Here is a 57,473-nt window from a genome sequence, read left to right on the forward strand (position 1 = left end):
TCGATGTGTTTGCGGGAAAAAAATCGGCCCAGATCCGCGAAATTTTAATCAGCGAGTCAGCTTGGGAAGAAATGACCTGCTTATTCGCACCTTCCCTAATATTTCCGGTGCGTTAGCGCCTTCATTTTTTTATTTCCGTTCACGTTAACCCATGAAAAATTTAACTATTGGTCTTATTGGTAACCCGAACTCCGGAAAGACAACCCTGTTTAACCAGCTGACCGGTGCCCGCCAGCGGGTGGGGAACTGGGCCGGGGTCACCGTTGAGCGTAAAGAGGGCCAGTTCTCCACCGTGGATAATCAGGTCACGCTGGTGGATTTACCCGGCACCTACTCGCTCACCACCATCTCTGCGCAGACCTCCCTTGATGAACAGATTGCCTGCCATTACATCCTGAGCGGCGATGCAGACCTGCTGATTAACGTGGTCGATGCCTCCAATCTGGAACGCAATCTGTATCTGACACTGCAACTGATTGAGCTGGGTATCCCCTGTATCGTGGCGCTAAACATGCTGGATATTGCCGAAAAGCAACATATCCAGATTGACGTCGATGCGCTGGCCGCCCGTCTGGGGTGCCCGGTAGTGCCTATCGTCTCCACCCGGGGACGGGGGATTGATAGCCTGAAACTGGCGATCGATCGCCACCGGGATAACCATGATGTTGAACCGGTGCACTATGCTCAGCCGCTGTTGCGTGAAGCCGACTGGCTGGCCGGCGAAATGCCCCAGCAACTGCCGGTGCGCCAGCGCCGCTGGCTGGCAATCCAGATGCTCGAAGGGGATATCTATAGCCGCAGCTACGCCGGAGAAGCCGCAAATAAACTGGATATCGTGCTGGCCCGCCTGTCTGATGAGGTGGACGACGCGGCGCTGCATATTGCCGATGCCCGCTACCAGAGTATTGCCGCCATTTGTGAAGCGGTGAGCAATACCATGACATCCGGCCCGAACCGCCTGACTATCGCCATGGACAAGGTTATCCTTAACCGTTTCCTCGGCTTGCCGATTTTCCTGCTGGTGATGTACCTGATGTTCCTGCTGGCCATTAACATCGGTGGCGCCCTGCAACCCATCTTTGACGGCGGCTCCGTCGCTATCTTTATTCACGGGCTGCAATGGCTGGGGGCAACCCTGCACTTCCCCAACTGGCTGACAGTCTTCCTCGCCCAGGGGATCGGCGGCGGTATCAATACCGTGCTGCCGCTGGTGCCGCAAATCGGGATGATGTTCCTGTTCCTCTCCTTCCTCGAAGACTCCGGGTATATGGCCCGCGCCGCCTTCGTGATGGACCGGCTGATGCAGTCCCTGGGGCTACCGGGGAAATCCTTCGTACCGCTGATTGTCGGCTTTGGCTGTAACGTGCCTTCGGTAATGGGGGCCCGTACTCTGGATGCCCCCCGGGAACGCCTGATGACCATCATGATGGCGCCGTTTATGTCCTGCGGCGCGCGTCTGGCTATCTTTGCGGTGTTCGCCGCGGCATTTTTTGGTCAGAACGGGGCGCTGGCGGTGTTCTCGCTGTACATCCTCGGCATTGTGATGGCTATCCTGACGGGCCTGATGCTGAAGTTCACCATCCTACGCGGCGAAGCAACCCCGTTTGTGATGGAGCTGCCGGTCTACCACGTTCCCCATATCAAAGGGCTGCTGCTCCAGACATGGCAGCGTTTGAAAGGCTTTGTGCTGCGTGCCGGTAAAGTAATTGTCATCGTCAGTATTTTCATTGGTGCCCTGAACAGCTTCTCGTTCAGCGGTAAAGCCGTGGACAATATTAACGATTCGGCGCTGGCCTCGGTCAGTAAGGTATTAACCCCGCTTCTGGCGCCGATTGGCGTTCACGAAGACAACTGGCAGGCAACGGTAGGGCTGTTTACCGGGGCCATGGCCAAAGAAGTGGTGGTCGGGACCCTGAATACCCTGTACACCGCCGAGAATATCCATGACGAAGACTTTAACCCGGCAGAGTTTGACCTGCCTGGTGAACTGGGCGATGCGCTGAAAGAAACCTGGAGTAGCCTGGTGGATACCTTCAGCCTGAGCGTACTGGCCAACCCCATCGAAGCCAGTAAAGGCGACGGCGAGATGGGGACCGGGACCATGGGCGTGATGAGCGCGAAATTTGGCAGCGACGCCGCCGCGTACAGCTACCTGATTTTTGTGCTGCTGTATATCCCGTGCATCGCGGTCATGGGGGCGATTGCCCGTGAAGCCAGCCGCGGCTGGGTGATGTTCTCCGTGTTGTGGGGGCTGGATATTGCCTATTCCCTGGCCACGCTGAACTACCAGATAGCTACCTTTAGTGCCCACCCACAATACAGTCTGGTGTGCATCCTGGCGGTTATCTTGTTTAACGTGGTGGCCATTGGCCTGTTACGCCGCTCCCGCAGTCTGGTGGACATTAACCTGGTCTCCAAAGGTAAGCCGGCAGCTTCCTGCTGCCACGGCTCATCCGGCGACTGTCACTGATCTGGGGTAAACCGATGGCAAGTTTGATTGAAGTACGGGATTTACTGGCGCTACGCGGGCGGCTGGAAGCCAGCCAGATCAGCACCTTGCTGAATACCCCGCGTCCGCTGGTGGATGCCATGCTGCAACGGCTTGCCGCCATGGGCAAAGCGACCAGCGTAACGGATGATGCCGATAGCTGCCTGCGCGGCAGTTGCAAAGAGTGCCCGGAGGGCAAAAAGTGCCAGCCGGTATGGTGGACCCTGTGTTAACCCTGCGCTGATGTCATCACAAGCCCCGCCTACACCGCGGGGCTTTTTTTGGGCCGCTATCCGGCAAGCTGGCTTTTCAGATCCAGTAACCGCGCGCAGAACGCCGCCGGGTGGGAGATAAACGGCGCATGGGCGGCGCTGTCAAATATCCATGACGGGCTATCAGGCCAGGCCTCATCCAGCAGCCCCGCCACCCGGCGCGGTACCAGTCCATCCAGCTTGCCATACAGCCGCCAGACCGGCATCGCCAGTTGCGCCATCGGCTGGCGCAGATCCGCGGTACGCAAAATCTCCAGCCCGCCGTTAAGCACCTCAACGGACGGCATTGGCTGGGACAGCACGACCTCTTTCAGGCGCCGGGCATCCTGGCGCGCGCTCTCGGTTCCCAGGGTTTGCAGCGCCAGAAAACGCTCCACGGTACGCTGGAAGTCTTCGCTCAACTGGTGCTGGAACCCCGCCAGTACCTCCGGTTTGATCCCCGGCCAGTCGCCGCAGGCGGTAAAACACGGCGAAGAGGCGACTGTCACCAGCGCCTGAACCCGCTCAGGCTGGGTCAGTGCGGCCTGGCTGGCCACCAGCCCTCCAAGGCTCCAGCCCAGCCAGATTGCCCGGTCCGGGGCCTGGCGCAGCACCTGCTGGGCCATATTTTCCAGGGACATGGCGCCAACCCCCTGGCTACGGCCATAGCCGGGCAGATCCACCAGGTGCAAGGTAAAATGCGCGCTGAGCTGTGCCTCAATGCAATGCCACACCCCGGCATTCAGCCCCCATCCGTGCAGCAGCACAAGATGACAATTGCCGGTTCCGGTTGTTTGCCACCAGATCTCGTTCATGGGTTACAGTCCTTTCGCCGGCCAGCGCGGCCGGTAGTTAATGCACCGCAGGTGCGGAAAACGATATGGAGGCCCCTATGCTAGCAATCCCCGGGCTGTGTTGGCTATGCGCAATGCCCCTCGCCATGGGTCACTGGGGGATATGCAGTTTTTGCCAGCAACGTCTGCGCCCGCCACCCTGTTGCCCCCAGTGTGGCCTGCCGGCAATCAGCGGGCTGGCCCCGTGCGGCCGCTGCCTGCTGCGCCCGCCTCCCTGGCAACGGCTGGTGATGGTGGATGACTACTGCGCACCGTTACGCGGGTTAATTCAGCGGTTTAAATTTAGCCAGCATACCGCCCTGGCCCCGGCACTGGCCCGGCTGATGCTGCTCCAGATCCTCGCCCAGCGCCGCTCGCGCCGTTTAGCGCGCCCGGATGTCATCCTCGCCGTGCCATTACACCACCGCCGGGCCTGGCGCCGGGGCTACAACCAGAGTGATTTACTGGCCCGCCATCTGGGGCGCTGGCTGGGCTGCCGCTATGCCGCCCGCGGTATACGGCGCACCCGGCACACCCGGGTACAGCACCGGTTAAGTGCACCATTGCGCAAGCGTAACCTGCGCCGGGCGTTTAGTATTGAAATCCCGGTGCGCAATCTCCATATCGCTATCGTAGATGATGTTGTTACTACCGGCAGTACGGTTGCGGAAATCACCCGTCTGCTCCAGCGCCACGGCGCTGCTACAGTCCAGATTTGGTGCCTGTGCCGCACCTTGTAGAGCTTCAATGATGGGCGTATTATAACCAACTGAAACAGTCAACTATTAGGCCAAAGCTATGATCCGTATTTCCGATGCCGCCCAGGCACACTTTGCCAAACTGCTGGTAAATCAGGAAGAAGGGACGCAGATCCGCGTATTCGTTATTAACCCTGGTACCCCAAATGCGGAGTGCGGTGTCTCTTATTGCCCGCCAGATGCCGTCGAAGCCACCGACACGGCACTGAAATTCGAGCAGTTGACCGCCTATGTGGATGAACTCAGCGCACCGTATCTGGAAGATGCTGAAATTGACTTTGTTACCGATCAGCTGGGCTCTCAGCTGACCCTGAAAGCCCCGAACGCCAAAATGCGTAAAGTGGCGGACGATGCGCCGCTGATTGAGCGGGTAGAATATATGCTGCAGGCCGAAGTGAACCCGCAGCTGGCTGGCCACGGCGGCCGGGTTTCCCTGATGGAAATCACCGAAGATGGCCTGGCTATCCTCCAGTTCGGCGGCGGCTGTAACGGCTGCTCGATGGTGGACTACACCCTGAAAGAAGGCATCGAGAAACAGCTGCTGGCGGCGTTCCCGGAGCTGAAAGGGGTGCGCGATCTGACCGAGCACCAGCGCGGCGAGCACTCTTACTACTGATGACCGGTGCCGTGAGCGGCTGGGCCACATCGCCAGCACGCGGCAACCCATCAAACAGCAATAAAAAAGCGCATGTTCAACATGCGCTTTTTTTTATCGCGGACGGGACGATGTCAACCGGCTTTGACCTTGCGGACCGGCTGCGCCGCCACCTTCTCCACCACCTTTGCCACTTTCGCCACCGCCTGCTTCTCCACGAACGGCCGCTGTCTGCGGTGCTTATCCAGGTCCTTAATCAGGCGGTTCACCTGCGCACTGTCGAACATCGCTTCCAGGCTGTGGGTTAATTTACGGCGCCAGTTTTTATACTCGTCACTGGTTCCCGGCACGTTAACCGGGGTGGCCATATCCAGCCAGTCTTCTGGCTGGAGCCCCAACAGCGCGCTGTTGCTGTCGGCAATATAGCGCTGCAAACCCCGGTTTAGCACCGCGGTCATCTTCATCCGTGAGGCGGTCCGCCCGGTCTTTTGCGGCACGCAGCCGTGCTGATGCAGGCTATCCAGCAGGGACTGCTTAGCCCGGGCGCGATCCTGATACAACCCGGCGAGGATCTCCGCATCCGGGTAGAGCCCCAGCACGCGGCCGAGGGCCAAATCGCCACCTTCCCAGTAGCCACGCACCGTCGGCATATCGTGGGTTGACGCGACCGCCATGGCCTGGACGGTAAAATCCTCCGGCGCCCGAAAGCGGCCCTTACCGTCCTGTTCAAACCACAGCACTTTGTAGGAATAGATCCCGCTGTCCCGCAGTTTGCCGATAATCTCCACCGGCACCGTGCCAAGATCTTCGCCGATCACCATACATTGATGGCGCTGGCTCTCAAGGGCCAGAATCGCCAGCAGATCATCTACCGGATAGTGCACATAGGCGCCTTTATCCGCTGTTTCACCGTAGGGGATCCACCACAAACGCAGCAGCGACATCACGTGATCAATGCGCAACGCGCCGCAGTGGGTCATATTGGCGCGCAGTAGCTCAATAAACGGCTCGTAGCCGCGCTCCACCATGATATGCGGGTCCATCGGCGGTAGCCCCCAATTTTGCCCCAGCGGCCCGAGGATATCCGGTGGCGCCCCCACCGAGGCTTTCAGGCAGTACAGTGCCTTATCGCGCCAGGTTTCCGCCCCGCCCTCGGCCACGCCAACGGCCAGATCCCGGTACAGGCCAATTGGCATATTGCGCTGCTGGCAGCTCTCCCAGCAGGCCGCAAATTGCCGCCAGGCCAGCCATTGTAGCCACATATAAAATTCGACCTGGTCACGATGCTCCACACAAAACGCCGCCACCGCCGGGCTGTCGGCATCACGATAGGCTTCCGGCCAGACTGGCCAGCCCCAGCGGGAGCCATCCTGCTGCATCTGCCAGGCGTGAAGGGCATCAAACGCCGCCTGGTAAAACAGGCTCTCTCCCTCCCGGGCGATAAATCCACGAAACGCGGCCATCAGGGCATCATCGCCGCTGCGCTGTAAAAACTGCGTCCAGGCCATGGACAGCGCGCTAAGTTTTAACTGGGTGACGCTGCTGTAATCCACCCATTCTGCCTCCCGGGCCGCCTGCAATTGCTGCTGGGTCTCCGGCTGCGCCCACCACTGCCGGGCCGCGGCGCTGAGGGCAAAATCCTCCACCTCAGTGACATCAATATAAATAACGTTCATCCAGCGCCGGGAAGAAGGGCTATACGGGCTGGCGCTTTCCGGGGTTGCCGGGTATAACGCGTGGATCGGGTTAAGGCCGATAAACGCCCCGCCCCGGGCGGCAACCTCAATCACCATCTGGCGTAGGTCGCCAAAATCACCGATCCCCCAGTTACGGGCCGAACGCAGGGTGTAGAGCTGAACACAGGCCCCCCACAGTTTCTGTCCGGCCTGGAGCGATGCGGGCTCATAGCACCGGCCTGGCGCCACAATTAGCCAGCAGTGCCAGCGTGACTCGCCCTGCGTCAGGGTCAGCGTGTGGTAGCCGGTCGGCAGCGAGGCGGGCAACAGCAGCTGGCTGCGGCCTTGCACCTCACCACGGTGTTGTTGCCCTTGTTCGGTGGTCAGGATCCAGTGGTACTCCCCTTTACCGGCCACCGACAGCACCATTTTTTTTGCCTGGGTTATCACCCGGGTTGCCGGTACTGGCCCATCACCATGCCCCCGCTGGGCGGGGGTGTGATTCATGGCGTCCAGCAAACGCTGCTTGGTATCAGCCGGGATCTCCTGCGGCTTGCCGTGGGCGTTGATATACTCTGCTGCAATACCCGCCGCCTGCGCGGCTTTATCAAGACGTTTGCTTTCCATCGTCGCTTTCCTTAACGTTTCGCCTGCCAGATACGCTGTTGGTAATCACGGATCGAGCGATCGGAGCTAAACATGCCGCAACGGGCGGTGTTAAGGATGGTCGCTCTGGTCCAGGCTTCCTGGTCCCGGTATAGCGCATCAACCTGGCGCTGGGCATCCATATACGCGGTGAAATCCGCCATCACCAGATACGGGTCACCCCCTTCTTTGCCGAGGCTGTGGAGCATCAGATCAAACATATGCTTGTCGCCACCGCTGTAGACGCCTTTTTCCAGCTCTTTCATTACCGCATCGAGGGTTTTGTCTTTCTTACGCCATTTTAACGGGTCGTAACCGGCGGCCTTCAGCGCCTTCACCTGCTCCACGGTGTGGCCGAAGATAAAGATATTTTCTGCCCCCACTTTTTCGGCAATCTCCACGTTGGCCCCGTCCAGGGTGCCTACCGTCAGCGCGCCGTTCAGTGCCAGCTTCATATTGCCAGTGCCGGAGGCTTCTTTACCGGCGGTGGAGATCTGTTCAGAGACATCCGCCGCCGGGATCAGCATTTCCGCCGCCGAGACACAGTAATCCGGCAGGAAGACCACTTTCAGGCGATCCCCTACCAGCGGATCATTATTGATCTTCTCCGCCACGTTATTGATGGCATGGATAATATTCTTCGCCAGGTAATAACCCGGGGCCGCTTTGGCGCCGAACAGGAATACCCGCGGTACGCGATCCTGTTCCGGGTTTTCACGGATCGCTTTATACAGCGCCAGTATATGCAGCAGATTCAGGTGCTGGCGTTTGTACTCGTGTAACCGTTTGATCTGAATATCAAACAGCGCTTGCGGATTAATCACAACCCCGGTACGGGACTGGATATACTCAGCCAGGCGCACTTTGTTGCGCTGCTTGATGGCGCGATACTCACCACAGAACGCCGCATCATCGGCATATTTTTCCAGCCCGGCGAGCACATCCAGATCATTGGCCCACTCTTTTTTCAGGGTGTTATCCAGCAGAGCGGACAAACCGGGGTTGCACTGCTTGATCCAGCGGCGCGGGGTAATGCCGTTAGTCACGTTATGGAATTTGTTCGGCCACAGCTGGTGGTATTCCGGGAACAGATCCTTCACCACCAGATCCGAGTGCAGGGCCGCCACGCCGTTCACCGCAAACCCACTGACCACACACAGGTTTGCCATGCGTACCTGGCTATCGTGTACCACCGCCAGCTTAGCCCACACCGCCTTGTCGCCGGGCCAGGTTTTATCAACCTGCTTTTTAAAACGCCGGTTGATCTCTTTGATCAGCTGAATATGGCGCGGCAGCAGGGTGCGTACCAGGCGCTCATCCCAGCATTCCAGCGCTTCCGGCATCAGCGTATGGTTGGTGTACGCAAAGGTCCGGCTGGTGATAGCCCAGGCATCATCCCAGTTCATCTGGTGTTCATCCAGCAATACGCGCAGCAGCTCAGGAATGGCGATGGTCGGGTGGGTATCATTGAGCTGGATAACTTCGTAATCGGGCAGCGTCGCCAGCGTGCGTCCGGCCAGATGATGGCGGCGTAAAATGTCGGCAATCGAGCAGGCACACTGGAAATACTGCTGCATCAGGCGCAGCTTTTTACCGGCCTGGTGGTTATCATTCGGGTACAGCACCTTAGTCAGTTTCGCGGCATCAATGCCCTGCTGTTCTGCCTTCAGGAACTGGCCGTCATTAAACAGAGTCAGATCAAAAGGGTGAGCGTGGCTGGCCTGCCACAACCGCAGGGGCTGCGCCACGCCGTTACGGTAACCGAGCACCGGCAAGTCACAGGCCTGGCCCTGGAGAATAAACGCCGGTTCCCAGCGCTGGATATTGCCCTCTTTCACCACCTTACCGCCAATCCCCACCTGAACATCAAGGGCGCGGTTATGGCGAAACCAGGGGTAATTATCCCGGCCCCAGTCGTCTGGGGCTTCCATCTGCTTGCCATCCTGAAAGGACTGGCGGAACAGACCATACTGGTAGTTCAGGCCGTAACCAATGGCGGGCTGGCCAACGGTGGCCATTGAATCAAGGAAGCAGGCGGCTAAACGCCCCAGCCCACCGTTACCTAACGCCGGGTCAATCTCTTGTTCCAGCAGATCGCTCAAATTGATGTCATACCCTTGTAAAACATCACTCACCCCCTGGTACCAGCCAAGGTTCAGCAAGTTGTTACCGGTGAGGCGACCAATCAGAAATTCCATGGAGATGTAGTTAACGTGGCGCTGAGGCGCCTGGCTGGCAGGGGCTGGCTGGGCGGACAGGTTTTCGGCCAGTGCACCGCTCACGGCATGCCACCATTGCTGCGCCGTCATCTCTTGTGCAGCGTGAAGACCGATAGATTGCCACTGACGGGTCAGTGAAGCCTGAAACTGTGCTTTATCAAACGTAGGCTGAGACATAAGTAATCGGTTCCTGTGATAACTGAAACATTTTCCACTAGTTTGCCGGGTGCCCAGAATGACTTCCTCATCCTGCAGGGGATTAGATGGGGAGGAGGTGCAGGTAGTAGGAGAAAATGTGATCCCTGGCACTACAACTCTGGCAGAAATAACGACATTCGCAGAGATTGAGCGCGAAAACAGCACATAATTATGGTTTCCCCCACCCGCGGCTGGAATAACACCCGGCGAGGGAGCGGGAGGAATTTGTCACTACAGAAACAACCTGATACAGAGTAATAAAACACCCCTTCAGACAGTTGCCAGATATAAGCCAATAAATAGTTAATTGTTGCCTGATATTCCAGATAATAAACCGCTAAATCATCTGAAATGTGAATAGTTTAGCGATGACCAAATATTGCGCCAGGCCGCGTGACGCCTGGCACAGAGAGTTTTCTTCTGTCTCTTTCCATCCAGGTAAAGTTCTAAAGTGTGACAAAGTGCAACTTTGGATAGCTTAAAAGCAAAGCGTGCTTGCATTAACTATCGATATACCTGACTTTAACACTGGCATTAATTACGAAGCGCAAAAAAAATATTCTCCCCCTTCACAGTGAAGCGACTAACTATGTTAATACCTTCTAAATTAAGTCGACCAGCACGCCTGGAAAACACTGTGGTCCGCGATCGTCTGCTGGAAAAACTGTCCACCGCCGGCAACTACCGACTGGCGCTGGTAACAAGCCCGGCAGGCTATGGCAAAACCACGCTGGTTTCCCAGTGGGCCGCGGAAAAGGACCATCTTGGCTGGTACTCTCTGGATGAGGGTGATAACCAGCCCGAAAGGTTTGCTACCTATCTGATTTCAGCATTACAGCAGGCCACCCATAACCACTGCGCCAGCAGCGAACTGATGGCGCAAAAGCGCCAGTATGCCAGCCTGTCCTCACTGTTTTCGCAGCTCTTTATCGAGCTGGAACAGTGGCAAAAACCCGTTTATCTGGTGATTGATGACTACCATCTGATAGCCAACCCCCTGATCCACGAAGCGATGCGCTTCTTCCTGCGCCACCAGCCGGAAAACATGACCCTGGTTATCCTGTCGCGCAACCTGCCGCAGCTGGGCATTGCCAATTTACGGGTTCGCGAACAACTGCTGGAAATCAGCAGCCAGCAGCTGGCGTTTACCCATCAGGAAGCGAAACAGTTCTTTGATGGCCGGTTAGACACCCCCATTGAGCAGACCGAAAGCAGCCAATTTTGTGATGACGTCGCAGGCTGGGCCACGGCGCTGCAACTTATTGCCCTGGCCGCCCGCCAGAGCAGTAACTCGCCGTACCAGTCCGCCCGCCGCTTATCCGGTATCAATGCCGGGCATCTGAATGATTATCTGGTCGATGAAGTACTGGATAATGTGGACAGCAACACCCGTCAGTTTTTACTGAAAAGCGCCCTGCTCAGCTCAATGAATGATGCCCTGATAGTCCGGGTTACCGGGGAAGAGAACGGCCAGATGCGCCTGGAAGAACTGGAGCGCCAGGGGCTGTTTTTACAGCGTATGGACGGTAGCGGTGAATGGTTCCGCTATCATCCGCTGTTTGGCAATTTCCTGCGCCAGCGCTGCCAATGGGAGCTGGCCATCGAGTTACCGGCCATTCACCGGGCCGCCGCAGAAAGCTGGATGGCCCAGGGATTCCCCGGGGAAGCCATCCACCACGCCATGGCCGCCGGTGATACCGCCATGCTGCGCGATATCCTGCTGCACCATTCCTGGCTGCTGTTTAACAACAGCGAATTACCGCTGCTGGAAGAGTCGATTAAAGCGCTGCCCTGGGAAACACTGCTGGAGCGCCCTAAGCTGGTCTTACTCCAGGCCTGGCTGATGCAAAGCCAGCACCGCTATGGGGAAGTGAATACCCTGCTGGCCCGGGCCGAGCAAGAGATGAACGCGCCGCTGGACGATACACTGCGGGCGGAATTTAACGCACTGCGCGCCCAGGTAGCGATTAATAACGGTGAACAAGAAGAAGCCGAACGCCTGGCAAATCTGGCCCTCGACGTGCTGCCCCTGTCCAGCTTCCACAGCCGGATTGTGGCAACCTCCGTTCAGGGCGAGGTATTACATTGTAAAGGGGAGCTTACTGCCTCGCTGGCGGTGATGCAGCAAGCGGAACAGATGGCCCGCCACAGTGATATCTGGCATTACGCCCTGTGGAGCCTGATCCAGCAAAGTGAAATTCTGTTTGCCCAGGGGTTCCTCCAGGCCGCCTGGGAGACCCAGGAAACCGGCTTCCGGTTGATCCATGAACACCATCTGGAACAGTTGCCGCTCCATGAGTTCCTGCTGCGCATTCGCGCGCAGTTACTCTGGGCCTGGTCACGGCTGGATGAAGCCGAATGCTGCGCCCGCCAGGGGATGGATGTGCTGGCCGGTTTCCAGCCCCAGCAACAGCTCCAGTGCCTGGCGCTGGTGATCCAGTGCTCCCTGGCCAGAGGCCAGCTGGATAACGCCCGCAGCCACCTTAACCGGCTGGAAAACCTGCTCGGCAGCGGCCCGTGGCACAGCGACTGGGTATCCAATGCCAACAAAGTGCGGGTTATCTACTGGCAAATGACCGGGGACAAAAACGCCGCCGCTAACTGGCTGCGCCTGACCCCACGCCCTGCCAGCGCGGATAATCACTTTCTCCAGGGCCAGTGGCGTAATATCGCCCGGGCCCAAATCCTGCTGGGGGATTACCAACCGGCAGAGATAATCCTCGAAGAATTGAATGAGAATGCCCAGCGCCTGCAGCTGCGCAGCGACCTTAACCGCAATATGCTGTTGCTGAACCAGCTGTACTGGCAGTCCGATCGGAAAAGCGACGCACAGCGGGTGCTGATTGACGCGCTGGAGCTGGCGAACCGCACCGGGTTTATCAGCCACTTTGTGATTGAGGGCGAAGCGATGGCCCAGCAGTTGCGCCAGTTGTTGCAGCTCAATACCCTGCCGGAGATAGATCAACACCGCGCCCAGCGCATCCTGCGTGAGATTAATCAGCATCACCGCCATAAATTTGCCCACTTTGATGAGGGCTTTGTGGCCCGCCTGCTTAATCACCCGCACGTACCGGAACTTATCCGCACCAGCCCGCTAACCCAGCGGGAGTGGCAGGTTCTGGGATTAATCTATTCGGGTTACAGTAACGATCAGATTGCCGGGGAGCTGGATGTGGCGGCCACCACTATCAAAACCCATATCCGAAATTTGTACCAGAAATTGGGGGTCGCTCACCGCCAGGATGCGGTACAGCATGCGCAAAATCTGCTGAAGATGATGGGTTACGGGGTATAAGCGCCCGGCGCGATGGCGGCAATTGGCCTGGTAGCGCCGGGGTTCAGCGCGGCGCTACCAGGCCGGAAAAGGCTCAGCACAGCTCAAGCTGCACGTTATTATCGGCAATCACTTTCATTATCCCCGCCGGGGGCACTTGATCGGTATAGACGGCATCCACCATGCTGATACTGCCCATATTCACCATCGCATTGCGGCCAAATTTGGAATGATCCACCACCAGCATCACATGCCGGGAGTTCTCAATAATCGCCCGCTTGGTGCGCACTTCGTGATAGTCAAACTCCAGCAGTGAGCCGTCGGTATCCACACCGCTGATGCCGAGGATGCCAAAGTCGAGCCGGAACTGAGAGATAAAATCGAGGGTCGCTTCGCCCATAATTCCCCCATCGCGGCTGCGTAACTCACCCCCCGCCAGAATAATGCGGAAGTCCTCTTTCACCATCAGGGTATTGGCCACGTTGAGGTTATTGGTGACCACCCGCAGGTTGTTATGGTCCAGCAGTGCGTGGGCTACCGCCTCCGGTGTGGTGCCAATATCAATAAACAGCGTCGCGCCATCCGGGATGGCCATCGCCGCCCGCCGGGCAATACGCGCTTTCTGTTCCGTCTGGGTGGCTTTGCGATCGTGCCAGGAGGTATTCACTGAACTGGAAGGCAGCGCCGCGCCGCCGTGGTGGCGCATAATAATATTCTGCTCTGCCAGATCATTAAGATCCCGGCGAATGGTCTGCGGGCTGACAGAAAAATGCTCTACCAGCTCTTCGGTGCTGACGTATCCCTGTTTTTTTACAAGATCGATAATCGCATCATGGCGTTGTGTCTGCTTCACCGGATGGTTCTCCGTCGTCATTATTATGTTCGTTTCCGCACATTTCTTGTGTCTACAAAGGCCATCGCCAGCCCGACGGCCAGCCCGCAGGCGTGGGCGCCATTGGCTATCGACAGCCCAAAGAGATCAAACCAGCCGGCAATCAGCCAAATTACGGCAAACGCCATCAGGCCGCGCTGCATCTGGATACCGCTGCTTGGGTCCCGTTCACCGCGCAACCAGCAGTAGCCCATCAGGGCATATACCACGCCCGATAATCCGCCAAACCAGGCGCCGCTGAACTTATGCTGCACATAGCCGCTGAGCAGGGCCGAAATCACCGTGATAACCAGTAACTTGCCGCTGCCGAGGCGTTTTTCCAGCGGCCCGCCAAGATACCACCACCATAGCAGGTTGAAGGTGATATGCAGCACGGAAAAATGCAGTAACGCGTGGGTGAAATAGCGCCATAGCTCAAAACGTACAGAGTCATCCCAGGGCCAGGCCAGCCACAGCATCACCTGCTGGTCGCCATACCACTGCATCAGTAACCAGACCAGAATACAGGCCGCCATGATCAGTAAGGTAAAGGGCCCGGCGTTTTGACGCAGGGTGGTCAAGAAAGGGTAGCGACGATAATGCAGCCCGCTGCCGGTCTGGCCAGTTTGCCAACTGGCGGCCATATAGCGCGGGTCATACGGGTTCGCCATAAAATGGGCCAGCGCCTCGCGAACTTGCGTTTCCCGGGCGGAATCTGCCAGCCAGATATCACTGCGCGGCCCGATATGCTGGATGGTCAGCGTGACACCCTGGGTGGCCATATAATCCACGAACGCCTGAGCCATTCGTGGGTTATCAAAAGAGGTAATCATCAACATGGTGGAACGGATCCCTTATTCCCGCAAAGGGCCACAGTATATCTGCTCCGGCGTCCGCTGCCGACTCCCGCCGCGTGTTATTCGCCCCGGGCGACTTCTGCCGGAAAGTGGCGATGCCAGGCATCAAAGCCCCCATCAACGCTGTAAACCTGATCATAGCCTTGCTGCAACAGGTACTGCGCAGCACCTTTGCTGCTGTTGCCGTGGTAGCACATTACCATTACCGGGGTGTCGAAATCGGTCTGCTGCATAAAGCGCACCAGGGAGTCATTGGTCAGATGCCATGCCCCGGAGGCGTGGCCAAGGGCATAACTTTGCGGATCGCGAATATCCACCAGCACCGCTTGCCCGTGCTGCAATTTCTGGTGCGCTTGTTCAACATTAATACATTCAAACTGGTCCATAACATTACTCATCTTATACGTAGGGGTTGCTGCTCTCCGGCGACGGACCCCCGAAGGGTAACGAAGCCGTAATCATTGATAAAGTGTACGTTGCCCGGCCACCACAATGCCAGAATGTTATGCATATCACGCGCAATTGTTTTTTTCTTGTTACCAGGCGCACATTTTGCTGCTACTATGCTCGATATCGAACATTTTTGAGCTTTAACGAAAATGCGTGAGGGTAAGATGAATATCAAAGATCTGATCGTTATTGGTGGCGGTATTAACGGGGCAGGTATTGCCACCGACGCTGCCGGTCGCGGGTTATCCGTCGTGATGCTGGAGGCCCAGGATCTTGCCTGCGCCACCTCATCCGCCAGCTCTAAACTGATCCACGGCGGTCTGCGCTACCTGGAGCACTATGAGTTCCGCCTGGTGCGTGAAGCGCTGGCCGAGCGCGAAGTCCTGTTGAATATGGCGCCGCACCTTGCCTTCCCGATGCGCTTTCGTTTGCCGCACCAGCCGCATTTGCGCCCGGCATGGATGATCCGCACCGGTCTGTTTCTCTATGATAATCTCGGTAAACGCACCCGTTTGCCGGGCTCCTGCGGCTTGCGTTTTGGCGCAGAATCAGTCCTTAAGCCGGAGTTAACACGCGGATTCGAATATTCCGACTGCTGGGTGGACGATGCCCGCCTGGTGGTGGCGAATGCCCAGATGGTACGTAAGCTGGGGGGTGATGTACTGACCCGCACCCGGGCTACCTCCGCCCGCCGCGAAAACGGCCTGTGGGTAGTGGAAAGCGAGAACAGCGACAGCGGCCAGCGCCAGGTCCATTACGCCCGGGCCCTGGTCAACGCCACTGGCCCCTGGGTGAAACAGTTCTTTGATCAAGAACTGGCCTTACCGTCCCCGTACGGGATCCGCTTGATCAAAGGCAGCCATATTGTGGTGCCCCGGGTGCATACCCAAAAACAAGCCTATATTCTGCAAAACGAAGACAAACGCATTGTGTTCGTGATCCCGTGGCTGGATGAGTTTTCGATAATCGGCACCACCGATGTCGAGTACCACGGTGATCCCCGGAAAGTGGCCATCGACGACGCTGAAATTCGCTATCTGCTGAAGGTGTATAACGACCATTTCAAAAAACAGCTCAGCCGGGATGACATTGTATGGACCTATTCCGGGGTGCGGCCGCTGTGTGATGACGAGTCCGATTCTCCCCAGGCGGTGACCCGGGATTACACCCTCGACATCCACGATAAGGACGGCAAAGCGCCGCTGCTGTCGGTCTTCGGCGGCAAGCTGACCACCTACCGTAAACTGGGTGAACACGCGCTGGAGAAATTAAAACCCTGGTTCCCGGAGATGGGGGCCGCCTGGACTAAAGACACCCGCTTGCCCGGGGGGGAATTTTCTGGCGATCGCGATGATTACGCCGCGGTTCTGCGGCGAAAATATGGCTTCCTGAGTGAATCCCTGGCCCGTCGCTATGCCCGCACCTACGGCTCACTGGCCGAGAAAATGCTCGCTAACAGCCAGCAGCTCAGCGAATTGGGGGAACATTTTGGCCATGAGCTGTATGAAGTGGAATTACGCTATCTGGTGAGTGATGAATGGGTTCACGAGCTGGATGATGCCATCTGGCGCCGCACCCGTCTGGGGATGTGGCTCAGCCAGCAGCAGCAACAGCGGGTGGCGGAATGGCTGGCGGAATACCGCCGTAAACCGTCCCTCTCTCTGGCCTCCTGATAGAACTCCCCCACTGCCGCCCGGGCAAGTGGGGGGTGCGCCTCCCTACCCTGTTCAGTTACTGGCTGTGCTGTAAATAGTGGGTATCCCCGACAGTACCCAGGCTGTATTGCCCATCCCGGTAATTCAGAATGGTCAGGCTGCCGTTACCGATAGCTTCGCCACGGTACGCGTCAGGAACAAACAGGGTCAGCAAGGTGGGAATGGCGCTACCGTGGGAAACCACCAGAACATTACCACCGCCCCGGGCCTGGGTCTGCTGAATAACCGCCAGCAGCCCGCGCTTCAGCCGGGCAGTGATAGCCTGATAGGGCTCGGCACTTCCGGTGGGATCATTACGGGCGATGGCATCGGCCATCTGTTCATCGGTCATTTTCTGGGTGAACGCTTCCCAGGTAGACCAGTCTTTGGCGAAGGGAACATTAACGCTCCGGTAGAGCGGGGTCCAGAGATCCGCATCATCCCGCCCTTCATAACCGCCATATCCCCATTCGCGTAAATCTGCCGATTCGGTCAGCGCCGGTACCGGCGGGCGCTGGTTCTCCGCCAGAATCGCCAGTGCGGTAGCCCGGGCTCTGCCCGCATCGCTGGAAAAAGCCCCGCGAAAAGAAACACCAGACAACGCCTTGCCGACAGCCACCGCCTGAGCGGTGCCAGCGGCAGTGAGCGGGGAGTCACTCCACCCCTGAACCTGCCCGGTCTGGTTAAACCACGTTTGACCGTGGCGAATCAGATATATGGTGACCTCCTGCGCCGCCGCCAGTGGGGTGAAAACCACGCTTAACCACAGCCATCCCCGGGTAATTATTTTGTGCATGATCTGCTCCTTCGCGATTATTGGCTCCGCCGGGAGAGAATCACCGGCGAGGGGGCATCGCCCCAGGGAACGGTAAGCGCAGTGGGATCAATACCGGGCGAACAATCGCCGGTTTCGGGAGGTTACGACAGGTGATAAGAGGCGAGAAAGTAGAGAGGCAATAAGACCCAATAAAAAAACCGGCCCGCGGGCCGGTTTTTTGTTATCAGGACGCAGGTTACAGACGCACTGGCTTAATGTGCCAAATTTCGTCGGCATACTCCTGGATAGTACGGTCAGAGGAGAAGTACCCCATATTGGCAATGTTGTGCATCGCCCGGCGGGTCCACTCTTCCTGATCCAGATACAGGGTATCCACCTCGTCCTGGCAGTCCACGTAGCTGCGGTAATCCGCCAGCACCTGGTAGTGGTCACCAAAGTTAATCAGTGAATCCACCAGGTCGCGATAGCGGCCCGGCTCACCGGGGCTGTAAACCCCGGAGCCTATCTGGGTCAGCACCCGGTGCAGCTCAGCGTCTTTCTCGTAGTAGTCCCGCGGGTTATAGCCGTTGCGGCGCAGGGCTTCAACTTCCTCCGCCGTGTTGCCGAAGATGAAGATATTCTCTTCACCAACCCGCTCGCCCATCTCGACGTTTGCCCCGTCCAGAGTACCAATCGTCAGCGCGCCGTTAAGGGCGAACTTCATATTACTGGTACCGGAGGCTTCCGTACCCGCCAGGGAGATCTGTTCAGAGAGATCCGCCGCCGGGATAATGATCTGGGCCAGGCTAACGCTGTAGTTCGGGATAAACACCACTTTCAGCTTATCTTTCACCAGCGGATCGTTGTTCACCACGTTGGCCACATCGTTGATCAAATGAATAATGTGCTTGGCCATGTAGTACGCCGAGGCGGCCTTACCGGCAAAAATATTTACCCGCGGTACCCAGTCAGCATTCGGATCATCTTTGATCCGGTTATAACGGGTTATCACGTGCAATACGTTCATCAACTGGCGTTTGTACTCGTGAATCCGCTTGATCTGTACATCAAACAGCGCCTGCGGGTTCACTTTCACATTCAGTTGCTGATCAATAAAGTTCGCCAGCCGCTGTTTGTTTTCCAGCTTGGCCTGCTGCACGGCATAGTTCACTTTAGGATCTTTAATGTACTCGGTGAGCCCGTTCAGCAAGCTCAGATTGGTGCGCCAGGTGCGGCCAATGTTCTTATCCAGCACATCGGACAGCGACGGGTTAGCCAGCGCCAGCCAGCGGCGCGGGGTGACCCCGTTTGTTTTGTTGCAAAAACGCATCGGGAAGACTTTGGCAAAATCGGCAAACAGTGACTGCACCATCAGGTTGGAGTGTAACTCGGACACACCATTGACTTTATGGCTGCCCACCACGGCCAGCCAGGCCATACGTACCCGGCGACCGTTGGACTCATCAATGATCGACGTCCGGCTCAGCAACCCGGTATCCTGCGGATATTGCTCTTGCAGGGTTTTCAGGAAATAGTCGTTAATTTCAAAGATAATTTGCAGATGACGGGGCAGGATCTTACCCAGCATATCCACCGGCCAGCTCTCCAGCGCTTCGCTCATCAGCGTGTGGTTGGTGTAGGAGAATACCTGGCACGTCACTTCGAACGCATCTTCCCAGCTAAAACGATGCTCATCCATCAGCAGGCGCATCAGTTCCGGGATCGCCAGCACCGGGTGGGTATCATTGAGGTGAATGGCAATCTTCTCCGCCAGGTTGTCATAGGTTTTATGCAACATGTAGTGGCGGTTGAGGATATCCTGCACCGTGGCGGAGACGAGGAAGTATTCCTGACGTAAACGCAGCTCGCGCCCGGAGTAGGTGGAATCATCCGGATACAGTACCCGGGAGACGTTCTCGGAGACGTTTTTATCTTCCACCGCCGCGAAGTAATTCCCCTGATTGAATTTACCAAGGTTAATCTCGCTACTGGCCTGGGCACTCCACAGACGCAGGGTGTTAGCGGCATCAGTATCATAGCCGGGGATAATCTGATCGTAGGCCACGGCGAGGATCTCTTCGGTATCCAGCCAGCGGGCGTTTTTCCCTTCCTGCTGGATACGGCCACCAAAGCGGATGCGGTAACGGGTATTGTGGCGTTCAAATTCCCACGGGTTACCGTATTCCAGCCAGTAGTCCGGAGACTCGCGCTGGCTGCCGTCCACGATGTTCTGCTTGAACATCCCGTAGTCGTAGCGGATGCCGTAGCCGCGGCCCGGCAGCCCGAGGGTCGCCAGCGAGTCCAGGAAACAGGCAGCCAGGCGGCCCAGGCCACCGTTGCCCAGACCTGGGTCATTCTCTTCGTCGATCAGCTCTTCAAGATCCAGCCCCATTTCGCAGAGCGCTGCCTGGATATCGCTATAGATCCCCAGAGACAGCAGTGAATTGGATAATGTCCGGCCAATCAGAAACTCCATTGACAGGTAATACACCTGCCGATCTTCCTGGGACATCTGCGCCCGGGTGGAACGCAGCCAGCGTTCCACCATACGATCCCGCACCGCAAACAGGGTGGCGTTCAGCCAGTCATGTTTGTTGGCAATGGCCGGATCTTTACCAATAGTAAACATCAGCTTATAGGCAATAGAGTGCTTCAGAGCCTCAACGCTGAGTGTCGGGGATGCATAACTGAAAGGTGCATTCATAGTCAGTGATTCCTGGATAGTTACATCAAGCGTTGATAAAGATCGCGGTAAGACTGCGCCGCAACTTGCCAGCTAAAATCCATTGCCATCGCCTGGCGCTGCACAACGCGCCACAGTGATGGACGGGACCACAGAACGAAAGCACGCCGGATCGCCCGTAACAGCGACCAGGCATTGCTGTCCTCAAACACAAAACCACTGGCTACACCGTCCGCCAGATTCTCCAGGGAACAGTCTGATACCGTATCAGCCAGGCCACCGGTGCGCCGCACCAGAGGCAACGTGCCATACTTAAGCCCGTACAGTTGGGTCAGCCCGCAGGGCTCAAAACGACTGGGCACCAGAATCACATCCGCCCCGCCCATAATGCGGTGGGAGAATGCCTCGTGATAACCAATCTGCACCCCAACTTGCCCGGGGTGTTCTGCCGCTGCCGCCAGGAAACCTTCCTGCAGGATAGGATCTCCGGCGCCCAGCAGCGCAAGTTGCCCGCCCTGCTCCAGCAGCCCGGGTAGTGCTTCCAGCACCAGGTCCAGCCCTTTCTGGCTGGTTAACCGGCTGACCACGGCGAACAGTGGCGCTTTGTCGTCCACTTTCAGGCCCATCGCCACCTGGAGCTGACGTTTATTTTCCGCTTTCTTTTCCAGACTATCGCGGTTGTAGCTGGCCGCCAGTAGCGGGTCTGTCGCCGGGTCCCAGGTACGTTCATCGACACCATTGAGAATACCGGACAGCCGCCCCTGGCGATGACGCTCCTGGAGCAGCCCTTCCATCCCGTAAGCAAACTGAGGCTCGGTAATTTCCTGGGCATAGGTTGGGCTCACCGCCGTAATGTGGTCCGCATAGTAGAGCCCGGCTTTCAGGAACGACATCTGGCCATTAAACTCCAGCCCATGCATATTATAGAACGACCATGGCAGTTCTATTTCCGGCAGATGATGGGCGTAAAACAGCCCCTGATAGGCCAGATTATGTACCGTAAATACCGATTTTGCCGGGCGGCCTCTGGCGGCCAGGTAGGCTGGCGCCAGGCCCGCGTGCCAGTCATGAGCGTGTACCACGTCCGGGTGCCAGAACGGATCCAGCCCACAGGCCATTTCGCAGCCCACCCATCCCAGTAGCGCAAAGCGCAGGACATTATCGGTATAAGCGTATTGATTCGTATCGTGGTACGGGCTACCCGGGCGATCATACAGGTGCGGCGCATCAATCAGATAAATGCCGACCCCGTTATAGTGGCCGAACAGCAGTGACATTGGCCCGGCAAAGGTATTGCGCTTAGTGACCACCTGGGCATCAGGAATGCCGCGGCGAATATCCGGGAAAGCCGGCAGCAATACCCGGGCATCGGTTCCGGCTGCGATTTGTGCGGCAGGTAAAGCACCGATAACATCCGCAAGGCCGCCGGTTTTTAGTAATGGAAATATTTCAGAACAGACATGTAAGACCTGCATCGTCGCTCCCGTCCTCAGATAGTGGTGCGGCAGCGCCGCACCAAACTTATTCGTTACAGTGGGTCACCTTCGGCATTCTCGCCAATGACCATCCCTTCCGGGATAACACAGGCACGGTCAATAATGCAGCGGCGCAGGCGACAAGAGCGCCCCACCCAGACATCTGGTAATAGCACAGCAGAATCAATATTACAGAAGGAATTAATCCGCACCCGCGGGAATAGCACGGATTGCACGACCACCGAGCCGGAAATAATACAGCCCCCGGAAACCAGTGAGTTGAGCGTCATACCGTGGCTACCAGAGCGATCCTGGACAAATTTCGCCGGCGGCAGGGACTCCATATGGGTACGGATCGGCCAGTGCTGATCGTACATGTCCAGCTCCGGGGTTACCGATGCCAGATCAAGGTTCGCCTTCCAGTACGCTTCCAGGGTCCCGACGTCGCGCCAGTAAGGTTCGGCATCCGGATCGGACTGTACGCAGGACAGCGGGAACGGGTGCGCGTATGCGGCACCGGCATGGGTAATTTTAGGGATAATATCTTTGCCGAAGTCGTGGCTGGAGTTTTCGTCGTTGTCGTCTTCTTCCAGCAGCTGGTACAGGTAGCTGGCGTCAAAGATATAAATCCCCATGCTCGCCAGGGAGCGGGTTGGATCGTTCGGCATGGCCGGTGGATTGGCCGGTTTCTCAACAAATTCGATGATTTTTTCATTTTCATCGACCGCCATCACCCCGAAGGCGCTGGCTTCTTCAATCGGCACCGGCATACAGGCCACAGTACAGCGCGCGCCTTTTTCCACGTGGTCGATCAGCATGCGCGAGTAATCTTGCTTGTAGATATGGTCCCCGGCGAGGATCACCACGTACTCGGCGTTATAGCGGCGAATGATATCCAGGTTCTGGGTCACCGCATCGGCGGTACCGCGATACCAGTTCTCCCCGTGCACACGCTGCTGCGCAGGCAGCAAATCGACAAACTCGTTCATCTCTTCGCTGAAGAATGACCAGCCGCGCTGGATATGCTGCACCAGTGAGTGAGACTGGTACTGGGTAATAACCCCAATCCGGCGGATACCGGAGTTGATGCAGTTGGACAACGCAAAATCGATAATGCGGAACTTGCCGCCAAAGTGCACCGCCGGCTTAGCGCGTGTGGTGGTTAAATCCTTTAACCGGGTACCACGGCCGCCGGCCAGAATTAATGCAACTGATTTAATAGGCAGCTGACGCGCCAGCATCAGCGTATCATTTTTATCTAACTTAACCATGAGTTACTCCTTTATTCATGACCTGTGGAAAACGCACACTCCGTGCGCGGGGCCGTGCCATACTGCCGTGATAACCGGGTTCTCCTCCCCGGCAAACGGTGGAACGGCACGCCATTCCCCTGTGGGTAAGACAATGTCACCCACCTCTTCAGTTGCGTTAATGGTAATCAGCCAGCACTCGCTGAGCTGAATTTGTAAACGTCGCGTTTGATCCTGCCAGTCCGCCGGCCCCATAGGCTGACCATGTTGATTCAGCCAGCGCACATTGCCGTCGTTATCGTTCCACCAGCTATCCTGGATCAACGCGGGTATTTTTTTACGTATCTGGATCAATGCCGCCGTAAACGCGGTTAATCCGGTATAGGCCTGCTCCCAGTTCAGCCACGTGAGCGCGTTGTCCTGGCAATAGGCGTTATTATTGCCGTGCTGGGTGTGGGCATGTTCATCCCCGGCCAGCAGCATCGGCGTTCCCTGGGAAAGCAGCAGTGTAGTGAGCAGTGCGTGGGCGCTTTCCCGGCGTCGTTCCCGGACGTGGAGGAGGGTTGAATCCCCTTCCACCCCGTGGTTATTACTGTAGTTACTGTTAGTCCCGTCGTGGTTCTCTTCGCCGTTGGCTTCATTGTGTTTGCTGTTAAACGAGACACAATCCCGCAGGGTGAAACCATCATGGGCGGTCACGATATTAATACTGGCCGACGGGCGGCGTTCGCCGCGCCGGAACAGATCGCTGGAGCCCGCAAACCGACAGGCAAACTCACCGACGCAGAGCGACTGCTGCAGCCAAAAACGCCGGGCAGCATCGCGAAAATGGTCATTCCACTCGGCAAAAGGTGGCGGGAAATTCCCTACCTGGTAGCCGCCGGGGCCAATATCCCAGGGTTCAGCAATCAGCTTCACCCTGGAAAGCACCGGATCGTTGCGGATCGCCTCAAACAGCGGCGCGTCCTGACGAAAATCCGGCGTACGCCCCATCACGGAGGCCAAATCAAAACGGAAGCCATCAACATGACAGGTTTCGACCCAATATTTCAGGCAGTCGATCGCAAAATTGACCACTTCCGGGTGATTTAAATTAAGGGTGTTGCCGCAGCCGGTCCAGTTCTGGTAGTTACCGTCGTCCTGTAACCAATAATAGCTGCGGTTATCAATACCGCGCAGTGAGAAGGTCGGCCCATCCAGATCGGTTTCTGCTGTATGGTTCAGCACGATATCGAGGATGACCTCAATGCCCGCCGCATGTAAGGCTTTTACCGCGTCGCGGAATTCATTGGCCGCCCCCAGCACATTCTGATTAACGGCATAGCGCGGCTCTACCGCATACAGCGCCAGCGGGTTATATCCCCAGTAGTTCGTCAGCCCCATACGCTGTAAGCGCGGCTCGCTGGCAAAGCGGTTGACCGGCATCAGCTCCAGGGCGGTTATCCCCAGGCGGGTAAAATAATCGATCATCACCGGGTGCCCCAGGGCGGCATAGGTACCGCGCAGCGCCTGGGGGATCCCGGGGTGTAATTTGGTCAGCCCGCGAACATGAGCTTCATAAATAATGGTGTCACCCCACGGCGTACGCGGGTGCTGATCATCTTCCCAGTCATAGCGGTCATGGACCACAATACTCTTGGGTACCGCATCCCGGCTATCCTGGGGGTCTGGCGTATCCCGGCCGCCCTGCAGCCGCGGATCATCACAGGCATTCCCATCAATAGCTCTGGCACACGGGTCGATCAGCAGCTTCGCCGCATTAAAGCGCTGGCCGCAGGCCGGGTCCCAGGGGCCATGAACCCGATAGCCGTAGCGTAGCCCCGGCTTCGCACCGGGGAGATAACCGTGCCAGATATCACCCGTTTTCCCGGGTAAGATAAAATGCTGCTCCTGACCGTGGTCATCAAAAGCGACCAGTTCAACCAGTTGCGCATGGGCCGAGAACAGCGTGAAATTCACCCCTTTCCCGTCAAAACTTGCCCCTAACGGGGCCGGATTACCTGGCAACAGTTGTGTCATTCATCCCCCTCCCGCATCAGCCAGATGGTAGATAACGGCGGAAGCGTCAGGCTTAGTGAATGTTCACGTCCGTGGCTGGGGAGCGCCTCGCTGGTGACGGTGCCGCCATTCCCGGCGTTGCTGCCGTGGTAGTGGAGAGAGTCACTGTTGAGCACTTCACGCCAGCGGCCCGGCTGGTTAATACCAAAGCGATAGTTATGGCGCGGTACCGGCGTAAAGTTACTGGCAACGATTATCTCATTACCGGCTTTATCCCGCCGTACAAACACAAACACCGAGTTGGCTTTATCTTCCACCACCAGCCATTCGAAGCCATAAGGGTCGAAATCCAGCTCGTACATCGCCGCGTGCTTGCGGTAAGTATGGTTCAGATCGCGGACCAGGCGCTGCACCCCGTGGTGCCAGTTATCGCTGCCTTCCAGCAGGTGCCAGTCAAGGCTGGACTCAAAGTTCCACTCCCGGCCCTGCGCAAACTCATTGCCCATAAACAGCAGTTTTTTGCCCGGGAAGGCCCACATCCAGGCGTAGTAGGCGCGCAGGTTAGCAAACTTCTGCCAGGCGTCGCCGGGCATACGATCCAGAATCGACTTCTTACCGTGGACCACTTCGTCGTGGGATAACGGCAGGACAAAGTTTTCGGTGTAGTTGTACAGCATACCGAAGGTGAGTTTATCGGTATGGTACTGGCGATAGACAGGATCCAGCTTCATAAAGTCCAGGGTGTCGTGCATCCAGCCCAGGTTCCACTTGTACCAGAACCCCAGCCCGCCCATATCCGCCGGACGTGAAACACCGGCAAAGTCCGTGGACTCTTCCGCCATGGTGACCGCACCGGGGATCTGCTCTCCGATAACCCGATTGGTGTCGCGCAGAAACGCGATCGCCTCAAGGTTTTCGCGCCCGCCAAACTCGTTAGGGATCCACTCACCGTCTTTACGGCTGTAATCGCGATAAATCATCGACGCCACCGCATCGACCCGCAGGGCATCGATACCAAAGCGCTCCATCCAGTACAGGGCGTTGCCCACCAGATAGTTGCTCACCTCACGGCGGCCATAGTTGTAAATCAGGGTATTCCAGTCCTGGTGGAACCCTTCACGGGGGTCCCCGTGCTCATAGAGCGCCGTACCGTCAAAATTGGCCAGGCCCGCGTCGTCAGACGGGAAATGGCCCGGTACCCAGTCGAGGATCACATTCAGGCCCGCGTTATGGGCGGCATCCACAAAATAGCGGAAGTCATCACGGGTCCCGAAACGGCGGGTGGGCGCATAAAGCCCCTGGGGCTGGTAACCCCAGCTGCCGTCAAACGGATGTTCGTTAATCGGCAGCAATTCAATATGGGTGAACCCCATCCCCTTCACATAGGGGATCAGCTGATCCGCCAGCTCACGGTAGCTTAACCAGAAGTTATTTTCGCTATGGCGACGCCAGGAGCCAAGGTGCACCTCATAAATCGAAATCGGGGCATCCATGCGGTTCGCCTGCTGGCGCTGCTGGCTCAGGGTGGTCTTCTCCGGCAGCCCGCAAATCAGGGAGGCGGTATCCGGGCGCATTTGCGCTTCAAAAGCGTAAGGATCGGCTTTGATTCTCAGATTACCGTCGATATCGACCAGCTCGAATTTATACAGCTGGCCATTGCGCGCCCCGGGAATAAATAGCTCCCAAATGCCGCTTTCTTTGCGCAGACGCATCGGATGGCGACGGCCATCCCAGAAGTTAAATTCGCCCACCACCGACACGCGTCGGGCGTTCGGCGCCCAGAGTGCAAAGCGGGTACCAGAGACCCCATCCACCGTTGTGGCGTGGGCGCCTAAGGTTTCATAAGGACGGAGATGAGTCCCTTCAGACAATAGCCAGGTGTCCAGTTCTTCCACCAGCGGTCCGAAACGGTAAGGGTCATCTATCAGATTTTGCTGATCATGCCAGGCAACCGCCAGCTGATAGCGAAAAGGGTTTTTACGACGCGGTAGTACCCCGGCAAAAAAGCCACGGGAATCCATGCAGTCAAGTTTACCAACCTTACGGCCAGTCTTAGGTTCAATGACCCACACATCAGTGGCGTCAGGAAGTAGTGCCCGGACTTCCAGTCCGTCTTCGGTTTTGTGCATCCCCAGTACAGCAAAAGGGTCGGCAAAATGTCCCGCAAATAGCGCATTAATCACGTCTTTTTCTATACGAACAGACATGTTGATCATCCTGTAATGTAACTGCCAGCCTGCCTGGTGTTTATTTCTTTGACCAGACTGACATTTTTTATTGACCTGTCATGAGTCGGATATGTGTTCCTCTGCGACTCAAACATCTTTCAGATGGGTATGCGCCTGCAACCTCATCTCAAACATAGCCAAACGTTATATAGCTCCCGGGTTTATTCCAGACATCTGCGTTACTCCTTGTCATACGCGCTAAATAAAGGGGTGCCTGGGCACCCCTCCCTAATCCTCAGTTGTCAGCGTGATTATGCCAGCTGACGCAGCATGCGGCGCAGTGGTTCTGCCGCGCCCCACAGTAATTGATCGCCGACGGTAAACGCGGACAGATACTGGGGCCCCATGTTCAGTTTACGCAACCGCCCAACAGGGGTGCAGAGTGTACCAGTAACTGCTGCCGGGGTCAGTTCGCGCATCGTAATTTCGCGATCATTATCCACAACTTTAACCCAGTCATTATGACCAGCCAACAGTGATTCAATGGTCGCGACCGATACGTCTTTGTTCAGTTTAATGGTGAATGCCTGGCTATGGCAGCGCAGCGCGCCCACCCGGACACACAAACCATCCACCGGGATAACCGGTGAAGCATTAAGAATTTTATTGGTTTCCGCCTGGCCTTTCCACTCTTCGCGGCTCTGGCCGTTATCCAGTTGTTTGTCGATCCACGGAATCAGGCTCCCGGCCAGCGGCACGCCAAAATTGTCCATTGGCAGGTCACCGCTGCGGGTCAGCTGGGTCACTTTACGCTCGATATCAAGAATCGCCGAGGCGGGGTCCGCCAGCTCTTCCGCCACCAGGTGGTGAAGCATCCCCATCTGGCTTAGCAACTCACGCATATGGCGGGCACCACCACCGGAGGCCGCCTGATAGGTCGCCACCGATACCCAGTCCACCAGCCCTTCCGCAAACAGCCCGCCCAGTGACATCAGCATCAGGCTGACTGTGCAGTTACCGCCGACAAAGGTTTTGATGCCGTTATTCAGCCCCTGGTCAATCACGTGCTGGTTTACCGGGTCAAGAATGATAATCGCGTCATCGTTCATCCGCAGTGAAGAGGCCGCATCAATCCAGTAGCCCTGCCAGCCGCTTTCACGCAGCTTCGGGTAAATCTCGTTGGTGTAGTCGCCCCCCTGGCAGGTGACGATAATGTCCAGTGCTTTGAGCGCGTCCAGGTCATAAGCATCCTGGAGTGTCCCGCCGGTATGGCCGCCAAACGCTGGCGCTGCCTGACCTAACTGGGAGGTGGAGAAAAAGACCGGGTGGATCGCGTCAAAATCGCGTTCTTCCACCATGCGCTGCATAAGAACTGAGCCGACCATCCCGCGCCAGCCGATAAAACCAACATTTTTCATAACGAGTATTTCCTGCAGAGGTGTGTGGTGCGTTGAGTATGCCGACGGTTAACCGGGACATCCTTCCACCTTACAAAATGCAGCCAAAGTCGCAAGTGAAATTAATCGATGATGGTAAGGTCATTAGAAAATTGCCTTATCTCACCAAATGGCCATGCGGTTGCGCCGTACCGGACGGACAAAAAAGGCCGCATCAGCGGCCTTTTTTCACAGTATTACGATTACGACAGGATGGTGAAATAGATCATCCCGACAATCGCCCCGACTGTCCCAAGGATGGTTTCCATCATGGTCCAGCTTTTCAGGGTCTGTGCTTCGGTAGCCCCGGTAAATTTACCGAACAGCCAGAAGCCCGCATCGTTTACGTGGCTCACCACAATGGAGCCGCCAGCGATACAGATAGACAGGGCTGCCATCTGGGCGCCAGAGTAGTGCAGTTGTTCAACCACCGGCATCACCAGACCAACAGCCGTCAGGCAAGCCACAGTGGCGGACCCCTGGATAATACGCACCCCGGCCGCCAGGATGAAACAGGTCAGCGCAATTGGCAGGCCCATCCCGGTCAGTGCTTCACCCAGCGCCGGGCCAACACCAGAGTCAACCAGAATCTGTTTGAACACACCACCGGCACCGATAACCAGCAGGATGATACCCGCAGGCTGTAAAGCGTGGCCGCAGATTTCCATTACGCGTTCTTTGGACATCCCCTGGCGCATCGCCAGGCCATAGACCGCCACCAGGCAAGCAACCAGAATCGCGGTAAACGGATGGCCGATAAATTCGAACCACTGATACAGCTCAGAACTTTCCGGCACAAAGCGCGCAGCAATGGTCTTCAGGCCAACCAGTACCAGCGGCAGCAGAATCAACGCCATGCTGAAACCGAAAGACGGCAGTTTACCTTCGCCAAGGTGCGGTTCGGTAATGTCATCAGGCACTTCCAGTTTTACAAAACGCCCGATGAAGTTACCGAACAGCGGGCCCGCAATGATCATCCCCGGAATAGCGGCACTCAGGCCAATCAGGATCATCCAGCCAAAATCAGCGTGCATCTGGGATGCCAGCAGCATCGGCGCCGGACCAGGCACCAGGAACGCCGCCGCCGCCGCAACACCGGCAAACAGCGGAATCACCAGCTTGGTCAGGTTCTGATTGGTATGGCGCGCCATAGAGAAAGCCACGCTGATCAGCAGTACGATGGCCACTTCAAAAAACAGCGGCAACGCACAAATCAGCCCGGCAATACCGATAGCATAGCTGGCGCGGCTCTGACCAAATGCCTTCAGCATTTTTACTGCAATCTGGTCAACAGCACCGGCTTCATGGAGGATTTTACCAAACATCGCCCCGAGGGCGACCACCACGGCCAGAAAGCCCAGGGTTCCCCCCATGCCTTTTTCCATGGTTTGGGTGATTTTCATCAGCGGCATACCGGAGAATAACCCGGCGCCAATCGATACCACCATCAGGGCAAGGAAGGCATGCATACGGGCCTTCATCACCAGGAACAACAACAGCAGTACAGAACCGACTGCTGTCAGGACTAGCGTCAATGTGCTCACAATTAACAAGCCTTATTGATTTGGGCGACGGTGTCGGCGATCACGCCGTCCAGGGGCTGGTTAATATCCACTACCAGCACATCGCGTTCATCGGCCGTTGGCTCTTCCAGAGTCTCGAATTGGGTGACCAGCATCTGGGTCTTAAAGAAATGCCCTTTGCGTGCCTTCAGGCGGCTTTCGATCAGATCGAAGTCCCCTTTCAGGTAAACAAAGCGCAGATTCGGATTCCCTTCCCGTAAGATATCGCGGTAACTTTTTTTCAGCGCAGAGCAAACGATCAGCGATACTTTATTAGTACGCTGCATTGCAAAGGCAGCATCATTCAGTGCTTTCAGCCACGGCTGACGATCGCTATCGTTCAGCGGCTCTCCGGAAGCCATTTTGACAATGTTGCAGCGCGGATGCAGGAAGTCACCATCCAAAAATGCACCCTGAAGTTCGTGGGCAACCTGGCTTGCGACAGCAGATTTACCGCTACCAGAAACGCCCATCAGGACAAAAATATAGTGATCTTGGTTGGTCGTGCTCATAGCTAACTCCTGGTAGCACAATATAGTAACGGAATGGTACGATGTTACGGGTAACTGTTATCGGTAACATTGTCCCGTTTGCATAGGTAACAGGCAATAACCATTACCGTACAAAGTGTATAAATGTGAAGTACGTCAAAAAAAAGAGGGTTAAATCGAGCCGCCGGGGGATAATGTAAACCCGAGGTCGAGCATCTTCGGCGTGACAATTTCGCCCCGAATCCGCGCCAGCAAACGCTCTGCGCCAATACGCCCCATTCTTTCGCGCGGGGTGAGCACACTGGCCAGCCGCGGTTCCATCACCTGGCCGATATCGTGACCGTGGAAACCGGCAATCGCCATATCATCGGGAATACGCAACCCGACCCGCTGGCATTCAAACGCCGCCCCCACTGCCAGGTCATCGTTAGTACAAAAGATGCCATCAAGTTGAGGGTATTCACGCCGGGCCTGGCGGAACAGATCAATACCGGAAGAATAAGAAGAGGACTGCTCAGCCATCACGCTGTAAGGCACCAGGCCCATGTCGCGCATCGCCTGCTCGTACCCTTTTTGCTTCATGATAGTACGCTCATCAAGGCGGGCGCCAAGATAAGCTACATGGCGGTGGCCACGCTGGAGCATCGCCGCGGTCATCTGGCGTGCCGCTTCAAAGTTATCAAAGCCCACCGCAATATCCAGGCAAGGGCTGACACTGTCCATCAGCTCCATCACCGGAATACCGGAGACTTCGATCATTTTCAGGGCCCGGGGGGTATGGGTGCGCTCCGTGAGGATCAGGCCATCAATGTTCCACGACAACATGGACTCTAGCCGTTCTTCTCCCATCTCGGATTTGTAGCCATAGTGGGCCAGCATGGTCTGGTAGCCGAAGGCATCGGTAACGCTTTCGATACCGCGTAATACTTCCGCAAAGACCTGGTTGGTTAATGAAGGCAATAGCACGCCAATCGCGCGGCTAGTAGCATTGGAAAGGATATCCGGAGCGCGGTTAGGGATGTAGCCTAACTCGTCCAGCGCCGCAGCGATCTTTACCCGTAATGCAGCGGATACCTGCTCCGGGTTGCGCAAAAAACGGCTTACGGTCATTTTTGTTACTCCGACGCGATCCGCTACGTCCTGGAGAACTGGTCGTCTTTTTTTCATTGTCCTGGAGCTTCATAGAATAATCAGCTCAGTGTAACACGGACAACCAGCAACCTCCTCCTGTTACAGAAGAGGTTGCCGGGTTCATTGAATGCAGATCACACCGGGGGCAAATCGAAGAGTAAAATCTCACTGGCGCTGTCGGCATGTACCGAAATCGCCGGTTCATCCCATACTGCAACCCCATCGCCGGTGGTGACGTGGCTACCGTTAATTTTCGCCTCGCCCTTGACCACCTGGATCCATACCCGGCGCTCGGCAGACAACTGGTACACCGACTGTTCCTCTTTCGCCAGCGCCCAGCGGTACAGCTCCATATCCTGATGGACTTTCAGTGAGCCGTCCCGGGCATCGGGCGACAGCACCAGCTGGCGGCCCTGGGGGGCATCAAAGCGGCGCTGTTCATAGCGCGGTGTAATACCGGTTTCCTGAGGAATTATCCAGATCTGGTACAGATGCAGGCGCGACGTGGCGCTGGGGTTATATTCGGAATGGCGCACCCCGGTACCGGCGCTCATTATCTGGAACTCACCCGCCGGCACTTGTTCCTTATTGCCCATGCTGTCCTGGTGCTCCACCGCGCCTTCCAGAACATAGGTCAGGATCTCCATGTCCTTATGGGGGTGGGTACCAAAGCCCATGCCCGGATCGATAACGTCATCGTTAATCACCCGCAGCGCGGAGAATCCCATAAAGTTTGGATCGTAATAATCGGCGAAAGAGAAAGTGTGCCAGCTATCCAGCCAGCCATGATTGGCGTGGCCACGTTGGTCAGCTTTACGAACATAGATCATGGTGAATCCCCTCGAATCTCATGGATACGTCTTGCGTTGATGTATCTAGTGTGGACGTCTTCAGTAAGTAATCATAGAGGGTGAAAATTGACTACTCCGTTCAAAAAATGTGAACGATTTGTCAGGGCCAGCAAAAAAGAAGCAAAAAAAAGCCAGCAAAAATGCTGGCTAAAAAATACTGGAAGCAATGTGAGCAATGTCGTGCCTTCAGGTGATCCGCGAGGGTTCCTCCTGAGTGCATGACAATAATAATCATTATCATTTGCATCTGTCCAGCTTAATTTTGAAAAAAACTGAATCCACATCACAGTAGAGAATATTCATTTAAAGAAAGTGATATATCACCGGGGGCGGGATTTCCCCGATAACGCCACAACCGTTCACGCCAAAACGCGATAAACTAAAGGTATCGCCCTGAAAGCAGGAGGAGCGCAAATGAAAAGATTGTCCTGGCTGGTGCTAATGCTGCCGCTGACAGCCCTGGCTAACCCCTTTAGCCAGAGCACTAACCCTAACCAACCGAATTACCAGAACCCCAGCCAGCAGCGTATGTCTGAGGAGATGCGAATCCAGCAAAGCCAGCAGAAAAGCCAGCTTCAGCAACAACAGCAGTGGCAAACCCAGCAGCAGCGCCAGCAGTTACAGCAACAGATTGAACAAAACCGCCAGCGCACCCAGAGCCTGCAACCGGGCCGCAGCACCGGCTACTAACCTCCATCGTCGGGGCCATCATCACCTGGCCCCGGTGTTATCCCCTCAGGCGCCAAAATCCGGGCCGATAAGATCGATCCTGTCAGTACAAATGCAGTCAACCCCCCAGCCCAGTAACTGCGCCGCCCGCTCCGGCTTATTCACCGTATAGACCAGGATACGCAGCCCGGCCTCTTTGATCTGGGCGACCCGCGCCGCATCCAGTAACCGGTGATTCAGATGGAGCGAAACACAACCCAGTTCCCGGGTCAGCTCCCGCCAGTCGCTGCGCCATTCATCCATCAGCAGCCCTCGGGGTAACCCCGGCACCGCCTGTTGCGCAGCCGCCAGTGATGCCGGGGAGAAAGACGACAACAGCGGCGGCGTCATTCCCGCCCACAGGGTGTGGGCCGCCAGCGCCACTGCCGTTCCGGTGGGGACATCCACCCCCGTGGTGGGCTTAATTTCAATATTGGCCATCAGACCATGCTGACGGCAACGCGCCGCCACCTGGCTGAGCAACGGTAATGGCTCACCGGCAAACTCCCCGGAAAACCAGCTCCCGGCATCAGCGTGGACCAGCTCACCCCACAGCAGATCCCCCGCCACGCCCCAGCCATTGCTGGTGCGCTCGAGGGTATCGTCGTGGAGTAAGAAAATCTCCCCGTCCCGGGAGAGTTTGGCGTCAAATTCAATCATGGTGTGGCCGTAGCGCGCACCGACATCAATGGCCGCAAGGGTATTTTCCGGGGCCAGTTTACCGCCGCCGCGGTGGGCGACAATCTTCGGATAAGGCCAGTTATTCATAAGCGGCGTCCGGTTTCTCCATCAAAAAAGTGCACATGCTCCCCCGGTAGCGTCAACCACAGGGTCGTCCCTGGCGCAGGGCGTGACTGGTGCGCCAGGCGCACCACGACCTTCTGCCCGCCCCACAGGCCGTGGACCAGGTTATCCGCACCGAGGATTTCCAGCATATCGGTTTGCAGCGGGATCCCCCCTGCGGCTGATGAGCTTAGCGCAATATGTTCCGGGCGGATACCCAGGGTGACACGCCGTCCGGCCTGGCCGGTGGGATAACGCGCCAGCGGGAAAGACAGCCCGCCGTCCAGCACAAAACGCTGGCCATCCGCGCTGATAGCCCCCTCCAGCAGATTCATCGCCGGGCTGCCCATAAAACTCGCCACAAAACGGCTGGCCGGGCGTTCATACACCTCTACCGGGGTACCGACCTGCTCGGCAATACCATTATTCATCACCATCACCCGCTGGGCCAGGGTCATCGCCTCGACCTGATCATGGGTAACGTACAAACTGGTGGTGTTGAGCCGCTGGTGCAGGCGCTGTAGCTCAAGGCGCATCTGCACCCGCAGCTTGGCATCCAGGTTAGACAGCGGCTCATCAAACAGGAACACCGCCGGATCGCGGACAATCGCCCGGCCCATCGCGACCCGCTGGCGCTGGCCCCCAGACAGTTCGCGCGGGTGGCGGGTCAGCACGTTCTCCAGCGCCAGAATACGGGCAGCGTCCGCCACTTTCTGCTCAATATGCGCCTTGCCCATACCGCGAATTTTCAGGCCCCAGGCCATATTCTCCGCCACGCTCATGTGGGGGTATAGCGCATAATTCTGGAACACCATCGCAATGCCCCGGGCCTTGGGTTCCAGCTCAGTCACCCGCTGGCGATCGATCCAGATATCACCACTGGTGACCCGCTCCAGCCCGGCCACCATCCGCAACAACGTCGACTTTCCGCACCCGGAGGGGCCGACCATCACAATAAACTCGCCGTCTGCCACATCCAGGGTCAGCGGGGCTATCACCTGGTGCCCCCCGTCCCAGCATTTGGTTACTGCCTGTAATTTCAGTCCTGCCATGGGTTATTTCTCACTATCAACCAGGCCGCGCACAAACGCGCGCTGCATCACTAATACAATCGCCACCGGCGGCAACAGGGTCAGCAGCATGGCGGCCATCACCAGGTTCCACTGAGTGCTCCCCTCCCCCTGGGCTATCATGCCCTTGATCCCCGCCACCGCCGTACCCAGCCCGCTGTCGCTGATTATCAGCAGCGGCCACAGGTACTGGTTCCAGCCATAGATAAAGGTGATAACAAACAGCGCCGCCAGATTGGTACGGGATAACGGCAACACAATGTCCCACAGGAAGCGCAGCGGGGAAGCACCGTCAATCCGCGCGGCCTCAAGCAGTTCATCGGGCATGCTCATAAAGCACTGGCGGAACAAAAAAGTCGCCGTGGCGGAGGCCATCAGTGGCAGGGTCAGCCCGGCGTAGGAGTCGAGCATCTGCAAGTTAGCCACCACGTCAACCGTCGGGAAGATTCGCACCTCAACCGGCAGCATCAGGGTGATAAAAATCATCCAGAAACACAGGTTACGCAGCGGAAAGCGAAACCAGACAATGGCAAAAGCGGAGAGCAGCGACACGGTGATTTTCCCCACCGTGATAACCAGCGCCATAATGGCGCTGTTGGCCAGCAGCAGCCAGAATGGCGCACTGCCGCCGCCACCCCCTGGGACCAAATTGTCCCCAGGTTGTGCCACAGATAATGGCCCGGCAGCAGCGGCATCGGCGTGCGGAACACCGCGTCGCTGTCCAGCGTGGCGGCCACAAACGCCACATACAGCGGGAACAAGATAACCGCGATCCCGAGGATAAGCATCACATGGCTGAACAGGGTCAGCCCAGGGCGGTTCTCTATCATTGGTAGCGCACCTTACGTTCGACATAGCGGAACTGCACCACCGTCAGGACGATAACAATCACCATCAGCACCACGGACTGGGCCGCAGAGGCAGACAGATCCAGCCCGGCAAAACCCTCCCGGTAGATTTTATAAATCAGGGTGGTGGTGGCCTGTACCGGCCCGCCACCGGTAGCCGCATCGATAACCGGGAAGGTGTCGAAAAAGGCATACACCACATTAACCACCAGCAGGAAGAAACTCACTGGCGCAATCAGCGGCAAAGACAGGGCAAAGAAGCGCCGCACCGGCCCGGCGCCGTCGATGGCGGCCGCCTCCACCAGCGAACGAGGAATCGACTGGAGCGCGGCAAAGAAAAACAGAAAGTTATAGCTGATCTGCTTCCATACCGAGGCAAACACCACCAGGAACATCGCCTGGCCGCTGTGCTGGGCGTGGTTCCACTGGTAGCCCATCCCCGCCAGCCAGTGGGTGATAAGCCCCCGGCCCGGGTTAAACAGAAAGATCCACAACACCGCCGCAATGGCCGGGGCCACCGCATAAGGCAGCAGCATCAGGGTCTGGTACAGGCGGCTGCCGCGCACCACATAATCGGTCAGTGCCGCAAAAAATAGCGATATCAGTAGCCCAAAAAACGTCACCAGCCCGCTGAATATCAGGGTGGTATTAAACGAAGCCAGGTACCACGGGTCCCGGGCCAGAGCGGCAAAGTTTTCCATGCCAACAAACTGGCTGGACAGCCCAAAAGGGTCGACTTGTTGCAGGGAGTACCACAGAGCTTCCCCGGCGGGCCAGATGAAAAAGATGACCGTAATGATCAACTGGGGCGCCAGCAGCAGCCAGGGTAACCCGCGGGAAGAAAAAACCGGACGAGAGGCAGACATAATTAACACTCAGCAGTTAGCCACACCGGTACCTGGGGTACCGGTGCCATAAAGGTGGGTTATCTGGTGGTTTGCTCAAAACGACGCAGCAGCACATTACCCCGGGTAACAGCGTTATCCAGCGCCTGCTGTGGCGTTATCTTGCCGCTCCAGACCGATTCCAGCTCCTCGTCCACAATGGTACGGATCTGCGGCATATTGCCGAGGCGCAGCCCCCGGGTAAACGCTAACGGCGGTTTGTTGAGCATCTGGCGGGTGGCAATATCCGCCCCGGGGTTCTGCGCATAGAAGCCCTGCTTACGGGTTAACTGATAAGCGGCCGTGGTGATGGGCAGGTAGCCCGTTTTCTGGTGCCATTCGGCGGCGTTATCGGGCTGGGTGAGGAATTGCAAAAACTCAGCCACCCCTTTATAGACCTCAAGGGTTTTCCCCTGCATCACCCACAAGCTGGCCCCGCCAATCATGGCATTTTGCGGCGCGCCTTTAAGATCAGCATCATAAGGCATCATCCCCACCCCATACGGGAATTTGGCATAATGGCGGATATCCGCCAGGGAGCCGGAAGAGGCGGTGGTCATGGCGCAGTCGCCATTGTAGAACTTCTCAGTGGACTCATCCTTACGCCCAAAGTAGCTGAAGTCCCCTTTTTTATTCATCGCTTCGAGCAGCGCGATATGTTTTACCTGCGCCGGCTGGTTAAATTCCAGCACCGTATCGGTACCGTCAAAGCCATTATTTTTGCTGGCCACCGGCAGGCCATTCCAGGCACTGAAGTTCTCCAGCTGGATCCAGCCCTGCCAGCCACTGGCATAGCCGCACGTCATCCCGGCCGCTTTCAGCTTTGCGCTGTAACTGGCCAGCGCCTGCCAGGTTTTAGGCGGTTGCTCAGGATCCAGCCCGGCTTTTTTAAACGCCGCTTTGTTGTAATAGAGCACCGGTGTGGAGCTGTTAAACGGCTGGGACAGCAAATGGCCCGTTTTGGCATCGGTATAGTATCCGGCCACCGTGGGGACAAACTGGGACTCATCAAAAGGGATACCGGCATCGGCAAACACCTGGTAGACCGGTTTAATGGCTTTTGACGCCATCATGGTAGCGGTACCCACCTCGTACACCTGCAAAATAGCCGGTGCGTTACCGGTACGGAAGGCGGCAATCCCGGCGGCCAGGCTCTGCTCGTAGTTACCTTTATAGATGGGGACTATCTGGTAATCAGGATGGGTCTGGTTAAAACGCCCGGCCAGAGAGTCCACCTCTTTCCCCAATTCCCCTTCCATAGAGTGCCAGAACGGAATGTTGGTAACCGCCAGAGCCGGCGTGGCCCCAGCCAGGCCCAGCGCCATGCCCAAAACGGTAACGCGTAATAATGCCATGGGTATCCCTCGTCATATTTTTAGTGCGCGATAACACGCGTTTTATGGTCGCGAGCTACCATGACATGCGCGAATGACAGAAAAATAACCGTCGCGTGACCGCCAGATGACACAAATACGACAGCCTGCTAGTAACGGTTGGCTGACTGGGCGGCAAAAGCAGCGCGCTACCCGGCATTGGTTTAGTCCTGGTTTACGCCAGATGCCGCATAAGATCTGACGTGATAACCCGTGCTTATCAATGGAGGATCGGCATGAAATACCCTGTGATGTTTATTGCGGCGGCGCTTATTCTGTTTATTGTCGGCAGCAAGGCCGATACTCAGAAGACGCAGTGGACCCTTGCGATGCCTTACCCGAATAACCCGCTCAAAACGGCCAGCCTGCCGGGGGAGGCGCATTTCCACGGCCAGCGGGGCAAAGCCTGGCTGGTGCTTTCCTGCCGCCCGGATGCCCTCCCGGCGCGGGTGACACTGCGGGTCGAAAGGGCCCTGCTGGCCGGCTTCCCGATTGAAGATTTCGAAGGGCCAGGCGCTGACGGCGAACATACCCCCTGGGTGCGAGTCCAGGGGCATACGCTGGAGCACGGCCACGCCTGGACCACTACCGGGGCCTGGCACGAGCAGGATTTTACCTGGACGATTACCCCCACCAGCCATGCCCTACATCAGTGGCTACACGGTAAGGACGACCTGATAACAGTGGTGGTGTCTCAGGCTGTGACCAGTAAACCGCCGCTGACAGCGCGATTTATCCTGCCGGATAACACCCACCAGGCGGAGCAAGTGATCCAGCCCTGTACCCACTGACGATATAAAACAGGCCCCAACCGGGGCCTGTTATCAGGGCAAGCATCCAACCACGGCAGCCATTATCCGCCGAGATAAGCACTCCGTACCGCTTCGTTAGCCAGCAGCGCGTCCCCGGTATCCTCCAGCACCACCCGGCCATTCTCCAGGACATAGCCGCGGTCCGCCAGCTTCAGGGCCTGGTTCGCATTCTGCTCTACCAGGAAGATGGTCATCCCCTCGCGGCGTAATTGCTCAATGGTGTCGAAGATTTGCTGGATAATAATCGGCGCCAGCCCCAGGGAGGGCTCGTCCAGCAGCAACAGCCGCGGCTGGCTCATCAGCGCCCGGCCAATGGCCAGCATCTGCTGTTCACCGCCAGACATGGTGCCTGCCCGCTGCACCCGCCGTTCATACAGGCGCGGGAACAATTCATACACCCGTTTGATCCGGCTGGCGAATTGCTCGCTGTTGGCAAAAAAACCGCCCATGGCGAGGTTTTCATCCACCGTCATCCGCGAAAATACCCGCCGCCCTTCCGGCACAATGGCCACCGCTTCACGCATAATGCGCGCAGTGTTCCAATCAGTAATATCTTTACCGTCAAACACAACCCGCCCGTAGCTGGCCCGGGGATCACCACACAGGGTGCCCAGCAGGGTGGTCTTCCCCGCCCCGTTGGCACCAATCAGGGTAACAATTTCCCCCTGGTTAATGTGCAGGGTCACCTCGTGGAGTGCCTGAATCTTCCCGTAATGGGCACTGACCTGGTCAAACGACAACATCACTTTTTCCATTTTATGCCTCACCAAGGTATGCGCGGATGACATCCGGGTTTTCACGCACCTGCGCCGGGGTACCCTGGGCCAGTGGCGCCCCCTGGTTAACCACATAGATGCGATCCGAAATGCCCATTACCAGTTTCATATCATGCTCAATCAGCAACACCGTGGTGTTGTGCTGGTCACGCAGCTCGGCGATCAGCCTATCCAGCTCATGGGTTTCATTGGGGTTCAGCCCGGCGGCGGGTTCATCCAGCATCAGGATCTCCGGCTGGGTCACCATACAGCGGGCTATCTCCAGATGGCGCTGCTGGCCATAGGCGAGGTTCCCGGCCTGGCGGTTGGCCAGCCCCAGCAGGCCAATACGCTCCAGCCACAGTGCCGCCCGATCCAGGGCGGCATTCTGGGCCTGGCGGAATGACGCGGTTTTCAGCAGCCCGGAAAAGACCCCGGTCTTCATCTGCTGATGTTGCGCCACCAGCAGGTTCTCAATCACCGTCATCTCCCGGAATAGCCGGACATGTTGAAAGGTCCGCACCACCCCCAGGCGGGCAATCTCCTGGCCAGGCAACCCTTCCAGATGGCGGTCGCGCAGTAAAATCGTGCCGCCGGTGGGTTTATAAAAGCCAGTCAGGCAGTTAAACACCGTGGTTTTACCGGCCCCGTTCGGGCCAATCAGGGAGACAATCTCATTCTGGTGCAGCTCAAGGGCAACGTTATTTACCGCCAGCAGACCGCCAAAACGCATCATCAGACCCGTTACCGATAACAGTGGCTGGCTCATGCCTGCTCTCCTTTTTCAGCATTGTTTTTCTTCAGCGTCATCTGCACGCGGGTCATCGGCAGTAATCCCTGCGGGCGCCAAATCATCATCAGCACCATCAGCGCACCCAGTAACAACATGCTGTATTCATTCAGATCACGCATCAGCTCGCGGGAGACCACCAGCAGCACCGCCGCCAGAATCACCGCAAACTGCGACCCCATCCCCCCCAGCACCACAATCGCCAGCACAAAGGCGGACTCGGCAAAGGTGAAGGATTCCGGGCTGACAAATCCCTGGCGGGCCGCAAACAGCACCCCGGCAAAACCGGCAAACGCAGAGCTGATGGTAAACGCAGTCAACTTAATGCGGCGCGGGCTCAACCCCAGTGAACGGCAGGCAATCTCATCTTCGCGCAGCGCTTCCCAGGCCCGGCCCAGCGGCATACGCAGCAGGCGGTTAATCACAAACAGGGACAGCACCACCAGCAGCAGCGCCACCAGATATAAGAAGATAATCCGGTCGCTGGGGTCGTACTTCAGGTTGAAGAAGTTGCTAAAGGTATCCCAGCCCCCTTCCCGGGGAGTACGGCTAAACTCCAGCCCGAACAAGGTCGGCTTCGGGATCTGACTAATGCCGTTTGGCCCGCCGGTGATCTCGGTATTATTCAGCAGCAAAATACGCACTATCTCACCAAACCCCAGGGTCACGATGGCCAAATAGTCACCGCGCAGACGCAGCACCGGGAAGCCCAGCAGGAACCCCGCCGCCGCCGCGGTTAACCCCGCCAGGGGCAGGCACGTCCAGAAACCAAGGCCGTAGTAGTGGTTCAGCAACGCAAAGGTGTAGGCGCCAATGGCATAGAACCCCCCGTAGCCCAGCACCAGTAACCCGGAGAGCCCCACCACTACATTCAGCCCGAGGCCGAGGATCACGTAGATCATGGTCAGGGTGGCAATATCCACCGTCCCGCGGGAGACCATAAACGGCCACGCCACCGCCAGAACCAGCAGCGCCCCGAGGAACAGCTTCTGTTTTACCGAACTGCCATCAATGGCGGGCAAAATAAACGCCGGCCCCGAGACTTTACTCAAACCTTTCTGGCACAGTGGCCGCAGCAACTGGAACAGAAACACCACGGCAGTACCAAGATAGACCCACTGCCAGCGCACCGGCGCAGCGCTCCCCACCACCAGATGGGTGCCATCCAGCCCCAGCTGTACGCCCATAAAGACTGCCGCCAGCACAAAAAATATCGCCGCAGACAGCAGCGCCATCAACAGATGCATTGGTTTCATACTTTTTCTACCTCCGGACGGCCCAGAATACCGGTCGGCATCACCAGCAGCACCACGATCAACAGCGCAAAAGAGACCACATCTTTATACTCCGTGCTCAAATAAGCGGAGGTCAGCGCCTCTGCCACCCCGAGGATCAGGCCACCAATCATTGCCCCGGGGATGCTGCCGATCCCGCCCAGTACCGCAGCAGTAAAGGCCTTCATCCCGGCCATAAAACCGATGTAGGGGTTGATAACACCATAGAACTGGCCGAGCAGTACACCAGCCACGGCCGCCATCGCCGCACCGATAACAAATGTCAGGGAGATAACCCGGTCGGTATTAATGCCCAGCAGGCTGGCCATTTTCAGATCTTCCGCACAGGCGCGACAGGCGCGGCCCATCCGCGAATAGCGAATAAATAAGGTCAGCGCCAGCATCGCCAGCACCGTGACACCCCAGATAACCAGCTGCATCGCCGTAATCGAAGCGGAGAAGCCATTGCTGGACCCCACAATCCACTGGCCATTAATGAGCCCTGGCAGGGCGATATCCCGGGAGCCCTGGGTCAGGCTGACATAGTTTTGCAGGAAAATAGACATCCCGATGGCAGAGATCAGCGCAATCAGGCGTTTGGAGCTGCGCACCGGCTTATAGGCCACCCGCTCGATACTCCAGCCATAGGCACTGGCGATAATAATCGCCCCGATAAACCCGGCGCCAATCAGCATCCAGCTCACATCAATACCGAGCATCATCAGCCCGGCAATGATCATAAAAGAGACGTAGCTACCAATCATATACACTTCGCCGTGGGCGAAGTTGATCATGCCGATGATGCCGTACACCATGGTGTACCCGATAGCGATCAGCGCATAGGTACTGCCCAGCGTCACGCCATTAAACATCTGCTGCATGAAATAGAGGAATTGTTCGGACATAACATCACCTTTGTGCATGCCTCTGCCCGCAGGCAGAGGCCGGGCGCCTTTATTTCGCTACGGTGGACGAGCCATCCGCGTGCCACTGGAATACACCGAACTCGAATCCCTTGAGGTCACCTTTGTCATCCCAGCTCAGCGGGCCGATCACCGTGTCGGCACCCTGGGCTTTCAGATCCTTGATAAGCGTCGCCGGGTCATCACTGCCGGTGCGGTTCATGGCCGTGGCCAGGGATTGCACTGCCGCATAAGTTATCCAGACATACGGCCCGCTGGGGTCTTTTTTCTCTGCCTTCAGCGCCGCCACAATCGGCTGGTTAGCCAGCTGCTGGTCATAGCGTTTCGGCATGGTGACCAGCATCCCTTCGGCGGCTTTACCGGCGATATTCGATAACGACGCATTGCCCACGCCTTCCGGCCCCATAAACTGGGTTTTCAGCCCGACGGTCCGCGCCTGGCGCAGGATCTGGCCCATTTCCGGGTAGTAGCCCCCGTAGTACACAAAGTCGATATTTTCTTTTTGCAGCCGGGCCACCAGGGCGGAGAAGTCTTTCTCCCCGGCGGTTATCCCGTCAAAGAACACCACATTCGCCCCGCCGGCTTTCAGCGCAGTCTGCACCGAGCGCGCCAGCCCTTCACCGTATTGCTGTTTGTCATGAATAATGGCAATCCGCTGGGGTTTAACCTGTTTCAGAATATAGTTGGCGGCGGTTGGCCCCTGAGCTGAATCCAGCCCGGCGGTACGCATGATGTACTGATAACCGCGCTGGGTCAGTTCCGGGTTAGTCGCCCCGGGGGTAATCATCAGAATGCCTTCGTCTTCATAGATATCTGACGCCGGCTGGGTAGAAGAAGAGCAGAGGTGGCCAATCACGTATTTGATCCCGTCGTTGACCACTTTGTTGGCCACCGCCACCGCCTGTTTCGGGTCACAGGCATCGTCATATTCCACGGCCACTAACTTGTCGCCCTTGATCCCGCCGTGGGCGTTAATGTCTTTGATGGCCTGGCGCGCGCCGTTAAATTCCATATCGCCCCACTGGGCGACCGGGCCAGACATGGCCCCGACAACCGCAACCTTTATATCCTTTGCCATCGCGGTATGAGACAAAGCCAGCGCGATACCCGCTGCAATCAGGCGCTTTGCATTGTTGTTCATCCTGTGTAAACCCCGTTTCGTGATGTTGTAAATATTTGGTCTTATTATGGTTAAAAAGCATTCTGTGCTTTTTGTAATCAACCGCAGATTTTGTAACCTGAATAAGGGGTTAGCGCGACTTTTATCTTTAAAGACGGCTAAATCCTCTATTTTTCAGGCCATTAACCAAAGATATTATTCTGATTAACGTTCCAGATAAACAAAAAAAAGTGCGAGATTCAGCATAAAACACCAACACAATACGCGGACAAAATAGTGAAAAAACAGTTAATAAACCCACGGTTTTTTTCATTCCTGACGTTTTGAACCAGAATCACAAAAGCACAAGAAGTAATCACCTGCCTGAATAGCAGTAAAAGAGCACACCCGTTGGCAGATGAACTTGATACACTGCGACTTTGTTCACGATTAACCTGAAACTATGAAACTGACCATTCTTCGCCTTACCGCATTGTCCGGACAGGACATCATCGATCTTGGGAAAATCTGGCCGGAGTATTCGGCAGACACACTGTTGATGGACGACACCCATTTGCTGTATGCCGCCCAATTTAATGAACGCTTGCTGGGGGCCGTACGGGTCACTATCAATGGCCAGCGCGCAATGCTGGACTCTCTGCGTATCCGGGAGTTAACCCGCCGCCGTGGGGTAGGCCAGTACCTGATTGAAGAGATCCTCGCCCGCCATCCCCGCATCACCCAATGGCAGGTGAGCGATCAGGGCGTGGAAGATCACGCCATCATGACGGCGTTTATGCAGTCACTGGGCTTTCGTGCCTGTGAGCACGGCTGGCAGCGCTGATTAAGATAAAAAACGCCCGGCAATGCGGGCGTTTTTGTGGTGCGGCTAACGACAGCGCGGCGATTTATTTGGCTTCGCTGGCGGTGCCGTTGGCGTGCCAGGTAAAGACCCCGAACTCAAACCCTTTCAAATCGCCTTTCTCATTCCAGGAGAGCGGGCCCATCACTGTATCCACACTGGTGCCTTTAAGGTATTTGGCCATATCGGCAGGTTCCTGGCTGGGGACGTTATCCAGCGCGGCAGCCAGCGATTGCAGAGCGGCGTAGGTGGTCCAGACAAACGCACCGCTCGGATCCTGTTTCTTCGCTTTGATAGCATCGACAATCGGTTTGTTGGCCGGTACCTGATCGTAGTTTTTCGGCTTAGTCACCAGCATCCCTTCCGCTGATGCCCCGGCGATGTTAGACAGCGAGACGTTCGCCACCCCTTCCGGGCCCATAAAGATTGTTTTCAGCCCCGCGGCCCGGGACTGGCGCAGGATCTGGCCCATTTCCGGGTGGTATCCACCGTAGTAAACAAAGTCGATATTTTCTTTCTTCAGCCGCGCCACCAGGGTAGAGAAATCTTTCTCACCGGCGGTGATGCCGTCAAAGAACACCACATTCGCGCCGCCTTTTTTCAGGCTATCCTGTACCGAGCGGGCCAGCCCTTCACCATATTGCTGCTTATCGTGGATAACCGCGATACGCTGGGGCTTAACGTGTTCCAGAATATATTTCGCGGCGGTTGGCCCCTGGTCAGAGTCCAGGCCGGTGGTACGCAGGATCAAATCATAACCGCGGGCAGTCAGTTCCGGGGCGGTGGCCGCCGGGGTGATCATCAGAACACCTTCATCTTCATAGATGTCGGAAGCCGGCTGGGTAGAAGAAGAACACAAATGGCCGATAACGTATTTGATGCCGTCGTTGACCACTTTGTTGGCCACCGCCACCGCCTGCTTGGGATCGCAGGCATCGTCATATTCCACCGCGACCAGCTTATCGCCCTTAATGCCCCCTTTAGCGTTAATATCAGCAATCGCCTGTTTGGCACCGGTAAACTCCTGGTCCCCATACTGTGCCACTGGGCCAGACATCGCCCCGACCACCGCGACTTTAATATCTTTTGCTAAGGCGGTGTGGCTGATTGCCAGCGCGATGCATCCTGCCAGCAGCGCTTTACCTTGTATCTTCATCCTGCATTTCCCCATTCTTGTTGTGATTGCGTGTTGCTTTTATGTTGTATTTTGGCACGTTGTACTAGTTATAATTTCAAATATAGTTTTTGATATCGGCAAAAGCCGGGTATACCGGTGCCATAGCAGCATACTCTGCTAAGACCATAACGCATTTTGGGGAATTTTGAATAGACCTGAAGGGAATAACGCACACAAAAAAACCACCCGCAGGTGGTTTTTCAATCAAAAAGGCCGGAATCAGGCTTCGATGGCAGCACGCAATTTCTTCATTGCGTTTTTCTCAAGCTGACGCACACGCTCAGCGGATACGCCGTAGCGATCGGCCAGCTCCTGCAAGGTGCTTTTGTTGTCTTCATCCAGCCAGCGCGCCCGAATGATCTGCTGGCTACGCTCGTCCAGACCCGTCATCGCTTCGGTCAGCTTATCGGCGGCATGCTCTTCCCAGTTGTCGTCTTCGATGCCGTCGGCAAAGTTAGAAGACTTATCCTGAAGATAGAGCACCGGCGCCATCGGCTGGCTGTCACCGGCGTCATCATCAGATGACATATCAAATGTCATGTCCTGAGCCGCCATACGGGACTCCATTTCGCGGACATCTTTGCTGGACACGCCCAGTTCACGGGCGACCATTTCAACTTCGTCCTGGTTAAACCAGCCCAGACGCTGCTTGGTCTTACGCAGGTTAAAGAACAACTTACGTTGTGCTTTGGTGGTGGCGACTTTCACGATACGCCAGTTGCGCAGGACGTATTCGTGGATCTCGGCTTTGATCCAGTGCACAGCAAACGACACCAGGCGTACACCCACTTCCGGATTGAAACGGCGCACGGCCTTCATCAGGCCAATGTTACCTTCCTGGATTAAGTCCGCCTGCGGCAGGCCATAGCCCGCATAATTACGAGCAATATGAACAACAAACCGCAGGTGAGACAGAATCAGCTTTTTGGCTGCTTCCAGATCACCCTGGTAATGCAGCTTTTCAGCCAGTGTCCGTTCTTCCTCTGCCGAAAGCATCGGCCAGGAATTGGCGGCCCGGATATAGGCATCCAGGTTACCGATCGGAGCTACCGCTAAATTTTGCATTTCGTTGGTCATTCAAACCCTCTCTAAATTGGATTTCGGAACCGGTCGGTACTGTCTTATTCCGGTTCTGTGCTGCGAGGCTAATACGTCCTGTTATCCAGGTCACGCACTTTCGCACTCACACCCTCTCTCAGACCGTGATCTTATCCACAAGTTCAATTTATACCTGTGAGTAAATTACACACAAACTGTGACAGGGAGATGAATTACAGAAGGGAGAAGCACGACGGGTTGCCTGACTGCATCCCCTGCTGACGAACACGTCTCGCAAGCAGGGGAAGAGTATATCAGAGTTTTAATTATTCGGGAGTAAAGCGACGTAAATGTTGTACGGTGGCAAGCCAGGCGGCCACCCAACCAATCATCGACGACACCAGCAGCAGCAGCAGGCACTCATCAAAAGAGAGACCGCTGAGATCAAACGACGCCCCGAAAACTTGCGCCACCTCTTTCACTGCGGAAGACAAGCGCAGCACCAGGATCTCTGACAGCAGCAGGGATAAAAACGCCCCGCTAAAGCCCAGCAGCGCACCGCCATACAGAAAAGGACGCAGGATAAAACCGTCCGTTGCCCCAATCAGTTTTTGTACGTTAATCGTATCCCGGCGGGCAAAAATGCTCAGCCGGACACTGTTACCAATCACCAGGAATACCGCCGCGACCATCAGTACCCCGATCATCGCCGAAATCCGGCCCACCAGCCCGGTAAGCGCCGAAAGCCGGGCAAACCAGCTGTCATCCATGCGCACTTCATCAATGCCTTTAATGCCGCTTAACCGGTCACGCAGGGTGCCCATGGCCTGGGGGGTCTGGAAATCAATCTTCGGAACCACAACCGCTACCGCAGGCAGCGGGTTCTCTTCCAGCATATCCAGCGCACCGCCAAACCCGGACCAGTTGCGGAACTCGCCAAGGGCTTCGTCCCGGGTCAGATAGTTGACCTTATCGACCCCCGGCTCCGCCTGGAGCTGCGCTACCACTTGTTGGGCCGCATCATCATCCAGCGCTTTATCCAGATAAACGGTTATTTGCGGGGTGGGATAATACTGGCTGGCAGCCTGACTGACGTTTTTATAAACCATATAACAGACGCTGGGCAGCGTCAGCGAGATAGCGATAACCATCACGGTCAAAAACGTAGCCAGCGGCTTATTACGCAAATCCTGGACCGCCCCCTGCCAGGCATAACGCACCTGTTCATTCAGGCCGCCTTTCAGGGCTTGTTGCTTCGATTTGGGCTTTTTATTACTGCCGCCGCTGCGCTTCTGGACCGAACGCCCCAAATCGCCCAGCTTACCGCCCAGTTGATTGACTTTATCGAACTTATTGCTGTAGCGGCGAATACGGTTTAACGCGCTGTTTTTATTCACCAGAACGGCCTCCGTGCAGATGCCCTTCACTCAGGGTCAATACCGGGTACTGGCGGCTGGCGATCAGGCCCGTATCGTGGGTTGCCATCAACACCGTTACCCCCACCCGGTTAAACTCTTCAAACAGGCGCAGGATCCCTTCGGACAGCGCATCATCCAGGTTACCGGTTGGTTCATCCGCCAGCAGTACTGCCGGCTTATTGACCACCGCCCGGGCAATACCTACCCGCTGCTGCTCCCCACCGGAGAGCTGGATCGGCAGGTTCTTCGCTTTGTCCAGTAGCCCAACCTTATCCAGCGCGGCAGGGACACGGCGGCGAATATCCTCACCGCTGGCACCGGCAATAATCAGCGGAATGGCCACATTGTCATAGACCGTGCGATCCATCAGCAGATGGTGATCCTGGAAAATCATCCCTATCTGACGACGCAGAAAGGGAACTTCACGGTTCTTCAGGCGGCTGATTTCATGACCACCGAACCAGATTTTCCCGGCGCTGGGCCGCTCAATCCCACAGATCAGTTTGAGCAGCGTACTCTTACCGGCACCGGAGTGCCCGGTGAGAAACGCCATCTCACCCGCCGGCAGGTGGAATGACACCCCCTGCAGCGCTTGTCTCCCACCAAGATAGGCTTTGCTGACGTGTTCAAAGCGAATCATTGCTAATCCTCTCGGGCAAATAGTGCCTCAATAAAATCGTCCGCTTTAAACGGACGCAAATCCTCAATACGCTCCCCAACGCCAATATAGCGAATGGGAATTCCGAATTGATCGGCAATAGAGAAGATAACCCCACCCTTCGCTGTACCATCCAGCTTAGTTAAGGTAATCCCTGTTAATCCAACGGCTTCATTAAACAATTTTGCCTGGCTGACCGCATTCTGGCCAGTGCTGGCATCCAGTGTAAGCATAACCTCATGGGGCGCGTCTTCATCCAGTTTTTTCATGACCCGGACAATTTTCTTCAGCTCTTCCATCAGGTGTGATTTATTCTGCAAACGCCCGGCAGTATCGGCAATCAGCACATCGACATTGCGCGCTTTTGCCGCCTGGATAGCATCAAAAATCACCGAGGCAGAATCCGCCCCAGTATGCTGTGCCACCACCGGAATATTATTCCGCTGGCCCCAGACCTGGAGCTGCTCGACGGCGGCGGCGCGGAAGGTATCCCCGGCGGCCAGCATCACGGATTTGCCCTGCTGCTGGAACTGGCGCGCCATCTTACCGATGGTGGTGGTTTTACCCACGCCATTCACCCCAACCATCAGGATAACGTAAGGCGTTTTGCCTTCGACGTTGAGCGGCTCATCAACCTTAGCAAGGATCCCGCTCATTTCCTCTTTGAGCAAACCGTAAAGTGCTTCTGCGTCGCGCAGTTGCTTACGGCTGGCGCCATCCGTCAGGTTAGCGATAATTTTACGGGTGGTTTCCACCCCGACATCGGCAATCAGTAGCTGCTCTTCCAGCTCTTCAAACAGATCATCATCGATCTTTTTACCCCGGAACAGGCCCATAAAGCCGGAGCCAAGGTTCTGCTTGGTTTTCAGCAGGCTGCGTTTCAGGCGGGCAAAAAATCCCTCTTTGGTGGGTTTTTCTTGCTCGTGGATCTCACCGGTATGTTCGCTGGCGGCGGCCTCTTCAGCCGCCAGTGCATCTGCGGCGGCCTGGGCTTCGGCTTCTGCCTGGGCTTCGGCTGCTGCCTGAGCTTCAGCGGCGGCTTTAGCTTCTGCCGCTGCCTGAGCGTCGGCGGCAGCTTTGGCTTCTGCGGCGGCTTTAGCTTCTGCTGCTGCCTGGGCTTCAGCGGCGGCTTTGGCTTCTGCTGCTGCCTGAGCTTCAGCGGCGGCTTTGGCTTCTGCTGCGGCCTGAGCTTCAGCGGCGGCTTGCGCTTCTGCTGCGGCCTGGGCCTCTGCGGCGGCTTTGGCTTCTGCTGCTGCCTGGGCTTCAGCGGCGGCTTTGGCTTCTGCTGCGGCCTGAGCTTCAGCGGCAGCTTTGGCTTCTGCTGCTGCCTGAGCTTCAGCGGCGGCTTTGGCTTCTGCTGCTGCCTGAGCGTCAGCAGCGGCTTTGGCTTCTGCTGCCTGAGCCTCTGCGGCAGCTTTGGCTTCTGCTGCTGCCTGAGCGTCGGCGGCAGCTTTGGCTTGTGCTGCTGCCTGAGCGTCGGCGGCGGCTTTGGCTTCTGCTGCTGCCTGAGCCTCTGCGGCAGCTTTGGCTTCTGCTGCTGCCTGGGCTTCTGCGGCAGCTTTGGCTTGTGCTGCTGCCTGAGCGTCGGCGGCGGCTTTGGCTTGTGCTGCTGCCTGAGCCTCTGCGGCAGCTTTGGCTTGCGCGTTTTCAGAGGAAGATTCAGACTGACTATCAACCGGTGTCTCTGCCGGCACCTGATCGGGCTGCGCGTCAATAACCTGCTGTTGTTCCTGAACTTCCTGTTCTTTTTCTGTTTCTGGCGCCTGCTCTTTCTGGCCAAAACCTAACCAGGAAAAAAAGCCGCGTTTTTTTTCTTTTGCCATTGGCGATCGGACTCCTCGCTATTGGTTCATGGCGCAGCCCTGCTTTCACGTAGAGCAGGGACGGAAATGAATATCGTAGTCTACCACTTTCCCGTCATAGCATCACGCCGTGGGATTATGGTTCCCCCGGCGCTGACGGCCCGGTAGAATAGCACTCCCCGGAATAATCACAGTAATGTCCATGAAAAAAACCCACAGTACAGGCAGCGGCCAAATTCGCATCATCGGTGGCCAGTGGCGCGGCCGGAAATTACCGGTCCCCGACAGCCCCGGGCTACGCCCCACCACCGATCGGGTTCGCGAAACCCTCTTTAACTGGCTGGCCCCGGATATTGTTGATGCCCGTTGCCTGGATTGCTTTGCCGGCAGTGGCGCCCTCGGGCTCGAAGCGCTCTCCCGCTACGCCGCCAGCGCCACCCTGCTGGAAATGGACCGTACTGTAGCCCAGCAATTACAGCGCAATCTCGCCACGCTGAAGGCCGCCCAGGGAACCGTGGTCAATACCAATACGCTGACCTTTCTCGCCCAGCCCGGGCAGCCCCATAACGTCGTCTTCGTGGACCCGCCATTCCGTAAAGGGCTACTGGAAGAGACACTACGCCTGCTGGAGCAGCAGGGATGGCTGGCTGACAATGCGCTGATCTATGTAGAAAGTGAAGTGGAAAACGGTACACCACTCACCCCGGTAAACTGGTCACTGCACCGGGAAAAAGTGGCGGGCCAGGTGGCCTACCGCCTGTACTGCCGCGAAACACAAGGAGCTGACCATGCTGATCATTAATATTGGCCGTTTACTGATGCTGTTCGTCTGGGCATTTCTGCTGTTTAACCTGATCCACCCTTACCCGCGTCCGCTGAACATTTTCCTCAATGTCGCGGCTATCTTTATGTTTTTTATGCACGGGTTGCAGGCGGCGATGCTGCAAGCCACCTTGCCAAAAGATCAGCCCAAACTGGGTGCCGTGCGCCAGCTGCGAATCTTTCTGTTTGGCGTTTTCGAACTGATGGCCTGGCAGAAGGCCCAGAAGAAAAGTCACTGATCCACTACTGATCCACTAATGGGGAGAACCCCACAACGCGCGTCCCCTGGACACGCAACGTCCCGGTCTCCCCCACGGTGATATGGCGATACTGTGCCATATTCACCCGGTAGGTCTGGAGGTTATCACCATCGCCACTGCCTGATGACAGCGGGCGGAAGCTGACCTCGTAGCGCATCGCCGAACCTGCCGGGTTGACCATCTGCTGATGTGAACGCCGATCGCTGACGGGGGACTCCCGTTTCGCCACCACCACCGCCGGATAATGGCGCACCGGTGCGCTGTCGTTTGCCTGCGCCTGCTTACGCTGCTGTATCAAACGTGAACAGGCCGCCACGGCAATAATCGCGACAATAATCACGAAAAAAAGCGGTACTTTATTCATGGGTCAGGCTTCCGCAGTCTATTTTCAGGCTCATCCTCAGCATAGCCCATTGTCACTGTGCGGCGATGGCCTCTACACTGGGATCAGGAACACACGCGGCTCGCGTGTGCCACAATAACGAATCAGGGAGCAATTATGCTTTGGTCATTTATCGCCGTGTGTTTCTCCGGCTGGCTGTATGTTGATGCATCCTATCGTGGCCCGGCATGGCAGCGCTGGATCTTTAAACCCATTACGTTACTGTTACTGCTGGTGCTGGCCTGGCAAGCGCCGGTCTTTACCCCGCTCTATTACCTGGTCCTCGCCGGGCTGGTCGCCTCCCTGATTGGGGATACCCTCAGCCAGTTACCGGAAAACTACCAGCGTTACGCCATCGGGGCATTCTTTCTCTCCCACTTGCTGTATACCCTTTGGTTTGCCAGCCAGTTGTCGTTTTCCTTCTTCTGGCCGCTGCCGGTTGCCCTGCTGATTATCGGCGCACTGCTGCTGGCCACCATCTGGACCCGGCTCGACACGCTGCAACTGCCGGTGGCGCTGTTCATCGGGGTGACCCTGGTGATGGTATGGCTGGCCGGAGAACAGTGGTTCTACCGCCCGGTAGATACCAGCTTCTCTGGTTTTGTCGGGGCGGCACTGCTGCTACTGAGCAATATTGTCTGGCTGGGTAGCCACTACCGCCAGCGCTTCAAAGCGGACAACGCCATTGCCGCCGCCTGCTACTTTGCCGGCCACTTCTTAATTGTCCGGGCGCTGTACCTCTGATCCATTCCTTCCCCCGCCGCTAAAATCATCCTTGACTCTGGAGGTAACTCCAGAGTGTAGGATAGGTAATGAGAAAATTATCATTACCGGAGGGCCCCATGACGGCACCTGCATCCTCAGAGAAAAAAACGCCCCAGTTTGGCAGCGCCCCTTTGACGCCACTGCCGGCTAGCCCGGGTGACCATTGCGGTGACCATTGCTGCTCCGGCCCGGCCCCGTCGGCAGAGAATACCTCGCCACGGGCAGATACCCCACCACCACCCGATGCCACTCGCTATAGCTGGCAAGTCCAGGGGATGGACTGCGCCGCCTGCGCCCGCAAAGTGGAAACCGCCGCCGGGAAAGTTGCCGGGGTAAGCGCAGTGCAAGTCCTGTTCGCCACCGAAAAACTGGTGGTCACCGCCAGTGGGGATGTTTCCCGGGCGGTAGAGCAGGCGGTACGCGACGCCGGTTATCAAGTGGTCGCCAGCGGGGAACAAAACACCCGCCAGCCCCCTGAAGAGGCAAGCTTCTGGCGGGAGAACCGCACCATTGTTATCCTCACCGCCATGATGATAGCCAGCCAGTTGATCAGCTGGGCCAGCCCGGTGGCGGGCAATATTGCCTTCATTATTACCACCCTGACAGGCTTATACCCGATTGCCCGCCAGGCATGGCGCCTGATCCGCAGCGGCAGCTGGTTTGCCATTGAAACCTTAATGACCGTCGCCGCGGCCGGTGCGCTGGTGATTGGTGCCACCCACGAAGCCGCTATGGTACTGCTGCTGTTCCTGCTGGGCGAACGCCTGGAAGGCTGGTCAGCCAGCCGCGCCCGCAAAGGGGTGAGCGCGCTAATGGCGCTGAAACCGGAGGTGGCCACCCGGCTGGTCGATGGCCAGCGCGAATCGGTCCCGCTGGCGGACCTGCGCCCCGGGGATGTGATTGAAGTGCCCGCCGGTGGGCGTTTACCTGCCGACGGGGTGCTGCTCAACGGCCCGGCCAGCTTTGATGAAAGCGCCCTGACCGGCGAGTCCGTCCCGGCAGAACGCCAGAGTGGAGATCCCATAGCCGCAGGCTGCACCAGCGTCAACCGCTTAGTCAACTTGCGGGTCACCTCCAGGCCGGGCGAAAGCGCCATTGACCGCATCCTCAAGATGATCGAAGAGGCTGACAGCCGGCGGGCGCCGATTGAGCGGTTTATCGATAGGTTTAGCCGGATTTACACCCCCATCATCATGGCTATCGCCCTGCTGGCGGCGGTGATCCCACCGCTGTTACTGGGCCAGCCCTGGGAACTCTGGATCTACAAAGGGCTGGCGCTGCTGCTGATTGGCTGCCCGTGCGCCCTGGTTATCTCTACCCCGGCGGCCATTACCTCTGGCCTGGCCGCCGCCTCTCGCCGTGGGGCCTTAATTAAGGGCGGTGCCGCCCTCGAACGGCTGCGCCAAATTCGCCAGGTGGCCTTTGATAAAACCGGCACCCTGACCCTGGGGCAGCCGCAGGTCAGCGCCATCATGGCGAGTGACAATCTCGATGAGGACCAGTTACTGGCCCTGGCCGCCGCCGTGGAGCAGGGCACCAGCCACCCGCTGGGTGTGGCCATTATCAACGAAGCCCATCAGCGCGGCCTGACAATCCCGCAAGCCCAGTCACAACACACCCGGGCCGGTATTGGTATTGAAGCTGAAGTCAATCATCAATACCTTGGCCTGTATGCGCCGTCCCGGGTGCCGCAGCCCATCGACAGCCACTGGCAGCAACGTATTGATACCCTCGAATCCCAGGGGCAGACTGTGATTGTCGCCATCTGTGGGGAACAGGTACAAGGCATTATTGGCCTGAGCGATACGCTACGCGCGGATGCCCGCCAGGCCATTGCACAGTTGCGTGAGCTGGGGATCGAGGGCGTGATGCTAACCGGCGATAATCCCCGGGCCGCCGCCGCGGTGGCCGGGGAGCTTGGCATCACCTACCAGGCCGGGCTGCTGCCGGAAGATAAGGTCAGCGTCGCGCGCCAGCTTAACCAGCAGGCACCGCTGGCGATGGTGGGTGACGGTATCAATGATGCCCCAGCCATGAAAACCGCCACTATCGGTATCGCCATGGGGAGCGGTACCGATGTCGCGCTGGAAACTGCCGACGCAGCATTAACCCGTAATAGCCTGCTGGAACTACCGGCGATGATCCGCCTTGCCCGGGCAACCCACGATAATATTCGCCAGAACATCAGCGTGGCGCTGGGGTTAAAAGCGCTGTTCCTGATAACGACGTTACTCGGGGTGACCGGGCTATGGATGGCGGTACTGGCGGATTCTGGCGCCACAGCACTGGTGACCGCCAATGCGCTGCGCTTACTCAGGAAGGGGAAATAATCTCACGGCCAGCCTGATGGCCAGCCCGGGCAACGGTGGCTGGCTGTCAGTTCGCTTTACGCAGTAAATAACGATACGGCAGCGAATCGGTTTGCTGCTCCAGCAATTCGTGCTCCATAAACCGGCAGAACCCGGGAATATCGCGGGTGGTCGCCGGATCATCCGCCACGATCAGCAGCGTTTCACCCACGGTCATACCGCGCACGGTTTTACGCACCATCATTACCGGTTCGGGGCAGCGCAGTCCCTGGGCATCCAGGGTGTGGTCCGGTGCAGCAAGGTGATTACTCATAACATTCTCAGCCAGTCAAAAACGGCTGTTATTTTACGCTGTGTAAAGTATGGCGCAAGCCGCGTGAACGATTGCGTTAAAATTAACCATTGCATCACCGGGCTAAAGCAGTATCATGCGGCGGTTTTCCGACCGTTGCCCGGCGCGCTGCGCAATGCAGGCCGGCAATGGATGTAATGGGTTCCCTCACCCCAAAAGACAAAAAGGTCACAATATGTCGTTTTCTTCTGTATTGCATCAGCACCGTAAGGCGCTGGTTTGGCTGGCGTTATTTCATTTACTGGTGATTATCTCCAGCAACTACTTGGTCCAGCTGCCGGTGAACATCCTCGGGTTTCACACCACCTGGGGGGCCTTTAGTTTCCCGTTTATTTTCCTCGCCACCGATCTCACGGTGCGGATTTTCGGCGCCCCGCTGGCGCGGCGGATTATCTGGTCGGTCATGATCCCGGCACTGCTGGTCTCTTACGGCATTTCGGCGCTGTTTTATATGGGTCAGTGGCAAGGGCTGGGGGCACTGGGCCATTTCAATCTGTTTGTTGCCCGTATCGCCTGCGCCAGCTTTATGGCTTACGCCCTCGGGCAGATCCTCGATATCCACGTCTTCAACCGCCTGCGCCAGAGCCGCCGCTGGTGGCTGGCCCCGCTGGCATCGACGTTTTTAGGCAATGTCAGCGACACGGTCTCCTTCTTTTTTATTGCCTTCTGGCGCAGCCCGGACCCGTTCATGGCCCAGCACTGGGTGGAGATAGCCGCCGTGGATTACAGCTTTAAAGTGCTCATCAGTATTCTGTTTTTCCTGCCGATGTATGGCGTGCTGCTGAATATGTTGTTAAAACGGGTGGCGGAAAATTCTGAAACCCGGGCATTACGCGCGGGTTAACAGCAACGTAGAAATCTTATGATAATATGGCGCAATGACCGCCATGGTCGTTAAACGTAGAAGGAATTAGTAATGCGTAACCTGGTAAAATATATCGGTATCAGTCTGCTGGTATTCGGACTGGCCGCCTGCGACAACAGTGACAGTACCTCTGCAACGCAAGGCAATGCAGCCCAGAGTAACGCAGCCGGGCAAAATATCTCTCTGCTGGATGGCAAACTGGCCTTCTCGTTACCGGCAGGGATGGTCGATCAGAGCGGTAAGTTAGGCACCCAGACTAACAATATGCACGTCTACTCTGACGCCACCGGCCAGAAAGCGGTGATCGTGATTGTCGGTGATGCCAGCGATGAGCCCCTGAATGTGCTGGCAGATCGCCTGCAGGAACAACAGCGTAACCGTGACCCGCAATTGCAGGTCGTGACCAATAAAGCCATCCAGGTTAACGGCCACGATTTACAGCAGCTGGACAGCATTATCTCCGCCAAAGGGCAGACCGCGTGGTCTTCCGTTATCATCGGCAAAGTTGACGGCAAACTGCTGACCATGCAGATAACCTTACCGGCTGACGATCAGCAGAAAGCCCAGAGCACCGCAGAAAGCATCATTAACACTCTGGATGTGAAATAATCACATTTAGCAACTACTGTAACAACACGGCCTCCCGGGTGTCCTGAAGAGGCCGTTTTTTATCTCCCCGTCTTGTTGGTCTGCCCTGCTCTGCCAGCCACTCCACGCTCCCGGTAGTGAAATACACTTAGGGAAGGTGCGAACAAGTTCCTGATATGAGATCATCATATTCATCCGGAGCGCATCCCAGAGGGACATCATGAGCCATCAACTCACCTTCGCCG

47 protein-coding genes and 2 pseudogenes are annotated in these 57,473 nt (G+C 56.9%); 15 read left to right on the top strand and 34 right to left on the bottom strand.

Going from position 1 to position 57,473, the window contains the following annotated elements:
* Positions 1–151 precede the first annotated feature (151 nt).
* Positions 152–2,470 carry a Fe(2+) transporter permease subunit FeoB gene (gene feoB, locus F9C28_RS11855; RefSeq protein ID WP_199015560.1) on the top strand — a complete coding sequence of 773 codons (2,319 nt, stop codon included), beginning with the start codon at positions 152–154 and terminating at the stop codon, positions 2,468–2,470.
* Between the two features lie 14 nt (positions 2,471–2,484).
* Positions 2,485–2,721 (top strand): [Fe-S]-dependent transcriptional repressor FeoC, encoded by a 237-nt coding sequence (gene feoC, locus F9C28_RS11860; RefSeq protein WP_199015562.1) that lies wholly within the window; start codon positions 2,485–2,487, stop codon positions 2,719–2,721.
* A 56-nt stretch (positions 2,722–2,777) separates the two neighbouring features.
* On the opposite strand, the gene bioH is transcribed toward feoC, so the two are convergent.
* Complete coding sequence (gene bioH, locus F9C28_RS11865) at positions 2,778–3,554, bottom strand: pimeloyl-ACP methyl ester esterase BioH (RefSeq protein ID WP_199015563.1); 777 nt, start codon at positions 3,552–3,554, stop codon at positions 2,778–2,780.
* A 77-nt stretch (positions 3,555–3,631) separates the two neighbouring features.
* Here bioH and gntX point away from each other — a divergent pair, with 77 nt between their 5' ends.
* Together gntX and nfuA are read left to right on the top strand one after the other, a co-directional pair.
* The gene (gene gntX / locus F9C28_RS11870; RefSeq protein WP_199015564.1) at positions 3,632–4,312 is read left to right on the top strand and encodes a DNA utilization protein GntX; all 681 of its coding nucleotides are present in this window, start codon (positions 3,632–3,634) and stop codon (positions 4,310–4,312) included.
* A 58-nt stretch (positions 4,313–4,370) separates the two neighbouring features.
* The gene (nfuA, locus tag F9C28_RS11875) at positions 4,371–4,946 is read left to right on the top strand and encodes a Fe-S biogenesis protein NfuA (protein WP_199015565.1); all 576 of its coding nucleotides are present in this window, start codon (positions 4,371–4,373) and stop codon (positions 4,944–4,946) included.
* Positions 4,947–5,059: 113 nt separating this feature from the next.
* Here the strand turns inward: nfuA and malQ are convergent, their stop codons facing one another.
* Both malQ and malP read right to left on the bottom strand, forming a co-directional pair.
* Positions 5,060–7,228: a 4-alpha-glucanotransferase gene (malQ, locus tag F9C28_RS11880; RefSeq protein ID WP_199015566.1), complete on the bottom strand. Its 2,169-nt coding sequence runs from the start codon at positions 7,226–7,228 to the stop codon at positions 5,060–5,062.
* 11 nt (positions 7,229–7,239) lie between these two features.
* A complete protein-coding gene (malP, locus tag F9C28_RS11885; RefSeq protein WP_199015567.1) occupies positions 7,240–9,642 on the bottom strand; it encodes a maltodextrin phosphorylase in 2,403 nt (800 codons plus the stop codon).
* Between the two features lie 610 nt (positions 9,643–10,252).
* Here malP and malT point away from each other — a divergent pair.
* Positions 10,253–12,958: an HTH-type transcriptional regulator MalT gene (malT, locus tag F9C28_RS11890; protein ID WP_199015568.1), complete on the top strand. Its 2,706-nt coding sequence runs from the start codon at positions 10,253–10,255 to the stop codon at positions 12,956–12,958.
* 73 nt (positions 12,959–13,031) lie between these two features.
* Here malT and F9C28_RS11895 read toward each other — a convergent pair whose 3' ends face one another.
* The 3 genes from F9C28_RS11895 to glpE form a co-directional block, all read right to left on the bottom strand.
* Positions 13,032–13,790, bottom strand: a complete 759-nt coding sequence (locus F9C28_RS11895) for a DeoR/GlpR family transcriptional regulator (RefSeq protein WP_199015570.1) — start codon at positions 13,788–13,790, stop codon at positions 13,032–13,034.
* A gap of 23 nt (positions 13,791–13,813) precedes the next feature.
* Positions 13,814–14,647, bottom strand: coding sequence for a rhomboid family intramembrane serine protease GlpG (glpG, locus tag F9C28_RS11900; protein ID WP_199015572.1), 834 nt, complete (start codon positions 14,645–14,647; stop codon positions 13,814–13,816).
* Between the two features lie 77 nt (positions 14,648–14,724).
* Positions 14,725–15,051 (bottom strand): thiosulfate sulfurtransferase GlpE, encoded by a 327-nt coding sequence (glpE, locus tag F9C28_RS11905; RefSeq protein WP_408641521.1) that lies wholly within the window; start codon positions 15,049–15,051, stop codon positions 14,725–14,727.
* A 228-nt stretch (positions 15,052–15,279) separates the two neighbouring features.
* On the opposite strand from glpE, the gene glpD reads away from it, so the two are divergent.
* Positions 15,280–16,788, top strand: coding sequence for a glycerol-3-phosphate dehydrogenase (glpD, locus tag F9C28_RS11910; RefSeq protein ID WP_199015576.1), 1,509 nt, complete (start codon positions 15,280–15,282; stop codon positions 16,786–16,788).
* Between the two features lie 58 nt (positions 16,789–16,846).
* Here the strand turns inward: glpD and F9C28_RS11915 are convergent, their stop codons facing one another.
* From F9C28_RS11915 to F9C28_RS11965, 11 genes and pseudogenes are all read right to left on the bottom strand, one after another.
* Positions 16,847–17,605, bottom strand: a complete 759-nt coding sequence (locus F9C28_RS11915; RefSeq protein WP_199015577.1) for a histidine phosphatase family protein — start codon at positions 17,603–17,605, stop codon at positions 16,847–16,849.
* A gap of 217 nt (positions 17,606–17,822) precedes the next feature.
* A complete protein-coding gene (glgP, locus tag F9C28_RS11920) occupies positions 17,823–20,270 on the bottom strand; it encodes a glycogen phosphorylase (RefSeq protein ID WP_199015579.1) in 2,448 nt (815 codons plus the stop codon).
* Positions 20,271–20,290: 20 nt separating this feature from the next.
* Entirely contained in the window at positions 20,291–21,724 is a 1,434-nt protein-coding gene (gene glgA / locus F9C28_RS11925) for a glycogen synthase GlgA (protein WP_199015581.1), read from the bottom strand.
* A 62-nt stretch (positions 21,725–21,786) separates the two neighbouring features.
* Positions 21,787–22,995, bottom strand: a pseudogene (glgC, locus tag F9C28_RS11930) (glucose-1-phosphate adenylyltransferase); the annotation flags it as partial.
* 15 nt (positions 22,996–23,010) lie between these two features.
* The gene (gene glgX, locus F9C28_RS11935; RefSeq protein ID WP_199015583.1) at positions 23,011–24,993 is read right to left on the bottom strand and encodes a glycogen debranching protein GlgX; all 1,983 of its coding nucleotides are present in this window, start codon (positions 24,991–24,993) and stop codon (positions 23,011–23,013) included.
* Positions 24,990–27,179: a 1,4-alpha-glucan branching enzyme gene (gene glgB / locus F9C28_RS11940; protein WP_199015585.1), complete on the bottom strand. Its 2,190-nt coding sequence runs from the start codon at positions 27,177–27,179 to the stop codon at positions 24,990–24,992. The genes glgX and glgB overlap by 4 nt, the downstream gene beginning before the upstream one ends.
* 272 nt (positions 27,180–27,451) lie before the next feature.
* Complete coding sequence (gene asd / locus F9C28_RS11945; RefSeq protein ID WP_199015587.1) at positions 27,452–28,558, bottom strand: aspartate-semialdehyde dehydrogenase; 1,107 nt, start codon at positions 28,556–28,558, stop codon at positions 27,452–27,454.
* Positions 28,559–28,779: 221 nt separating this feature from the next.
* Entirely contained in the window at positions 28,780–30,120 is a 1,341-nt protein-coding gene (gene gntU / locus F9C28_RS11950; protein ID WP_199015589.1) for a gluconate transporter, read from the bottom strand.
* A gap of 2 nt (positions 30,121–30,122) precedes the next feature.
* On the bottom strand, positions 30,123–30,650 hold the full coding sequence (gene gntK / locus F9C28_RS11955; RefSeq protein ID WP_199015591.1) for a gluconokinase: 528 nt from the start codon (positions 30,648–30,650) through the stop codon (positions 30,123–30,125).
* Between the two features lie 150 nt (positions 30,651–30,800).
* Positions 30,801–31,796, bottom strand: a complete 996-nt coding sequence (gene gntR, locus F9C28_RS11960) for a gluconate operon transcriptional repressor GntR (RefSeq protein WP_199015593.1) — start codon at positions 31,794–31,796, stop codon at positions 30,801–30,803.
* A 98-nt stretch (positions 31,797–31,894) separates the two neighbouring features.
* Positions 31,895–32,590 (bottom strand): pirin family protein, encoded by a 696-nt coding sequence (locus F9C28_RS11965; RefSeq protein WP_199015595.1) that lies wholly within the window; start codon positions 32,588–32,590, stop codon positions 31,895–31,897.
* Positions 32,591–33,025: 435 nt separating this feature from the next.
* Here F9C28_RS11965 and F9C28_RS11970 point away from each other — a divergent pair, with 435 nt between their 5' ends.
* A complete protein-coding gene (locus tag F9C28_RS11970) occupies positions 33,026–33,301 on the top strand; it encodes a DUF2756 domain-containing protein (protein WP_199015596.1) in 276 nt (91 codons plus the stop codon).
* 45 nt (positions 33,302–33,346) lie between these two features.
* Here F9C28_RS11970 and ugpQ read toward each other — a convergent pair whose 3' ends face one another.
* The 5 genes and pseudogenes from ugpQ to ugpB form a co-directional block, all read right to left on the bottom strand.
* Positions 33,347–34,087, bottom strand: coding sequence for a glycerophosphodiester phosphodiesterase (gene ugpQ / locus F9C28_RS11975; RefSeq protein ID WP_199015597.1), 741 nt, complete (start codon positions 34,085–34,087; stop codon positions 33,347–33,349).
* Positions 34,084–35,154, bottom strand: a complete 1,071-nt coding sequence (locus F9C28_RS11980) for a sn-glycerol-3-phosphate import ATP-binding protein UgpC (protein ID WP_199015598.1) — start codon at positions 35,152–35,154, stop codon at positions 34,084–34,086. The genes ugpQ and F9C28_RS11980 overlap by 4 nt, the downstream gene beginning before the upstream one ends.
* Before the next feature lie 3 nt (positions 35,155–35,157).
* A pseudogene (gene ugpE, locus F9C28_RS11985) lies at positions 35,158–36,002 on the bottom strand (sn-glycerol-3-phosphate ABC transporter permease UgpE).
* Positions 35,999–36,886 carry a sn-glycerol-3-phosphate ABC transporter permease UgpA gene (gene ugpA / locus F9C28_RS11990; protein WP_199015599.1) on the bottom strand — a complete coding sequence of 296 codons (888 nt, stop codon included), beginning with the start codon at positions 36,884–36,886 and terminating at the stop codon, positions 35,999–36,001. Before ugpA ends, ugpE begins: the two are co-directional and overlap by 4 nt.
* A gap of 59 nt (positions 36,887–36,945) precedes the next feature.
* Entirely contained in the window at positions 36,946–38,259 is a 1,314-nt protein-coding gene (ugpB, locus tag F9C28_RS11995; RefSeq protein WP_199015600.1) for a sn-glycerol-3-phosphate ABC transporter substrate-binding protein UgpB, read from the bottom strand.
* Between the two features lie 254 nt (positions 38,260–38,513).
* Here ugpB and F9C28_RS12000 point away from each other — a divergent pair, with 254 nt between their 5' ends.
* Positions 38,514–39,068 carry a hypothetical protein gene (locus F9C28_RS12000; RefSeq protein ID WP_199015601.1) on the top strand — a complete coding sequence of 185 codons (555 nt, stop codon included), beginning with the start codon at positions 38,514–38,516 and terminating at the stop codon, positions 39,066–39,068.
* Between the two features lie 62 nt (positions 39,069–39,130).
* On the opposite strand, the gene livF is transcribed toward F9C28_RS12000, so the two are convergent.
* From livF to livK, 5 genes are read right to left on the bottom strand one after another with little or no spacing between them, the layout of a single operon-like run.
* Positions 39,131–39,844, bottom strand: coding sequence for a high-affinity branched-chain amino acid ABC transporter ATP-binding protein LivF (gene livF / locus F9C28_RS12005; protein ID WP_199015602.1), 714 nt, complete (start codon positions 39,842–39,844; stop codon positions 39,131–39,133).
* A gap of 1 nt (position 39,845) precedes the next feature.
* A complete protein-coding gene (gene livG, locus F9C28_RS12010; RefSeq protein WP_199015604.1) occupies positions 39,846–40,613 on the bottom strand; it encodes a high-affinity branched-chain amino acid ABC transporter ATP-binding protein LivG in 768 nt (255 codons plus the stop codon).
* Complete coding sequence (locus tag F9C28_RS12015) at positions 40,610–41,890, bottom strand: high-affinity branched-chain amino acid ABC transporter permease LivM (RefSeq protein ID WP_199015606.1); 1,281 nt, start codon at positions 41,888–41,890, stop codon at positions 40,610–40,612. Before F9C28_RS12015 ends, livG begins: the two co-directional genes overlap by 4 nt.
* The gene (gene livH / locus F9C28_RS12020) at positions 41,887–42,813 is read right to left on the bottom strand and encodes a high-affinity branched-chain amino acid ABC transporter permease LivH (RefSeq protein ID WP_199015607.1); all 927 of its coding nucleotides are present in this window, start codon (positions 42,811–42,813) and stop codon (positions 41,887–41,889) included. Before livH ends, F9C28_RS12015 begins: the two co-directional genes overlap by 4 nt.
* Before the next feature lie 49 nt (positions 42,814–42,862).
* Positions 42,863–43,972 (bottom strand): high-affinity branched-chain amino acid ABC transporter substrate-binding protein LivK, encoded by a 1,110-nt coding sequence (gene livK, locus F9C28_RS12025; protein ID WP_199015608.1) that lies wholly within the window; start codon positions 43,970–43,972, stop codon positions 42,863–42,865.
* 421 nt (positions 43,973–44,393) lie between these two features.
* Here livK and panM point away from each other — a divergent pair, with 421 nt between their 5' ends.
* A complete protein-coding gene (gene panM / locus F9C28_RS12030; RefSeq protein WP_199015609.1) occupies positions 44,394–44,774 on the top strand; it encodes an aspartate 1-decarboxylase autocleavage activator PanM in 381 nt (126 codons plus the stop codon).
* A 64-nt stretch (positions 44,775–44,838) separates the two neighbouring features.
* On the opposite strand, the gene F9C28_RS12035 is transcribed toward panM, so the two are convergent.
* The 5 genes from F9C28_RS12035 to ftsY all read right to left on the bottom strand — a co-directional run bounded on the left by F9C28_RS12035 (position 44,839) and on the right by ftsY (position 50,906).
* Positions 44,839–45,948 (bottom strand): branched-chain amino acid ABC transporter substrate-binding protein, encoded by a 1,110-nt coding sequence (locus F9C28_RS12035; RefSeq protein WP_199015610.1) that lies wholly within the window; start codon positions 45,946–45,948, stop codon positions 44,839–44,841.
* Between the two features lie 240 nt (positions 45,949–46,188).
* The gene (gene rpoH / locus F9C28_RS12040) at positions 46,189–47,046 is read right to left on the bottom strand and encodes an RNA polymerase sigma factor RpoH (RefSeq protein ID WP_199015611.1); all 858 of its coding nucleotides are present in this window, start codon (positions 47,044–47,046) and stop codon (positions 46,189–46,191) included.
* A gap of 287 nt (positions 47,047–47,333) precedes the next feature.
* Positions 47,334–48,404 carry a permease-like cell division protein FtsX gene (ftsX, locus tag F9C28_RS12045; RefSeq protein ID WP_199015612.1) on the bottom strand — a complete coding sequence of 357 codons (1,071 nt, stop codon included), beginning with the start codon at positions 48,402–48,404 and terminating at the stop codon, positions 47,334–47,336.
* Entirely contained in the window at positions 48,397–49,065 is a 669-nt protein-coding gene (gene ftsE, locus F9C28_RS12050; protein WP_199015613.1) for a cell division ATP-binding protein FtsE, read from the bottom strand. Before ftsE ends, ftsX begins: the two co-directional genes overlap by 8 nt.
* A gap of 2 nt (positions 49,066–49,067) precedes the next feature.
* On the bottom strand, positions 49,068–50,906 hold the full coding sequence (gene ftsY / locus F9C28_RS12055; RefSeq protein ID WP_199015614.1) for a signal recognition particle-docking protein FtsY: 1,839 nt from the start codon (positions 50,904–50,906) through the stop codon (positions 49,068–49,070).
* A 181-nt stretch (positions 50,907–51,087) separates the two neighbouring features.
* Between ftsY and rsmD the strand changes: the two genes are divergently transcribed.
* Positions 51,088–51,687, top strand: a complete 600-nt coding sequence (rsmD, locus tag F9C28_RS12060) for a 16S rRNA (guanine(966)-N(2))-methyltransferase (protein ID WP_199015622.1) — start codon at positions 51,088–51,090, stop codon at positions 51,685–51,687.
* The gene (locus tag F9C28_RS12065) at positions 51,674–51,946 is read left to right on the top strand and encodes a DUF1145 family protein (protein ID WP_199015615.1); all 273 of its coding nucleotides are present in this window, start codon (positions 51,674–51,676) and stop codon (positions 51,944–51,946) included. The genes rsmD and F9C28_RS12065 overlap by 14 nt, the downstream gene beginning before the upstream one ends.
* A gap of 4 nt (positions 51,947–51,950) precedes the next feature.
* Here the strand turns inward: F9C28_RS12065 and F9C28_RS12070 are convergent, their stop codons facing one another.
* A complete protein-coding gene (locus F9C28_RS12070) occupies positions 51,951–52,331 on the bottom strand; it encodes a DUF2500 domain-containing protein (RefSeq protein ID WP_199015616.1) in 381 nt (126 codons plus the stop codon).
* 135 nt (positions 52,332–52,466) lie between these two features.
* Here F9C28_RS12070 and F9C28_RS12075 point away from each other — a divergent pair, with 135 nt between their 5' ends.
* Both F9C28_RS12075 and F9C28_RS12080 read left to right on the top strand, forming a co-directional pair.
* Entirely contained in the window at positions 52,467–53,093 is a 627-nt protein-coding gene (locus F9C28_RS12075; RefSeq protein ID WP_199015617.1) for a lysoplasmalogenase, read from the top strand.
* A 98-nt stretch (positions 53,094–53,191) separates the two neighbouring features.
* Positions 53,192–55,444 (top strand): zinc/cadmium/mercury/lead-transporting ATPase, encoded by a 2,253-nt coding sequence (locus tag F9C28_RS12080; protein WP_199015618.1) that lies wholly within the window; start codon positions 53,192–53,194, stop codon positions 55,442–55,444.
* Between the two features lie 46 nt (positions 55,445–55,490).
* Here the strand turns inward: F9C28_RS12080 and tusA are convergent, their stop codons facing one another.
* On the bottom strand, positions 55,491–55,736 hold the full coding sequence (gene tusA, locus F9C28_RS12085) for a sulfurtransferase TusA (RefSeq protein WP_199015619.1): 246 nt from the start codon (positions 55,734–55,736) through the stop codon (positions 55,491–55,493).
* Positions 55,737–55,950: 214 nt separating this feature from the next.
* Between tusA and F9C28_RS12090 the strand changes: the two genes are divergently transcribed.
* Together F9C28_RS12090 and F9C28_RS12095 are read left to right on the top strand one after the other, a co-directional pair.
* Entirely contained in the window at positions 55,951–56,619 is a 669-nt protein-coding gene (locus F9C28_RS12090; protein WP_199015620.1) for a 7-cyano-7-deazaguanine/7-aminomethyl-7-deazaguanine transporter, read from the top strand.
* Between the two features lie 72 nt (positions 56,620–56,691).
* Entirely contained in the window at positions 56,692–57,249 is a 558-nt protein-coding gene (locus F9C28_RS12095; RefSeq protein WP_199015621.1) for a DcrB family lipoprotein, read from the top strand.
* Positions 57,250–57,473 lie beyond the last annotated feature (224 nt).

This window comes from Shimwellia pseudoproteus (assembly GCF_016415625.1).
Lineage (GTDB): Bacteria > Pseudomonadota > Gammaproteobacteria > Enterobacterales > Enterobacteriaceae > Shimwellia > Shimwellia pseudoproteus.

Excerpts from the sequence above, each read along its gene's own strand:
- feoB (WP_199015560.1), top strand. The coding sequence starts at position 152 with ATGAAAAATTTAACTATTGGTCTTATTGGTAACCCGAACTCCGGAAAG.
- feoC (WP_199015562.1), top strand. The coding sequence starts at position 2,485 with ATGGCAAGTTTGATTGAAGTACGGGATTTACTGGCGCTACGCGGGCGG.
- bioH (WP_199015563.1), bottom strand. The coding sequence starts at position 3,554 with ATGAACGAGATCTGGTGGCAAACAACCGGAACCGGCAATTGTCATCTT.
- gntX (WP_199015564.1), top strand. The coding sequence starts at position 3,632 with ATGCTAGCAATCCCCGGGCTGTGTTGGCTATGCGCAATGCCCCTCGCC.
- nfuA (WP_199015565.1), top strand. The coding sequence starts at position 4,371 with ATGATCCGTATTTCCGATGCCGCCCAGGCACACTTTGCCAAACTGCTG.
- malQ (WP_199015566.1), bottom strand. The coding sequence starts at position 7,228 with ATGGAAAGCAAACGTCTTGATAAAGCCGCGCAGGCGGCGGGTATTGCA.
- malP (WP_199015567.1), bottom strand. The coding sequence starts at position 9,642 with ATGTCTCAGCCTACGTTTGATAAAGCACAGTTTCAGGCTTCACTGACC.
- malT (WP_199015568.1), top strand. The coding sequence starts at position 10,253 with ATGTTAATACCTTCTAAATTAAGTCGACCAGCACGCCTGGAAAACACT.
- glpG (WP_199015572.1), bottom strand. The coding sequence starts at position 14,647 with ATGTTGATGATTACCTCTTTTGATAACCCACGAATGGCTCAGGCGTTC.
- glpE (WP_408641521.1), bottom strand. The coding sequence starts at position 15,051 with ATGGACCAGTTTGAATGTATTAATGTTGAACAAGCGCACCAGAAATTG.
- glpD (WP_199015576.1), top strand. The coding sequence starts at position 15,280 with ATGAATATCAAAGATCTGATCGTTATTGGTGGCGGTATTAACGGGGCA.
- F9C28_RS11915 (WP_199015577.1), bottom strand. The coding sequence starts at position 17,605 with ATGCACAAAATAATTACCCGGGGATGGCTGTGGTTAAGCGTGGTTTTC.
- glgP (WP_199015579.1), bottom strand. The coding sequence starts at position 20,270 with ATGAATGCACCTTTCAGTTATGCATCCCCGACACTCAGCGTTGAGGCT.
- glgA (WP_199015581.1), bottom strand. The coding sequence starts at position 21,724 with ATGCAGGTCTTACATGTCTGTTCTGAAATATTTCCATTACTAAAAACC.
- glgX (WP_199015583.1), bottom strand. The coding sequence starts at position 24,993 with ATGACACAACTGTTGCCAGGTAATCCGGCCCCGTTAGGGGCAAGTTTT.
- glgB (WP_199015585.1), bottom strand. The coding sequence starts at position 27,179 with ATGTCTGTTCGTATAGAAAAAGACGTGATTAATGCGCTATTTGCGGGA.
- asd (WP_199015587.1), bottom strand. The coding sequence starts at position 28,558 with ATGAAAAATGTTGGTTTTATCGGCTGGCGCGGGATGGTCGGCTCAGTT.
- gntK (WP_199015591.1), bottom strand. The coding sequence starts at position 30,650 with ATGAGCACGACCAACCAAGATCACTATATTTTTGTCCTGATGGGCGTT.
- gntR (WP_199015593.1), bottom strand. The coding sequence starts at position 31,796 with ATGAAAAAAAGACGACCAGTTCTCCAGGACGTAGCGGATCGCGTCGGA.
- F9C28_RS11965 (WP_199015595.1), bottom strand. The coding sequence starts at position 32,590 with ATGATCTATGTTCGTAAAGCTGACCAACGTGGCCACGCCAATCATGGC.
- F9C28_RS11970 (WP_199015596.1), top strand. The coding sequence starts at position 33,026 with ATGAAAAGATTGTCCTGGCTGGTGCTAATGCTGCCGCTGACAGCCCTG.
- ugpQ (WP_199015597.1), bottom strand. The coding sequence starts at position 34,087 with ATGAATAACTGGCCTTATCCGAAGATTGTCGCCCACCGCGGCGGCGGT.
- F9C28_RS11980 (WP_199015598.1), bottom strand. The coding sequence starts at position 35,154 with ATGGCAGGACTGAAATTACAGGCAGTAACCAAATGCTGGGACGGGGGG.
- ugpA (WP_199015599.1), bottom strand. The coding sequence starts at position 36,886 with ATGTCTGCCTCTCGTCCGGTTTTTTCTTCCCGCGGGTTACCCTGGCTG.
- ugpB (WP_199015600.1), bottom strand. The coding sequence starts at position 38,259 with ATGGCATTATTACGCGTTACCGTTTTGGGCATGGCGCTGGGCCTGGCT.
- F9C28_RS12000 (WP_199015601.1), top strand. The coding sequence starts at position 38,514 with ATGAAATACCCTGTGATGTTTATTGCGGCGGCGCTTATTCTGTTTATT.
- livF (WP_199015602.1), bottom strand. The coding sequence starts at position 39,844 with ATGGAAAAAGTGATGTTGTCGTTTGACCAGGTCAGTGCCCATTACGGG.
- livG (WP_199015604.1), bottom strand. The coding sequence starts at position 40,613 with ATGAGCCAGCCACTGTTATCGGTAACGGGTCTGATGATGCGTTTTGGC.
- F9C28_RS12015 (WP_199015606.1), bottom strand. The coding sequence starts at position 41,890 with ATGAAACCAATGCATCTGTTGATGGCGCTGCTGTCTGCGGCGATATTT.
- livH (WP_199015607.1), bottom strand. The coding sequence starts at position 42,813 with ATGTCCGAACAATTCCTCTATTTCATGCAGCAGATGTTTAATGGCGTG.
- livK (WP_199015608.1), bottom strand. The coding sequence starts at position 43,972 with ATGAACAACAATGCAAAGCGCCTGATTGCAGCGGGTATCGCGCTGGCT.
- panM (WP_199015609.1), top strand. The coding sequence starts at position 44,394 with ATGAAACTGACCATTCTTCGCCTTACCGCATTGTCCGGACAGGACATC.
- F9C28_RS12035 (WP_199015610.1), bottom strand. The coding sequence starts at position 45,948 with ATGAAGATACAAGGTAAAGCGCTGCTGGCAGGATGCATCGCGCTGGCA.
- rpoH (WP_199015611.1), bottom strand. The coding sequence starts at position 47,046 with ATGACCAACGAAATGCAAAATTTAGCGGTAGCTCCGATCGGTAACCTG.
- ftsE (WP_199015613.1), bottom strand. The coding sequence starts at position 49,065 with ATGATTCGCTTTGAACACGTCAGCAAAGCCTATCTTGGTGGGAGACAA.
- ftsY (WP_199015614.1), bottom strand. The coding sequence starts at position 50,906 with ATGGCAAAAGAAAAAAAACGCGGCTTTTTTTCCTGGTTAGGTTTTGGC.
- rsmD (WP_199015622.1), top strand. The coding sequence starts at position 51,088 with ATGAAAAAAACCCACAGTACAGGCAGCGGCCAAATTCGCATCATCGGT.
- F9C28_RS12065 (WP_199015615.1), top strand. The coding sequence starts at position 51,674 with ATGCTGATCATTAATATTGGCCGTTTACTGATGCTGTTCGTCTGGGCA.
- F9C28_RS12070 (WP_199015616.1), bottom strand. The coding sequence starts at position 52,331 with ATGAATAAAGTACCGCTTTTTTTCGTGATTATTGTCGCGATTATTGCC.
- F9C28_RS12075 (WP_199015617.1), top strand. The coding sequence starts at position 52,467 with ATGCTTTGGTCATTTATCGCCGTGTGTTTCTCCGGCTGGCTGTATGTT.
- F9C28_RS12080 (WP_199015618.1), top strand. The coding sequence starts at position 53,192 with ATGACGGCACCTGCATCCTCAGAGAAAAAAACGCCCCAGTTTGGCAGC.
- tusA (WP_199015619.1), bottom strand. The coding sequence starts at position 55,736 with ATGAGTAATCACCTTGCTGCACCGGACCACACCCTGGATGCCCAGGGA.
- F9C28_RS12090 (WP_199015620.1), top strand. The coding sequence starts at position 55,951 with ATGTCGTTTTCTTCTGTATTGCATCAGCACCGTAAGGCGCTGGTTTGG.
- F9C28_RS12095 (WP_199015621.1), top strand. The coding sequence starts at position 56,692 with ATGCGTAACCTGGTAAAATATATCGGTATCAGTCTGCTGGTATTCGGA.